Source organism: Ruegeria atlantica (assembly GCF_947495585.1).
GTDB classification, from domain to species: Bacteria; Pseudomonadota; Alphaproteobacteria; order Rhodobacterales; family Rhodobacteraceae; genus Ruegeria; species Ruegeria atlantica_G.
Map to the genome: position 1 here is coordinate 56,822 of NZ_CANLZK010000013.1, position 56,618 is coordinate 113,439.

The 56,618-nt window shown below is 56.1% G+C and carries 56 protein-coding genes (2 of these 56 running past the window's edge); 26 read left to right on the forward strand and 30 right to left on the reverse strand.

Going from position 1 to position 56,618, the window contains the following annotated elements:
* The 6 genes from QMP16_RS18710 to QMP16_RS18735 all read left to right on the forward strand — a co-directional run.
* On the forward strand, positions 1 to 124 hold the 3' end of the coding sequence (locus QMP16_RS18710; protein ID WP_282153613.1) for a 3-deoxy-manno-octulosonate cytidylyltransferase. 677 nt of this gene lie to the left of the window's left edge; only the last 124 of its 801 coding nucleotides appear in the window; the start codon falls outside the window, past its left edge; its stop codon occupies positions 122 to 124.
* Positions 125 to 193: 69 nt separating this feature from the next.
* Positions 194 to 1,177, forward strand: coding sequence for a UDP-glucose 4-epimerase GalE (galE, locus tag QMP16_RS18715; RefSeq protein ID WP_282153614.1), 984 nt, complete (start codon positions 194 to 196; stop codon positions 1,175 to 1,177).
* A gap of 55 nt (positions 1,178 to 1,232) precedes the next feature.
* A complete protein-coding gene (locus tag QMP16_RS18720; protein ID WP_282153677.1) occupies positions 1,233 to 2,225 on the forward strand; it encodes a glycosyltransferase family 2 protein in 993 nt (330 codons plus the stop codon).
* 165 nt (positions 2,226 to 2,390) lie between these two features.
* Positions 2,391 to 3,377: a glycosyltransferase family 2 protein gene (locus QMP16_RS18725; protein WP_282153615.1), complete on the forward strand. Its 987-nt coding sequence runs from the start codon at positions 2,391 to 2,393 to the stop codon at positions 3,375 to 3,377.
* Positions 3,374 to 5,074, forward strand: a complete 1,701-nt coding sequence (locus QMP16_RS18730) for a beta-1,6-N-acetylglucosaminyltransferase (RefSeq protein WP_282153616.1) — start codon at positions 3,374 to 3,376, stop codon at positions 5,072 to 5,074. The genes QMP16_RS18725 and QMP16_RS18730 overlap by 4 nt, the downstream gene beginning before the upstream one ends.
* 6 nt (positions 5,075 to 5,080) lie before the next feature.
* Positions 5,081 to 6,526, forward strand: coding sequence for a nodulation protein NodH (locus QMP16_RS18735; RefSeq protein WP_282153617.1), 1,446 nt, complete (start codon positions 5,081 to 5,083; stop codon positions 6,524 to 6,526).
* On the opposite strand, the gene QMP16_RS18740 is transcribed toward QMP16_RS18735, so the two are convergent.
* The 8 genes from QMP16_RS18740 to QMP16_RS18775 all read right to left on the reverse strand — a co-directional run bounded on the left by QMP16_RS18740 (position 6,510) and on the right by QMP16_RS18775 (position 15,730).
* Complete coding sequence (locus tag QMP16_RS18740; RefSeq protein ID WP_282153618.1) at positions 6,510 to 7,028, reverse strand: L,D-transpeptidase family protein; 519 nt, start codon at positions 7,026 to 7,028, stop codon at positions 6,510 to 6,512. The two genes, QMP16_RS18735 and QMP16_RS18740, sit on opposite strands and share 17 nt — an antisense overlap.
* 57 nt (positions 7,029 to 7,085) lie before the next feature.
* Entirely contained in the window at positions 7,086 to 7,871 is a 786-nt protein-coding gene (locus QMP16_RS18745) for an ion transporter (protein WP_282153619.1), read from the reverse strand.
* A gap of 21 nt (positions 7,872 to 7,892) precedes the next feature.
* The gene (locus QMP16_RS18750) at positions 7,893 to 9,116 is read right to left on the reverse strand and encodes a class I SAM-dependent RNA methyltransferase (RefSeq protein WP_282153620.1); all 1,224 of its coding nucleotides are present in this window, start codon (positions 9,114 to 9,116) and stop codon (positions 7,893 to 7,895) included.
* A gap of 38 nt (positions 9,117 to 9,154) precedes the next feature.
* Positions 9,155 to 10,987, reverse strand: a complete 1,833-nt coding sequence (locus QMP16_RS18755) for an ABC transporter ATP-binding protein (protein ID WP_282153621.1) — start codon at positions 10,985 to 10,987, stop codon at positions 9,155 to 9,157.
* On the reverse strand, positions 10,984 to 12,822 hold the full coding sequence (locus QMP16_RS18760) for an ABC transporter ATP-binding protein (protein ID WP_282153622.1): 1,839 nt from the start codon (positions 12,820 to 12,822) through the stop codon (positions 10,984 to 10,986). The genes QMP16_RS18755 and QMP16_RS18760 overlap by 4 nt, the downstream gene beginning before the upstream one ends.
* Positions 12,823 to 13,012: 190 nt before the next feature.
* Positions 13,013 to 14,167 (reverse strand): CCA tRNA nucleotidyltransferase, encoded by a 1,155-nt coding sequence (locus tag QMP16_RS18765; protein WP_282153623.1) that lies wholly within the window; start codon positions 14,165 to 14,167, stop codon positions 13,013 to 13,015.
* Positions 14,164 to 14,769, reverse strand: coding sequence for a CoA pyrophosphatase (locus QMP16_RS18770; protein WP_282153624.1), 606 nt, complete (start codon positions 14,767 to 14,769; stop codon positions 14,164 to 14,166). Before QMP16_RS18770 ends, QMP16_RS18765 begins: the two co-directional genes overlap by 4 nt.
* Complete coding sequence (locus tag QMP16_RS18775) at positions 14,753 to 15,730, reverse strand: Hsp33 family molecular chaperone HslO (RefSeq protein WP_282153625.1); 978 nt, start codon at positions 15,728 to 15,730, stop codon at positions 14,753 to 14,755. Before QMP16_RS18775 ends, QMP16_RS18770 begins: the two co-directional genes overlap by 17 nt.
* A gap of 76 nt (positions 15,731 to 15,806) precedes the next feature.
* Between QMP16_RS18775 and QMP16_RS18780 the strand changes: the two genes are divergently transcribed.
* Positions 15,807 to 16,250 carry an NUDIX hydrolase gene (locus QMP16_RS18780; protein ID WP_282153626.1) on the forward strand — a complete coding sequence of 148 codons (444 nt, stop codon included), beginning with the start codon at positions 15,807 to 15,809 and terminating at the stop codon, positions 16,248 to 16,250.
* Here QMP16_RS18780 and QMP16_RS18785 read toward each other — a convergent pair.
* Positions 16,247 to 17,518 carry a PP2C family protein-serine/threonine phosphatase gene (locus QMP16_RS18785; RefSeq protein ID WP_282153627.1) on the reverse strand — a complete coding sequence of 424 codons (1,272 nt, stop codon included), beginning with the start codon at positions 17,516 to 17,518 and terminating at the stop codon, positions 16,247 to 16,249. The two genes, QMP16_RS18780 and QMP16_RS18785, sit on opposite strands and share 4 nt — an antisense overlap.
* A 151-nt stretch (positions 17,519 to 17,669) precedes the next feature.
* On the opposite strand from QMP16_RS18785, the gene QMP16_RS18790 reads away from it, so the two are divergent.
* Complete coding sequence (locus QMP16_RS18790) at positions 17,670 to 17,993, forward strand: Hpt domain-containing protein (RefSeq protein WP_282153628.1); 324 nt, start codon at positions 17,670 to 17,672, stop codon at positions 17,991 to 17,993.
* Between the two features lie 320 nt (positions 17,994 to 18,313).
* On the opposite strand, the gene QMP16_RS18795 is transcribed toward QMP16_RS18790, so the two are convergent.
* The 4 genes from QMP16_RS18795 to QMP16_RS18810 form a co-directional block, all read right to left on the reverse strand.
* Positions 18,314 to 19,198, reverse strand: a complete 885-nt coding sequence (locus QMP16_RS18795) for a glycosyltransferase family protein (protein WP_282153629.1) — start codon at positions 19,196 to 19,198, stop codon at positions 18,314 to 18,316.
* A gap of 5 nt (positions 19,199 to 19,203) precedes the next feature.
* Complete coding sequence (locus tag QMP16_RS18800; protein ID WP_282153678.1) at positions 19,204 to 20,838, reverse strand: SAM-dependent methyltransferase; 1,635 nt, start codon at positions 20,836 to 20,838, stop codon at positions 19,204 to 19,206.
* A 175-nt stretch (positions 20,839 to 21,013) separates the two neighbouring features.
* Positions 21,014 to 22,240: a threonine ammonia-lyase IlvA gene (ilvA, locus tag QMP16_RS18805; RefSeq protein ID WP_282153630.1), complete on the reverse strand. Its 1,227-nt coding sequence runs from the start codon at positions 22,238 to 22,240 to the stop codon at positions 21,014 to 21,016.
* A 61-nt stretch (positions 22,241 to 22,301) separates the two neighbouring features.
* Positions 22,302 to 23,033: a hypothetical protein gene (locus QMP16_RS18810; protein ID WP_282153631.1), complete on the reverse strand. Its 732-nt coding sequence runs from the start codon at positions 23,031 to 23,033 to the stop codon at positions 22,302 to 22,304.
* Between the two features lie 177 nt (positions 23,034 to 23,210).
* Between QMP16_RS18810 and QMP16_RS18815 the strand changes: the two genes are divergently transcribed.
* The 3 genes from QMP16_RS18815 (at position 23,211) to msrA (ending at position 25,637) form a co-directional block, all read left to right on the forward strand.
* The gene (locus tag QMP16_RS18815) at positions 23,211 to 24,437 is read left to right on the forward strand and encodes an argininosuccinate synthase (protein ID WP_282153632.1); all 1,227 of its coding nucleotides are present in this window, start codon (positions 23,211 to 23,213) and stop codon (positions 24,435 to 24,437) included.
* Positions 24,438 to 24,585: 148 nt separating this feature from the next.
* Entirely contained in the window at positions 24,586 to 24,867 is a 282-nt protein-coding gene (locus tag QMP16_RS18820; protein WP_282153633.1) for an SCP2 sterol-binding domain-containing protein, read from the forward strand.
* 98 nt (positions 24,868 to 24,965) lie between these two features.
* Positions 24,966 to 25,637: a peptide-methionine (S)-S-oxide reductase MsrA gene (gene msrA / locus QMP16_RS18825; protein ID WP_282153634.1), complete on the forward strand. Its 672-nt coding sequence runs from the start codon at positions 24,966 to 24,968 to the stop codon at positions 25,635 to 25,637.
* Here msrA and QMP16_RS18830 read toward each other — a convergent pair.
* Positions 25,634 to 26,506: a ribokinase gene (locus QMP16_RS18830; protein ID WP_282153635.1), complete on the reverse strand. Its 873-nt coding sequence runs from the start codon at positions 26,504 to 26,506 to the stop codon at positions 25,634 to 25,636. The two genes, msrA and QMP16_RS18830, sit on opposite strands and share 4 nt — an antisense overlap.
* Positions 26,507 to 26,509: 3 nt before the next feature.
* Entirely contained in the window at positions 26,510 to 28,765 is a 2,256-nt protein-coding gene (locus QMP16_RS18835) for an NADP-dependent malic enzyme (RefSeq protein WP_282153636.1), read from the reverse strand.
* A gap of 161 nt (positions 28,766 to 28,926) precedes the next feature.
* On the opposite strand from QMP16_RS18835, the gene mutS reads away from it, so the two are divergent.
* The gene (gene mutS, locus QMP16_RS18840; RefSeq protein ID WP_282153679.1) at positions 28,927 to 31,542 is read left to right on the forward strand and encodes a DNA mismatch repair protein MutS; all 2,616 of its coding nucleotides are present in this window, start codon (positions 28,927 to 28,929) and stop codon (positions 31,540 to 31,542) included.
* Between the two features lie 58 nt (positions 31,543 to 31,600).
* Here mutS and QMP16_RS18845 read toward each other — a convergent pair whose 3' ends face one another.
* Positions 31,601 to 32,164, reverse strand: a complete 564-nt coding sequence (locus QMP16_RS18845) for a nucleotide exchange factor GrpE (RefSeq protein WP_058275130.1) — start codon at positions 32,162 to 32,164, stop codon at positions 31,601 to 31,603.
* A gap of 10 nt (positions 32,165 to 32,174) precedes the next feature.
* Positions 32,175 to 33,239 (reverse strand): heat-inducible transcriptional repressor HrcA, encoded by a 1,065-nt coding sequence (gene hrcA, locus QMP16_RS18850; protein WP_282153637.1) that lies wholly within the window; start codon positions 33,237 to 33,239, stop codon positions 32,175 to 32,177.
* 112 nt (positions 33,240 to 33,351) lie between these two features.
* Between hrcA and rph the strand changes: the two genes are divergently transcribed.
* Genes rph through QMP16_RS18870 form a run of 4 tightly spaced genes read left to right on the forward strand, consistent with a single transcriptional unit; the run spans position 33,352 to position 36,177 of the window.
* A complete protein-coding gene (gene rph / locus QMP16_RS18855; protein WP_058279370.1) occupies positions 33,352 to 34,065 on the forward strand; it encodes a ribonuclease PH in 714 nt (237 codons plus the stop codon).
* Positions 34,062 to 34,676 carry an RdgB/HAM1 family non-canonical purine NTP pyrophosphatase gene (gene rdgB / locus QMP16_RS18860; protein ID WP_282153638.1) on the forward strand — a complete coding sequence of 205 codons (615 nt, stop codon included), beginning with the start codon at positions 34,062 to 34,064 and terminating at the stop codon, positions 34,674 to 34,676. Before rph ends, rdgB begins: the two co-directional genes overlap by 4 nt.
* Positions 34,669 to 35,820 carry a radical SAM family heme chaperone HemW gene (gene hemW, locus QMP16_RS18865; RefSeq protein ID WP_282153639.1) on the forward strand — a complete coding sequence of 384 codons (1,152 nt, stop codon included), beginning with the start codon at positions 34,669 to 34,671 and terminating at the stop codon, positions 35,818 to 35,820. The genes rdgB and hemW overlap by 8 nt, the downstream gene beginning before the upstream one ends.
* 3 nt (positions 35,821 to 35,823) lie before the next feature.
* A complete protein-coding gene (locus tag QMP16_RS18870; RefSeq protein WP_282119793.1) occupies positions 35,824 to 36,177 on the forward strand; it encodes a YbaN family protein in 354 nt (117 codons plus the stop codon).
* Here the strand turns inward: QMP16_RS18870 and QMP16_RS18875 are convergent.
* The 7 genes from QMP16_RS18875 to QMP16_RS18905 form a co-directional block, all read right to left on the reverse strand.
* A complete protein-coding gene (locus tag QMP16_RS18875) occupies positions 36,167 to 37,063 on the reverse strand; it encodes a ParB/RepB/Spo0J family partition protein (protein ID WP_058275136.1) in 897 nt (298 codons plus the stop codon). The genes QMP16_RS18870 and QMP16_RS18875 overlap by 11 nt on opposite strands.
* Before the next feature lie 20 nt (positions 37,064 to 37,083).
* Positions 37,084 to 37,887: a ParA family protein gene (locus QMP16_RS18880; protein ID WP_282153640.1), complete on the reverse strand. Its 804-nt coding sequence runs from the start codon at positions 37,885 to 37,887 to the stop codon at positions 37,084 to 37,086.
* The gene (rsmG, locus tag QMP16_RS18885) at positions 37,880 to 38,494 is read right to left on the reverse strand and encodes a 16S rRNA (guanine(527)-N(7))-methyltransferase RsmG (protein ID WP_282153641.1); all 615 of its coding nucleotides are present in this window, start codon (positions 38,492 to 38,494) and stop codon (positions 37,880 to 37,882) included. Before rsmG ends, QMP16_RS18880 begins: the two co-directional genes overlap by 8 nt.
* The gene (gene mnmG / locus QMP16_RS18890) at positions 38,491 to 40,359 is read right to left on the reverse strand and encodes a tRNA uridine-5-carboxymethylaminomethyl(34) synthesis enzyme MnmG (protein ID WP_282153642.1); all 1,869 of its coding nucleotides are present in this window, start codon (positions 40,357 to 40,359) and stop codon (positions 38,491 to 38,493) included. Before mnmG ends, rsmG begins: the two co-directional genes overlap by 4 nt.
* Positions 40,360 to 40,371: 12 nt before the next feature.
* A complete protein-coding gene (mnmE, locus tag QMP16_RS18895) occupies positions 40,372 to 41,658 on the reverse strand; it encodes a tRNA uridine-5-carboxymethylaminomethyl(34) synthesis GTPase MnmE (RefSeq protein WP_282153643.1) in 1,287 nt (428 codons plus the stop codon).
* Positions 41,659 to 41,688: 30 nt separating this feature from the next.
* A complete protein-coding gene (rho, locus tag QMP16_RS18900; RefSeq protein ID WP_058275260.1) occupies positions 41,689 to 42,960 on the reverse strand; it encodes a transcription termination factor Rho in 1,272 nt (423 codons plus the stop codon).
* A 122-nt stretch (positions 42,961 to 43,082) separates the two neighbouring features.
* Positions 43,083 to 43,532, reverse strand: a complete 450-nt coding sequence (locus tag QMP16_RS18905; RefSeq protein WP_108860518.1) for a CopD family protein — start codon at positions 43,530 to 43,532, stop codon at positions 43,083 to 43,085.
* 403 nt (positions 43,533 to 43,935) lie between these two features.
* Between QMP16_RS18905 and QMP16_RS18910 the strand changes: the two genes are divergently transcribed.
* From QMP16_RS18910 to dnaQ, 4 genes are read left to right on the forward strand one after another with little or no spacing between them, the layout of a single operon-like run.
* Complete coding sequence (locus tag QMP16_RS18910) at positions 43,936 to 44,535, forward strand: Maf family protein (RefSeq protein ID WP_282153644.1); 600 nt, start codon at positions 43,936 to 43,938, stop codon at positions 44,533 to 44,535.
* A complete protein-coding gene (locus tag QMP16_RS18915; protein WP_282153645.1) occupies positions 44,532 to 45,365 on the forward strand; it encodes a shikimate dehydrogenase in 834 nt (277 codons plus the stop codon). Before QMP16_RS18910 ends, QMP16_RS18915 begins: the two co-directional genes overlap by 4 nt.
* The gene (gene coaE / locus QMP16_RS18920) at positions 45,362 to 45,955 is read left to right on the forward strand and encodes a dephospho-CoA kinase (protein ID WP_282153646.1); all 594 of its coding nucleotides are present in this window, start codon (positions 45,362 to 45,364) and stop codon (positions 45,953 to 45,955) included. Before QMP16_RS18915 ends, coaE begins: the two co-directional genes overlap by 4 nt.
* Positions 45,948 to 46,670 (forward strand): DNA polymerase III subunit epsilon, encoded by a 723-nt coding sequence (dnaQ, locus tag QMP16_RS18925; RefSeq protein ID WP_282153647.1) that lies wholly within the window; start codon positions 45,948 to 45,950, stop codon positions 46,668 to 46,670. The genes coaE and dnaQ overlap by 8 nt, the downstream gene beginning before the upstream one ends.
* A 27-nt stretch (positions 46,671 to 46,697) precedes the next feature.
* Here dnaQ and secB read toward each other — a convergent pair whose 3' ends face one another.
* Both secB and QMP16_RS18935 read right to left on the reverse strand, forming a co-directional pair.
* Complete coding sequence (secB, locus tag QMP16_RS18930) at positions 46,698 to 47,186, reverse strand: protein-export chaperone SecB (RefSeq protein ID WP_282153648.1); 489 nt, start codon at positions 47,184 to 47,186, stop codon at positions 46,698 to 46,700.
* A gap of 54 nt (positions 47,187 to 47,240) precedes the next feature.
* Positions 47,241 to 47,741, reverse strand: coding sequence for an FxsA family protein (locus QMP16_RS18935; protein ID WP_058279272.1), 501 nt, complete (start codon positions 47,739 to 47,741; stop codon positions 47,241 to 47,243).
* 107 nt (positions 47,742 to 47,848) lie between these two features.
* On the opposite strand from QMP16_RS18935, the gene QMP16_RS18940 reads away from it, so the two are divergent.
* The 3 genes from QMP16_RS18940 to QMP16_RS18950 are packed head-to-tail and all read left to right on the forward strand — an operon-like array spanning position 47,849 to position 50,126.
* Positions 47,849 to 48,508 (forward strand): Tim44/TimA family putative adaptor protein, encoded by a 660-nt coding sequence (locus QMP16_RS18940; RefSeq protein ID WP_282119801.1) that lies wholly within the window; start codon positions 47,849 to 47,851, stop codon positions 48,506 to 48,508.
* Positions 48,505 to 49,539, forward strand: coding sequence for a murein transglycosylase A (gene mltA, locus QMP16_RS18945; protein ID WP_282153649.1), 1,035 nt, complete (start codon positions 48,505 to 48,507; stop codon positions 49,537 to 49,539). Before QMP16_RS18940 ends, mltA begins: the two co-directional genes overlap by 4 nt.
* A complete protein-coding gene (locus QMP16_RS18950) occupies positions 49,539 to 50,126 on the forward strand; it encodes a Smr/MutS family protein (protein WP_282153650.1) in 588 nt (195 codons plus the stop codon). The genes mltA and QMP16_RS18950 overlap by 1 nt, the downstream gene beginning before the upstream one ends.
* Here the strand turns inward: QMP16_RS18950 and QMP16_RS18955 are convergent.
* From QMP16_RS18955 to hslU, 3 genes are all read right to left on the reverse strand, one after another.
* Positions 50,123 to 51,343, reverse strand: coding sequence for an MFS transporter (locus QMP16_RS18955; RefSeq protein ID WP_282153651.1), 1,221 nt, complete (start codon positions 51,341 to 51,343; stop codon positions 50,123 to 50,125). The genes QMP16_RS18950 and QMP16_RS18955 overlap by 4 nt on opposite strands.
* Entirely contained in the window at positions 51,340 to 52,440 is a 1,101-nt protein-coding gene (locus tag QMP16_RS18960) for an alpha/beta hydrolase (protein WP_282153652.1), read from the reverse strand. The genes QMP16_RS18955 and QMP16_RS18960 overlap by 4 nt, the downstream gene beginning before the upstream one ends.
* A gap of 98 nt (positions 52,441 to 52,538) precedes the next feature.
* A complete protein-coding gene (gene hslU, locus QMP16_RS18965; RefSeq protein ID WP_108860507.1) occupies positions 52,539 to 53,846 on the reverse strand; it encodes an ATP-dependent protease ATPase subunit HslU in 1,308 nt (435 codons plus the stop codon).
* A gap of 197 nt (positions 53,847 to 54,043) precedes the next feature.
* Between hslU and QMP16_RS18970 the strand changes: the two genes are divergently transcribed.
* Both QMP16_RS18970 and QMP16_RS18975 read left to right on the forward strand, forming a co-directional pair.
* Positions 54,044 to 54,445: a DM13 domain-containing protein gene (locus tag QMP16_RS18970; RefSeq protein ID WP_282153653.1), complete on the forward strand. Its 402-nt coding sequence runs from the start codon at positions 54,044 to 54,046 to the stop codon at positions 54,443 to 54,445.
* A 116-nt stretch (positions 54,446 to 54,561) separates the two neighbouring features.
* Positions 54,562 to 55,803 carry an MFS transporter gene (locus tag QMP16_RS18975; protein ID WP_282153654.1) on the forward strand — a complete coding sequence of 414 codons (1,242 nt, stop codon included), beginning with the start codon at positions 54,562 to 54,564 and terminating at the stop codon, positions 55,801 to 55,803.
* Here the strand turns inward: QMP16_RS18975 and hslV are convergent.
* A complete protein-coding gene (gene hslV, locus QMP16_RS18980; protein ID WP_282153655.1) occupies positions 55,800 to 56,351 on the reverse strand; it encodes an ATP-dependent protease subunit HslV in 552 nt (183 codons plus the stop codon). The two genes, QMP16_RS18975 and hslV, sit on opposite strands and share 4 nt — an antisense overlap.
* A 197-nt stretch (positions 56,352 to 56,548) precedes the next feature.
* Between hslV and QMP16_RS18985 the strand changes: the two genes are divergently transcribed.
* Positions 56,549 to 56,618: the 5' portion of a DUF1127 domain-containing protein gene (locus QMP16_RS18985; protein WP_109313874.1), read on the forward strand. 125 nt of this gene lie beyond the right edge of the window; the window shows 70 of its 195 coding nt (coding positions 1-70); its start codon is at positions 56,549 to 56,551; the stop codon falls past the right edge of the window.

A 56,618-nucleotide genomic window follows, 5' to 3' on the forward strand; every position in this document is an offset into this window, starting at 1 on the left:
GGAAAACGGTCGCAAGGTTCTGTGCGTTGAGGTTGAGGCCAAGGGCCGCCAATTCTGGGAATTGAACAACCCGCAAGATGTGCCGAAGCTCGAAGAGATGATGGCCGCTATGGGGTTGGATTGACCCATTTTCACCTGAACTCCTGTCAAGACGATGTCTAACCGTGCGTGGCACCGCAATTTGGAACGATCTATGAAAAATATTCTTGTCACTGGCGGTGCCGGGTACATTGGATCTCATGCCTGTAAGGCGCTTTCTCAAGCCGGTTATACGCCTGTGACCTTCGACAATCTGGTTACCGGCTGGCAGGACGCGGTGAAGTTTGGTCCGTTCGAACAGGGCGATCTGCTGGATCGTGCTCGACTGGATGAGGTGTTCGCCAAATACGAACCCGTGGCCGTAATGCACTTTGCTGCCCTCAGCCAAGTGGGTGAGGCCATGTCCGAGCCCGGCAAATACTGGTCCAACAACGTGACCGGTTCGCTGAATTTGATCGAAGCCACGGTGGCCGCCGGATGTGAGAACTTTGTATTCTCGTCCACCTGCGCCACCTATGGCGAGCATGACAATGTGGTGCTGGACGAAGAAACGCCGCAACTGCCGCTGAACGCCTATGGCGCCTCAAAACGTGCCATCGAAGATATCTTGCGGGATTTCGAGGCCGCGCACGGGCTGAACCACGTGATCTTTCGGTATTTCAACGTGGCCGGTGCCGATCCCGATGGCGAGGTGGGCGAGTTCCACCGCCCGGAAACCCACCTTGTGCCGCTGATGCTGGACGCCATCGACGGCAAGCGCGACGGGCTGACCGTTTTTGGGACGGACTACGAAACACCAGACGGCACCTGCATCCGCGATTATGTGCATGTTTGCGATCTGGTCGATGCCCACGTTTTGGGATTGAACTGGTTGGAACAAGGCAAAGACAGCCGCGTCTTCAACCTGGGCACCGGCTCTGGTTTCTCGGTGATGGAGGTGATCAGCCACTCCAACGCCGTCACCAACCGCGACGTACCTTATGCAATCGGACCGCGTCGGGCTGGGGATTGCACAAAGTTGGTCTCTGGTTCTGTGCGCGCTGGCGAGGAACTTGGCTGGTCGCCCAAAAGGTCCTCGTTAGAGACGATGATTGCCGATGCATGGCGCTGGCATCAGAACGGCCATTACGAAAAATGAGCTTATTGTGACTGGTACAGGGGAAGATACGCTTCCGCCCATCTCATGGGTGCAAATGTACAAGTTGCGGCTAAAACGACAGCGGTTGTTGTGGCGGTCCTTTCGCAGCCGCCATCTATTGTCCAGTCTGAGCGACCGCACGGCGAACATTAAACCCGGTGGTATCCTGGCCTTCACCACGCTGCGCAATGAAATCACCCGCCTGCCCTGGTTCCTGCGCCATTATCGCGCATTGGGGGTTGATCACTTTCTGATCGTCGACAACGACAGCGACGATGGCTCGGCGCCCTTTCTCAAGGAACAGCCGGACGTGTCACTGTGGCAGACCCGGGACAGCTATCGCACGTCGCGCTATGGGTTGGATTGGCTGACTTGGTTGCAAATGCGCTATGGGCACCACCACTGGACTCTGATGGTCGATGCGGATGAGTTGTTGATTTACCCCGATCATGACACCCGGCCCCTACCGGACCTGACGAAATGGTTAGATGATCAGGGACGTGTAGCGTTTGGCGCGCTGATGCTGGATCTTTATCCCAAAGGCCCGTTGGGGGAACAAGGCTACGATCCTGAAACCGACCCGACCGAGGTGGTGAGTTGGTTTGATGCCGCGCCCTACCGGACACAACGGCAAAGCCCGCTCGGCAACCTTTGGGTGCAGGGCGGCGCGCGCGAGCGTATGTTCTTTGCCGACGCCCCACGCCGATCCCCGACGCTTAACAAAATCCCGTTGGTCCGGTGGTCGCGGCGCTACGCTTATGTGAATTCGTGCCATTCCGCATTGCCACGAAATCTGAACGCCAGTTACGGAGGGCCCGGCGGCACAGCACCATCTGGTGTTTTGTTACACACCAAATTCCTGCCCGAAGTTGTGGAAAAATCAAAGATCGAGAAAGAGCGCCGGCAACACTTTCACGATCCCGAGCAGTTTGCAGATTACTATGACGGCGTAGTGGATCGCCCGGTCATGTGGACGACAGAGTCCAAGCTATACGACGGTTGGGATTCTTTGCAGCGACTGGGTCTGATGGGAACAATCGACTGGTAAAGTCACAACTCGAACTAACGGTTTTTAAAGTCGTTGCTTCGAAAGATGGAAAAATGGCATAAAACGGCAATTGTCCGGCACCACTCTGGCTTGTACAGCCTCCGGGCACGCTCGCGTAAATAACAAAGGTTGGGCAGTCGCGTGGGCCTATTGGATTCATACCGAATGAGATTGCGGCGCAAGCGCCGTATATTGCGTTGCCTTCGAAAGCGGCGCGACCTTGTTCCCGTTTCCGTAAATACAAATTTGATAACACGAAAAGACGTCCTGCTGGTCAGCGTCATACGGAATGAGAAAATTCGTCTGCCGTATTTTCTGACCTACTACCGGCAGCTGGGCATCAACCATTTTCTGTTCGTTGATAACGCCAGCAATGACGGATCACTGGAATATCTGGCGGGTCAACCCGATGTGTCGGTCTGGCGCGCTGATGCAAGCTATAGGCGTGCGTCGTTTGGGGTGGACTGGACAAACTATCTATTGCGCAAATATGCGCACCGACACTGGGTTCTAACAGTCGACCCGGACGAGTTCTTTATCTACCCGTTCTGCGACACACGGCCTATCCGTGCCCTTACCGACTGGCTGGACGGCTGCTCTGTGCGCAGCTTCAGCGCAATGCTGATCGACATGTATCCCGAAGGGCCGGTCGAAGACGCCATCTATTCCGAGGGGCAAAACCCGTTCGAAATCGCCAAATGGTTTGATGCAGGAAATTATACGATCACAAAGAACCCGACCTACGGAAATCTCTGGATTCAAGGCGGACCCCGCGCGCGTGTGTTCTTTAAGGACACGCCGAAAAAAGCGCCTGCGCTGAACAAGATTCCGTTGGTGAAATGGGACAAGCGCTATGTCTATGTCAGCTCGACCCATGCGCTGCTGCCACGCGGGTTGAACCAGGTGTTTGATGAATGGGGTGGCGAAAAAGCAAGCGGCGCGTTGTTGCACGCCAAACTCATCAGCACATTGGGCGAGAAGGCCCAGGAAGAGATGGAGCGCGGCCAGCATTACCGCAGCTCTGGGGAATATCGCGCCTATGCCGAACATTTGGCGGACATGCCCGAGTTCTGGTGCGACAAGTCCGAAGCTTATATCAACTGGCGACAACTTGAGATTTTAGGCCTCATGTCAAAAGGAAACTGGGCATGAGCAATCTGGGCATCATTATGCTGGTTCACACCGCGCTGAACCGTGCCGGGCAAGTGGCCCGCCACTGGACGTCTTCGGGGTGCCCGGTGGTGATCCATGTGGATCGCAAGGTGCCAAACAATGTCTATGCGGAATTCGTTGCCGCCTGTGCGAATGACCCGCTGATCCGGTTTTCTGACCGTCATGTCTGCAACTGGGGTGGGTGGGGCATCGTTGCCGCCTCTCAATCTGCCGCCGCACTGATGCTTGAGACATTTCCCGATGTCCGCCATGTTTTCCTGACTTCGGGGTCCTGTCTTCCTTTGCGGCCAGTGGATGAACTGGTCAACTACCTCGCGGACCGGCCGCGCGTGGATTTCATCGAAAGCGCCACAACCTCTGATGTAAGCTGGACTATGGGGGGCTTGGATCAGGAACGCTTTACCCTGAGATTTCCGTTCTCGTGGCGCAAGAACCGCAAACTGTTCGATGCCTATGTGAAACTGCAGCGCGCATTGCGCATTCGACGCCACATACCCGAAGGGTTGGTGCCGCATATGGGTAGTCAGTGGTGGTGCCTTACCCGCCAAACCCTGTCAGCCATATTGCAGGATCCAAAACGCGAGACCTATGACCGGTATTTCCGGCGCGTCTGGATTCCCGACGAAAGTTACTTCCAGACGCTGGCGCGCCTGTATTCGACCCATATCGAAAGTCGGTCTCTGACCCTGTCCAAATTCGACTATCAGGGTCGTCCGCATATTTTCTATGACGATCACCTGCAGCTGCTGCGCAGATCCGACTGTTTTGTTGCCCGTAAAGCCTGGCCAAACGCGGATCGCCTGTATCAGGCCTTTCTGACCGATCAGGCCGGAGCCATGAAACCCACAGAGCCCAACCCGAGCAAAATTGACCGGGTGTTTTCCAAAGCGGTCGAACGGCGCACACGCGGGCGTGACGGGTTGTACATGCAAAGCCGGTTTCCACGCCACGGCAACGAAAACGGGCTGACGTCCTCTCCGTATTCAGTTTTTCAGGGCTTTACCGAAGTGTTCGAAGATTTTGAACCCTGGTTGAGCAACATCACTGGCGCGCGTGTCCACGGGCATCTGTTTGACCCGAAGCGCGCTGAATTCGCCGGCGGAGAAACCATCGTCAACGGCGGCCTCAGCGATTGCGCAAAGCTGCGGGATTACAACCCAACGGCTTTCCTTTCGAACCTGATATGGAACACGCGTGGCGAAAAACAGTGTTTTCAGTTCGGCCCCGCTGACACGCAAGAGATCAACTGGCTCTTGGCTCGGGACAAGAATGCGCTGATTTCCGTCATAACCGGGGCCTGGGCAATCCCGCTGTTTAGATCAAACCTGAACTTTGCCGATATCCGCGCCGAGGCCGCCCGGCTGCAGCAGATCGAAACCAAGCAATTGGAAATCCTGTCTTCTGTCTGGACCAAGGCGCGGGTTCGCAGGTGGACACTGGCAGAATTCGTTGAATCTCCGGTCGAGCCTTTACAGACCGCGGTCGAGGATACCGGAACCACCCAAACCAGCCACCTGACCGAAGCGCCAAAAATGGTGGATCTGTCCGGGTTTGGCCAGTTCCTGCAAAACCTGAAGAACCAGGGCATGCACCCTTATCTGATGGGCGATTTCCCACCGGACGACAGTTTTGCAGACCGGGTCCGGCCATATCGAAAACCCTATCTGGTGCAGTAAAGATAAATGACGCCCCAATTTGACTATTTTATCATCCTTGCAGCAATGCGGACCGGCTCCAACCTGCTAGAGGCAAACCTGAACGCCATAGATGGGGTCACCAGCCATGGCGAGGCGTTCAATCCCCACTTTATCGGGCGCCTAAAATCCGACACTCTGCTGGGCATCTCGGTGGAAGAGCGGGATCGTGACCCTTCTACATTGCTTGAGGCAATCCGGCAGACACCAGGAGAACTGAACGGGTTTCGCCTTTTTCAGGGACATGATCCACGTGTGTTAGAGCCTGCTTTGGGCGATCCGCGTTGCGCCAAGATCATTCTGACCCGAAACCCTCTGGACAGTTTCATCTCGTTGAAGATTGCGCGCGAAACCAAGCAGTGGCAGCTGAAAAACATCAAGCGTCGTCGTGAAGCACAGGTTGAGTTCGATGCCGAAGCGTTCATGAAATACCTGAACCGGCAGCATGAATACCACCTGATGCTGGCGCAGCGTTTGCAGCAAAGCGGCCAGACCCCATTTTACATTGCCTATGAAGACCTGAACCAGGTGCACCTGCTGAATGGTCTTGCCGCCTGGCTGGGTGTGTCCGGCAGGCTGTCGGCGATCGACGAAACACTCAAACCACAAAACCCCGAGCCGGCGCTGGCCAAGGTGACGAACCCCGACGAAATGGAGCAGGCGTTATCACAGATCGACAGCTTCAACCTGCACAGCACTCCGAATTTCGAACCACGCCGGCGCCCCTTGGTTGCGAATTATGTTGCCGCACCAAAGACGCCACTGATGTACATGCCGATCCGCGGGGGAATGGAAAGCCCGGTAGCAAGGTGGATGGCCGCGCTGGACCATGTTGATGTTGAACAATTGCTGACCAATCAGAACAGGAAACAGACGCGTCAGTGGTTTCTTTCCAATCCCGGGCATCGAAAGTTCGCCGTGCTGCAACACCCATTGGCGCGCGCGCATCGAGCCTTTTGCAGACATATCCTCAACACAGGTTCCGGCGCCTATCCGAAAATCCGACACGTCTTGCGCAACCGGCTAAAGATTCCGATCCCCGGACAATTGCGCGATGGCAATTACCCGGTTGAGCAGCATTACGATGCGTTTTCCGCGTTCCTGACATTCCTGCGTCAGAACCTTGCCCAACAGACCGCCATACGCGTGGATGCGGCATGGTGCAGCCAGTCACAGGCCCTTGAGGGGATGGCGTCCTTCGCATTGCCCGACCTGATCCTGAGGGAGGATGAAGTCACAAACGCTCTGCCCGATCTGGCGCGCCGGATGGGGCACAGAACACCGCCCCTACCTGAACTCAGTGAACCGGATACTCCGTTTACTCTGGCTGAGATTTATGACGACAAACTGGAAACGCTAGCCGCCCAGGCGTACCAGCGTGACTATATGCAGTTCGGATTTGAGCCCTGGAAACCGATTAGGGGCGCAGAGTAATCAGCGTTCCCCGGTTTACCATTGAATAGATCTCTTCGATCTCGTCATTCTTGACGGCGATGCAGCCCGCAGTCCAATCCGACGTCTTTTTGGCGCGCTTACGCTCTTTGCGACGGTTCGGTTGTCCGTGGATAAAGATATCGCCGCCCGGATCGACACCCATAGCCTTCGCTTTCGCTACATCTTCAGAATTCGGGTACGAGATCCCCAGCGACAGATGATAGCGGCTATTGGGGTTGTGCCGATCAATCAGGTAGCTGCCTTCCGGCGTACGCCCATCACCGCGCTTGGCTTTGGTGCCGTTGGGCGCAAATCCAAGATCAACCTTGTATTCTTTCAGGATCTTATCATTGTGCAGAAGATATAGTTTCCGTGAGCCCTTATTGATGACCAGAGAGGTCACTTCGGGTCCGTTGTAAGTCAGAATTCTGGGGTTGGCCGAGGCACAAGCTGAGAGGCTCAGCGTTGCCATTGCACCCAATCCAAATGCTCGACGATCCATGTTCACTGCCTGCTGCTCTTTTTTTCTGTATTATGCCAGAAAATGTGAAAACTGAAATCACTTTTTGATGTTTTGCTGCTCCGTCAGGCGACGTTCGATGCTTTCAAGCCGCTCCAGCACTTCGTCACGATAGGCATCGGTTTTGACTTCGTCCTCGGCATGGTGCGCGTCTTGCATCGAATTCACGATCAGACCAACCAGCAGGTTTACCACCGCAAAAGTGGTCACCATGATGAATGGCACGAAGAACAGCCAGGCGTAAGGATAGATCTCCATTACCGGGCGCACGATCCCCATGGACCAGCTTTCCAGCGTCATGATCTGGAACAGCGTATAGGCTGAAAGGCCCAGATCGCCGAACCAGTCCGGGAAAGTCTGCGAGAACAGTTTGGTTGAAATCACCGCACCGATGTAAAACAGGATCGCCATAAGAAGGAACACGCTGGCCATGCCAGGCAAGGCCGAAATAAACCCTTCGACCACGCGGCGCAGGCGTGGCGCGACCGAGATGACACGCAGAACCCGCAAAATCCGCAATGCCCGTAGCACCGACAGGCCGGACCCACCCGGTACAAGAGCGATGCCGACAATCACGAAATCAAAGACATTCCAGCCGTTGGTGAAAAACCTGCGCCCAGTGGCCAGAAGTTTAATCGAAATTTCAACAACGAAAATGGTCAGGCAAAGGCTGTCCAATGTCACGATCAATGGACCCGCAGCGCCCATAAGGGTGGGTGATGTCTCCATTCCCAGCAGCACCGCATTGAAGATTATGACACCGGTAATGAACTTCCCGAAAGCTGGTGCTTCGATTAGGGTCAGCAGGCGTAGGGTGATCCCCATTCGGGTGGTCTCCTGTAAGTATTAAGGGTTCAGGGTGAACCGTGCCGCAAGTTCGGTGTGTGACGACCATCGAAATTGGTCAACGACCTGTACCCATTCAAGGGTGTAGCCCGCATTAACAAGAATTTTCGCATCGCGGGCGAAGGTCACCGGGTTGCAGGACACATAGGCAATCATCGGGCGCAGGGCTTGCGCCAGTTCGGTCACTTGCGCCTCGGCCCCGGCGCGTGGCGGGTCGATCACCACAGCGTCAAAAGACTTTAGCTCATCCGGCATCAGCGGTCGCCGAAATAGGTCCCGTGCCTCGGTCGTTATCCGTTTGAGGCCCTGCGCCCTGCGCCACCCCTGATCCAGCGCTTGCGTCATCGCTGCTTCGCCCTCGACGGCGTGAACCTCGGCCTCCTCTGCCAGGGGCAAAGAGAATGTGCCGCTGCCGGCAAACAGGTCCACAACGCGCTTGGAACCACCCACAGCTTCGGAAACGGCCTTTAACAGAGCCTGTTCTCCGTCTTTTGTCGCCTGCAGAAACGCGCCGGGCGGCGGAACAACATTTGCCTGACCAAAACGCTGAACGGGTGGCTGGCGCATGGCAATTACTTCACCATCCCAGCTGAGCCGGGCAAGACCGTGTTTCTCGGTCGCTTGTGCCAAAGACAACTCGAGCGGGCCGTCCAGCGGTTTGCCGCCTTTGACCGCCACATCAAGCCCGGATTCGGACAAGGTTAGCGTCACAGCCAACACACCCTTACGGCTGCCACCCAGAATCGCCAATGCTTCGGCAACCGGAATGGCCGCGATCAGGGTCTGGTCGAGCAAATGGCAATCCGAGATCTCGGTGATCGTATCTGATGCACGGCCATGGAAACCGGCCAGAGTGCCCTTTTTGGTCCGTCGTACCGCGATCGTCGCGCGACGGCGGGACCGTTCTGGCGACGTATGGATCGGGCGCATCGACGCCTCCAACCCCTGAGCGGCCAGCGCGGTGCGCACCACTTCGACCTTCCAATCTGCGACGAATCCATCTGCCGCGTGCTGCAACTGGCATCCACCACAGGATTTGTAGTGACGACACGGTGCCTTGACCCGCTGGTCCGAGGGCGTCTCGACACGGATATCTGTCAGGAATTGATCCAGCAGCGTGCCGCTGACGACCTCACCCGGCAAGGTGCGCGGAGCGTAAACGGGGCCATCAGCGATGCCGTCGCCTTGATGACCAAGGCGGGTAATAGTGTAAGTTTGCGTCATGGGGGCCTGATACCGGGGCTTGGCCGGCAACAAAACCCTTATTCCGCAGCTTCAGCCTGAATGAACCCGCCTGACTGACGATGCCAGAACCGGGCATATAGCCCACCCTGGTCCAACAACGCGTCATGTGTGCCGGTTTCCACGATACGCCCTTGGTCCAGGACAATAATCCGGTCCATCTCGCTGAGTGTGGACAGACGGTGCGCGATAGCCAGAACCGTCTTGCCTTGCATCACCCGATGCAAAGCCGTCTGGATCGAGGCCTCAACCTCGGAATCCAGTGCCGAGGTTGCCTCATCCAGCACCAATATAGGCGCATCCTTCAAAATGGCGCGCGCCAGCGCAATCCGCTGTCGCTGGCCACCGCTAAGCTTCACTCCGCGCTCGCCCAGATGTGCTTCATAGCCGGTGCGGCCGTGGGCATCCTGAAGGCTGAGGATGAATTCATGCGCCTCGGCCTTTTTGGCAGCATCGATCATTTCCTCTTCCGAGGCGTCTGGGCGACCGTAAAGAATATTCTCCCGCGCCGACCGATTGAACATCGCGGTTTCCTGCGTGACCATGCCGATCTGACGGCGCAAGCTGTCCTGCGTTACTCCGGATACGTCCTGACCATCTATCAAGATCGTGCCCTTTTCACCGTCGTACAAGCGCAACAGCAGCGAAACCAAGGTTGATTTCCCTGCCCCCGAAGCGCCGACAATGCCCAGTTTCTCACCGGGGTGCACGGTCATGTTCAGGCCTGATACACCGCCAACATCCCGACCGTAGGCAAAGCTGACATGGTCAAAGGTGATCTGGCCTTCGGGCACGGACAACTCCGCCGCGCCCGTTTGATCCTCGACCCGTTCGCGCTTGGCCAGCGTATTCATGCCGTTCTCGATCTCGCCAACATTGGCGTATAGACCCATGAGGGTGAAACTGACCCAGCCAGTCATCTGGGCAATGCGGATCGAAATGGCACCCGCGGCCACAATGTCACCGGCTGTCGCGGACCCCGCTTGCCACAGCCACAGCGTTGCACCTATCAGCAAAACCGGCAGAACCCCGGCCAACAGCATCAAGATAAAGCGGAAACTGGCCGAAAGGCTACCGAACGCCAACATCTTTTCACGCAGATCAACCATGGAATTCCGCGCGGCATGATCTTCGAATTCCGAATGGGCGAACAGTTTAACGGTTTTGATATTGGTGATCGTGTCGACGACTTGCCCAGACACCATCGCGCGAGCGCCTGCCCGCGCCGCTGAGCGTTTACGGATGCGCGGCAGATACCAACGGACAAGCAGGAAATACACAACCAGCCAAGCCGCAAATGGCAACATAACCAACGGATGAATAGACCCTAACAAAAGCAATGAGCCCGCCAGCGAAGCCAAGGCAAACACGATCGCACTGATAGTCTCGGATACCACCGACGCCATCGCGTTGGATGTTTGCATCTGCTTCTGCGCGATCCGCCCTGCAAAATCGTCGTCAAAATAGGTGACCGACTGGCCCAGCGTCCACCGGTTCAGCTTGGCCAGAACCAACGGCGTGATATTGGGCATGACGATATAGTTGTTGGTCAACGACGAAAGCCCGAACAGGGCTGGCCGCAGCAGCATGAAAAATGCAACGACCCCAAGGATCATCCAGACGTTACTGGCGGTCAAAAAGTTCTCAGGCCCGCTAGTGGTTGCTGCGTCAATGACCAGACCCAGCATCCACGCAGTGCCCGCCTCCATCGCACCCGCGGTGGCCGAGAAAAAGGCCGCGACGAATATCATTGGCCATGCACCCGACAGGCACCAGCGAATGAACGCCCCCAGCGTTTGCGGCGGGGGCGTTTCGATGTTCTTGAACGGGTTTATGAGGTCGGCAATCCTCATTCAGCGGCCTCCGGGTTCAGGAAGCCCCCAGATTGCCGTGCCCAGAACTGGGCGTAAAGCCCACCTTGCGCCAGCAGTTCTGAATGCCCGCCCTGTTCAACGATCCGACCACCATCCATGACCAGAATACGGTCCATCTGCGCGATGGTGCTCAGCCGGTGGGCAATGGCGATCACGGTTTTTCCTTGCATCATACCGTAGAGAGTTTCCTGAATTGACGCTTCGACCTCGGAATCTAGAGCGGATGTCGCCTCGTCCAACAGCAAAATGGGTGCGTCCTTCAGGATCACCCGCGCCAGCGTCACGCGCTGCCGCTGACCGCCGGACAGTTTCACACCCCGCTCGCCCACATGCGCATCATACCCCGTGCGCCCTTCTGGGTCTTGCAGATCAAGGATGAACTCATGCGCCTCAGCCTGTTTGGCGGCGGCAATCATCTGTTCTTCGGTGGCATCGGGGCGACCATAGAGGATGTTGTCACGCACCGACCGATGCAACAGGGCGCTGTCCTGCTGAACCATACCGATATGGCTGCGCAAACTGTCCTGCGTGACCCTGGAAATGTCCTGATCGTCAATCAGGATCGCGCCCTGTTCAACGTCGTAAAACCGCAAAAGCAATTTAACTAGGGTCGATTTTCCCGCACCGGACCGCCCGATCAGACCGATCTTTTCGCCCGGATTGAGGGTCAGATTGATGTGATCCAGCCCGCCGGTCTTGCGACCGTAATGGTGTGACAGATCACGGATGTCGATCTGACCCTTGCTCAGCTGCAATGGTTTGGCATTCGGCACATCCAACAGGTCAACGGGCTGGGCAATGGTCTGCATGCCTTCGGCCACGACACCAAGCTGACGGAAGAAGCTGGTCAGCGCCCACATGATCCATCCGGTCATCGCATTCAGTCGCAGGGTCAAAGCAGTCGCCGCCGCAACGACACCCACAGATGCACTCCCTTGCATCCACAGGGAAATGGCCCAACCAACCACGCCGACGATCAGCAAACCGTTCAGCGCGACCAGAACCGCATCCATTACGGTGAAAATCCGCATTTCGACCTGAAAGGTGCGACGCGTTTCCTCGATGGCTTCGCGGGCATAGTCCAACTCTTGTTCGTTGTGGGCGAACATCTTGACCGAGTGGATGTTGGTATAGCTGTCCACCACCCGACCCGTCACGGCCGAGCGCGCATCGGACGCAGCTTGAGACGCAGGACCCACCCTTTTCACCGTCCAGCGCACCAGAATAGCGTAAAGCGCAAACCAGATCAGAAGTGGCAACAGCAACCGTGGATCCGCCGCCATCAACAGGATCGCAGCGCCAATCAGATAGGCGATAGAAAATGAAATGGCGTCAAACACCTGAAACACGGCCTCGCCTGCGGCAGGCGGCGTCTGCATGATCCGATTGGCAATGCGTCCGGCAAAATCATTCTCGAACCAACCGACGGATTGGCGCAGCACATGCTTGTGGGCACGCCAGCGGATCAGGGTGCCAAAGTTCGGCAGGATCGTGTTGTTTAACAACAGCACATCCACGACATGCAGCATCGGGCGCAGCAGCAGCACAAACGCCGCGACCAGGATAAATTCGGTGCCGTGGTTCTGCCAGACCTCGGCCGGAGGGCCCGACAGCAGGTCAACCACTCGGCCCATGTAGTAAATCAGGCCAACTTCGACTGCCGCAACAACGACAGAGATTAAACCAGCCCAGAAGAACACCCGCATGAACGGCTGCGAGTAGTCCAGCATGAATGGCCACAACCGCGTCGGCGGCGTGTCGGTTTCCTTGTAGGCAACAAAAGGGTCAACGAGGTTTTCGAAATAGCGAAACATGGAGAGTGCTCCGGTTGAGCAAAAAGTAAGTCATGCGAAGAAAGATGGCGCCAGAACACCACCCCTACGGGTCAAAGTGTTCCAGCCTTAGCTGTCCCAGATCCCGTAATACATTCGCATCCCTCCATTCATGTGACAGGGGCAAATAATCATAAACTCTTTTACTTGTCATCCCCTTTTGAGACTTCCTTTATCCACCAAGCAGATCTTCGCGGCCCAGTGTGAACCCCGAGGCGATCCACTTCGCCTCAAGATCGGCCAGTTTCTTGCCCAGCGCAGGACCGGTGAACTCGGGGATCAGATCGGTTGCCTTAATCGGGAAGGTCGCGCCCGCACCAACGTGGAGATCGTGCGTTATTGAGTCTAACCAAGGCATTTCCAAAAAAGCACATCGCAACAGCGCTTCGTGCAGCCCGTCTGTTTCACCGTACCGAAATCCCAATTCGGCAAAGCTGGCCGGGCTGGACGCCTCATCCCGCATTCGGGTCAGGCGCTGCAATTGTGCGCGGCTCAGGCGCAGGGTTTTTGCGACTTCCGGCGGTGCAATCGCCGCCAGTCGCCGCACCGGTTCCGGATCAGCGCCTGCCTGCTGTTCCAATGCAATCAACGGGGCCAATGCACGATCATCAGCACCCGGCAATAGTTGCACCAGTACTCCGGCGCTGCGCATTGCGGCGACGGACGGCGCGGGGTCTGGTGCGCCCAGAAGCTTTAAAAGCTCAGCACCCACGCGTTCGCGGGACAAGCCGGCCAGACCGTCCAGGTTGGACGCAATGGCGGCCAGAGCGTCGGGATCGAACCCTGCCTCGACATCGCCATACCAGGCGTGAAACCGGAAATAGCGCAGCGAACGCAGATAATCCTCGCGAATGCGGTTCGCGGCAGTGCCGATGAACCGGACGCGGCGCGCTTGCAGGTCTGGCAAACCGTTTAGAGGGTCCAAAATTGTCCCGTCGGGCCGTGCATACATCGCGTTCATCGTGAAATCGCGACGTGCGGCATCCTCTTCGACCTTGTCCGAAAAGGCGACGACGGCGCGACGGCCATCCGTTTCAACATCACGGCGAAAGGTAGTGATCTCATGCGGGATACCCTGACTAACCACGGTGATTGTGCCGTGATCAATCCCTGTGGGTATGGCCTTAAGCCCTGCTTTCTGCGCCAGCTCTACCACTGTGTCGGGCCGCGCATTTGTGGCGATGTCGATATCCGATACCGGAGCGCCTAACAGCGCGTTGCGCACACATCCACCCACAAACAAGGCTTGGTATCCGGCATCGGTCAGGGCAGCACAAACCCGTTGCGTTGCAGGTTCCGTCACCCAGTCTTCTGAAATTTGCGTCATTCGTTGATCCGTGATGCCAATCCCCGCAGAATTCGGGCTGTTGCGCCCCAGATGTAATAAGGGCCGAATGGTACCGTGAAGTAAAACCGCCTTTGTCCCCGCCAGCGGCGCGATTCAACGATATAATTCGCGGGGTTGAGCACATGTGCAAGCGGAACCGAAAACACCTCTGCCACTTCGCCCGGTTCCGGTACCGGTTGGAAGGGTTCCCGCAGGATCGCCACCACAGGTGTGACCGTGAATGAGGTCACTGTTTCATGCGTCGGTAAGTGGCCGAGAATTTCCGGCATTTCCTGCGGCAGGCCAATTTCTTCGCGCGCCTCACGCAGTGCGGTGGCGGTTACGTCCGCATCGCCGTTATCCTGCTTGCCGCCTGGAAACGCTATCTGCCCCGGGTGATGCTTAAGCGCCGAGGATCGCTTGGTCAAAATCAAGCGCGGGGTGCCATCTGCTACTGAAATCGGAACCAAAACGCCGGCAGGGCGCAGTTTGCGACCCTCAGGCAGAGCAAAATCGGGATTCAGGTCAAAATCACTGGACCCGTTGCCGGGGCGGCGCAAGGCCGCCCGCAGCTGATCTGTTGGATCAGGCGTTGTCAGCATCAAATCCGACCGTGGCAGGATCCAGCACATAATGTGCACCGCAGAACTGACAATCAGCCGTCACGTCGCCTTCGGGCGTGGTCATCTTTTCGATGTCCTTGGCCGAATAGATCGACAGACTCTGGCGAACACGGTCTTCTGAGCAGGTACAGCCGAATTGCACTGACTGCGCATCGTATACCCGCGGCTGTTCCTCGTGAAACAGCCGAACCAACAGATCCGTAGGTGCAATCGACGGGCCGATCAGTTCCAAATCGTCGACCGTATCCAGCAGGATGTTGACGCGGCCCCAGTTTTCACCTTCTTCACCATCGACAAGGTCATCTGCTGTCAGGATGTTCCCGTCGCCCTCGCTTGATGCGACGAAAGGCGAAGCCTTGGGCATGTGCTGCAGCATGACACCACCAGCGCGCCAATGTTCACCAACGCCTGGTTCGGTCGATTTGCCAAAGCTCAGCGAAAACCGGGTCGGCAACTGTTCTGATTGGGCAAAATACGCCTCGGCACAGGCACTCAGCGAACCACCGGCCAAAGGGGTAATCCCCTGATACGGCTGGGTCCCCTCACCCTGGTCGATCATGATGGCAAAATACCCCTCGCCCACTTGATCAAAGGGCGCACCATCAGTCAGACGGTCGCGGTCAAAGCTGGCATAGGCGCGAATGCGGGCCGACTCCCCCTCTTGCTGAGGCGCATAATAGTCGGTCGCAATCATGCGCACCGGACCTTTAGACTGAACCTGCAGGGACAGCTTCCAGCGCAGCGCAACAGTCTGGCCGATCAATGCGGTCAGCAGGGCCATCTCGGCCACCAGCGCCTCGACCTTTTCGGGATAGTCATGCTGGCTCAGGATGCCATCAAGCACACCATCCAGACGGGCCACGCGGCCGCGCATATCCGATACATCAAGTTGAAAGGGCAGGACGGTGTCGTCCCACGCGATTTTTGTTCCAAGAGACATGGGGTTTCCTTAAACGCCACAGGTTGGCATACCGCCAGCATATAGGTCGAACTATTCGGGTTTTAAGGGGCCATACATGATCAGACGGTTTGGTGAAACCCCTCAGGCCGGGCGAACATATACACGCCGGGTGGGTGTTTATGCGTTGCTGCCCCGTGGCCGCAGCCTTTTGCTGACCTGTCAGACAGAACCCGGACCCGATCTGCAATTGCCCGGCGGCGGAATTGATCCGGGCGAATCACCCATCACTGCCCTGCACCGAGAAGTGTTCGAAGAAACCGGCTGGTTGATCGCGTTGCCCCGCCGCATCGGCGCTTTTCGTCGGTTCACTTATATGCCCGAATACGATTTGTGGGCCGAAAAGCTGTGCCATATCTATCGCGCGCGCCCGATCCGGCGCATGGGTCCACCGTCTGAGCCGTTCCATGAAGCCATATGGATGGACACCGCCGATGCGGTTCAATTGCTGGGCAATGACGGAGATCGCCACTTTGCCGCGCTGCATGAACAGCGGCTTTAGTGTCCGTTGTATTCAAAGAAAACAGCCGAAACATCATCATCCATACCTCGGCCAGGTGCCATCGCCTGCGTCAGCCGCCAGAACATATCGTCCAGAAATTCCGTTCCGTTCCGATCCGGCCCGCAATCCAGCGCCATCTGTCGCAAACCATCCTCGTCCAGCAGGCCACCGTCGACGAGACTGCATTCTGTGAACCCATCGGAATACAGCAGTAGCCGGTCGCCAGGTTGCATGTAGAACTCGGTCCGCTGAAAAGCGGCGTCCGGTAGCAATCCGATAGGTAACCCGCCCTCGCCCAGAAATTCTGTTCTGCCGTCCTGACATAACAACAGGGGATGAGGGTGCCCGGCCTGCACCATTTTCACATGCCCGTTGCGCAAGTCTACGATGGCATAGACCATCGTGAAGTACTCTTCGATCCCCGTATCCGCCATCAGTCGCGAGTTCAGGGTTTCGGCTACTTCTTCCGGCGGTAGCAGAGCATAAAAATTGTCGAACCGCCGCGCCATCGCCACGTTCTGGTCAAAATGATTGCTGGACAGATAGCCTCCCAAGCGTGCAGTCATCATCGCAGACGTGATGCCATGCCCGGACACATCGATACTATAGAACCCAAGCCTGTTCACACCCGGAGAGAACATCCCCACCAGATCGCCGCCGATATGACCGCAGGGTTTCAGCAACATGCTGACCCGGGACTTGCCGAAATCGCGCGTCAGCTCGGGCACCAGCGATTCCTGTATCTTGCGTGCTTGGATCAGGTCCTTGTCGATCGCGTCATGGGCGACGCGCAGTTCTTCAAGCGCGGTTTCGATCATTTGGTTTTTCTTGGACAATTCGCGCTGCATATCCAGAATACGCGCACCGGCTGATATACGCGCCCGCAGTTCATCCGCCTCAAGCGGTTTGATCAGAAAATCATCCGCACCGGCATCCAGACCGCGCGCCACTTCTTGCTTTTCGCTTTTGGAGGTCAGAAGGATGAAATAGCTGTATTGCTTGTTGTCCAAGGCGCGGAACGCCTTGCAGAAATCCAGCCCGCTCATCCCCGGCATAACCCAATCGCTGAGTACAAGATCCGGCGGGTCCGCCGCGCACATTTCAATCGCAACGTCGCCGCTATCGGCCTCAAGCACGTCGAAGCCCCATTTTTTGAGCGAGGCGACCAGAATACGGCGCTGCAGGCGGCTGTCATCGACCACAAGCACCTTTTGGATCACACCAAAATCCAGATCTGATCCACTGTCTGCCTGACTGACCTTTGTCACCTTAACCCTCTACCCAGCGGCGCTTATCGGAATGGGAAGACCCTATCGCGCCGCAGTTTAACAATGGGTGAAAGCTGAAATTCATTCCGCTTAACCTGCTCTTTACAGGTTCCGCGGTACCAAATCCCCGGGCAGATAAAGCGAGGATGGCATGATCAACTGGTCCAGGGTCCGGCAACTAAGGGACGAGGTTGGTGCCAGTGAGTTTGATGAAGTGGTGCAGATCTTCCTTGATGAGGTGAACGAAGCCCTTACCCGGCTGCGGAACGACACCGTCCGCACAGAGTTTGAACAAAACCTGCATTTCGTAAAAGGCAGCGCCTTGAGCCTTGGGTTCGAGGCTTTGGCCAAGCTGTGTCAGGATGGGGAACGACAATCGGCGCAAGGGGACAGCCAGGCGGTCGACTTTGCCAATATCCTCAGTGTATTCGAACGCTCTGCCATAGAATTCAAGGCAGGGTTGGGTGACCTTTAACGGCCAAGGTCATATATGCGCCCCTCAAGCTCCAGGTTTTCACGGCAAACGGGATTTCTTGAAGTTGAATTCCAATCCTCAATCCTGAGTTAAAGTTCGATCCCCCATCTTTTTTAGGGTCCGCAACGCCTCGTGTCAGTACAACTCCACGCAGTCTTGCATACTGCAGCTCTCTGTTCGTGCGTCCTAGGTGGCGCAAACCTTGGCGTTCATTCCTGCCCGCAACAGTGCATTTTCTACCGGTTGTCAAAGCTCTAGTGAACGTCGAACAAAGAAGGAAACGGATCTGAGGGTATTCTAATAATGCATGTCAGTTCCGGTTAGGCTTTCCGTGATAACCCCAAGCTGGCAGCGATAGTTTTTGCCGCTGCCAGAAAACTGTACTCCTGCACGACGTGTTGCGCGAAATCTGTGCGCTTGCGACGTTTTGCAGCCGATTCCGTTTTTGCCTGTGTGATTAGATCCGTCAAAGGCGTGTCTTCATCAAACATGTATATGAACTCCTCGAACCCTTCAGGCAGGCCTTTAATTCTGTCTGAAATCAGAGGGACTGCGCAGGCAAGAACATCAAATATCCGGTTGGATATCAGACCATTCTCAAGCATTGTGGGGCGGTGATCGTTCAGGACGACGCCCGCGGATCGATATAGTTCACCCAACTGGAGGTTCGAAATGCTTGCAGCACGAAGGCGATCAGCGTTTAATTTCCGATCCCACCTGTCTCCATAGACGTCGACTGGCAAATCCTCGGTCAACGCTTTCTGAATGACGGGTCGAACTTCCCATCTGCGGTAGTTGTTTCCGACAAACAGCGTAGGACCATCATAGTCGCGCTCGCCCGGGTAGAAAATACGATGATCCGTTGCCTGAAAAAGAACGGAATCCTGTGGGCGGACTTTGATTCCCTCGAAAAAGAGACGCGATGCGAAGAAGTTGGCTGTATGATTGTCGGCCTCTTTTGAAACCTCGCTCTGAATCATCTCGCTGATTAGCCAACTGGCAGAGCCCCGTTTTGCTTCATACGGATATTTCAACTTACCGCGAATCAAAACGGCCGCTTCGTCGGCGTTAGATTTTGATGACCACTCGTTGTGATCATCTACCCGCGCAGGAAGACCAATGTTGGAAAAAGCGTCAGCAAGGCTGTGTGCATATATTTTTTCCCCCCAACTGTGCTGCTTGCCTTCTTGATAGGGTGATTTCACAGCAATCAGGACCGGGTCAGTTCTGCGCGATGTTGAGGATCTTTTTTTTTTGCCGGGGCAGATTTGACGGCACGCATGAAAGAACGCTCAAGCTGTGTGAAACGATCATATTCGTCATTCGTCAGCGTCAAACCAATACCTTCCAATACCATTCTTGCGGTGCCAAAAATTCTTGCTTGATCGTATGAAATCTTGGGCGATCCATGCATCAGGACCTGCCTGACACCGCGCGCGATCACCCACCCCAACGGAATGTCTTGTTCTGCCCGCCATTCAACATCAATTTGCTTTAGCCCGGTGGGGGTTCTGATGAAATTGAATGGTGTTGCGTCCACATAAGAACCGTCGATGGTCCAGTCTTCACTTGAGTTGCTATCCGCTGTTTGCGTGCACTCGGCTTTCAGATGCTCTGCCCAAGGCACAAAACTCCGCCAAAGACGGACGGGACGCGGGGTTCGGTGCATCTGGCGGATAATCTGGCCACCCTCGCTGGCGCCTGAAACATATGGCGCGGAAGAAGTGTCGTGACAAATGGTGTAAGGACCGACGTCAATTTTCCTGTCCGGCCCTGAGATCGCTGTCGTTTTTTGAACGGATATCTGACCACTGAGGGGCACAAATGCGGTCTCGCAAGTAAATGCCAGGTGCCGTTTTCCGATGTTATGCGTGAACGCAAGTTTCGCGGCGTGTTTGAATTTCCGAGAGCTTGCAACGATCAGAAACGAGTTGGCGAACTCACCAAGAAGCCCGGCCTTGTTTAGAGTAGAGATGGCAAGACCGTCTGCGAATGCTGGCTCCCACTTTCGGCTGTAGTCGCGTGAACGGGTGCCCAGAAGCAGATCAGAGGAATTGAAGTCAGAAGCAGTAAGGCCTGCCTCGGTAAGCAAAGTTTCACAGACTTTGTAATCTGGAAAAGCGTATTGGAATTCTTGATGTTCAAAACCTCTGTCAGACAGTAGATTCGCTATTTCCCGCTTACTGAATGTTTCAGCTGAGCCCCCATCATACAAATCGTGGATTCCGTAGTAAGGGCTTCCCACGTGATCTTCTGACGCCCCGTTCCAGTACTTCAAACCAAGCTTGTTCTCGATCGCGATGACCATTTTACCGCCAGACTTTAGGTGCCGCTTGGCCACTTCCAAATAAGAACCGAACGGGTCATTCTGGTCACCAAACAACGGCGCATATTCCAGCACGCCAACAAAGAGGACCCAATCGAATTTTTTGTCGGACTGAAATTTGGTGAAATTGTCGACATAAAACTCGGCGTTCGGCAGGTCTTCGCAACGTTTTGATGCGGTTCGTGCACGCGAAACCGTTCCTTCGACGGACGTTAGATCCACGCCCTGCTCTGCCAGATACCTGGAAATGGCACCGCAACCGCAACCTAACTCCAGCACCGACTGGTTTTTCTTGAAGTCCAAGCCTTTGAGCACAAAGTGACGCTTGGACGAGAAATGGTATTCCGAAGCCCAATCCGTGATCAATGCGTCGATCTCAGATGAATTTACGGATCGATCCTTGCAGCTTGATACACCATTAAAGAGTCTGTCCTCCTTCGCGACACCATCCGAATAGAGGATGTCTGCGGAATCGTTGCGAACCCAAATGTTGTGTTCGGCATCTTGTACGTATGTCATTTTGATCAAGCTATCTGAGGATGTTGGTGGCTGTACACTATCCGGCAACCGGAGCTGTCTCTAGAGGGAATTTGGACAAAAGCGTTCCCATCCTGTTGACCTGCACCCACGCTGCCGAGCGAACGACGACGCCACAAGCAGGCCCGTGATCCAGCAGCCGTCGAGTTTGCACTCGTCAGATCACAAACTGCGCCAGCGTTTCGTCTTCGGTGATATCGGTATAGGTAAAGCCCGCATCATCAAGATGTGCGAACAGGCGCACAAAATTCTCAGGCTTTCGCGTTTCGATACCGATCAGGACAGATCCGAAATTGCGGGCCGATTTTTTCATGTACTCAAAGCGGGCAATATCGTCCTCAGGACCTAGAATGCCCAGAAATTCCTTCAACGCGCCTGGACGTTGTGGCAGGCGGAGGATGAAGTACTTTTTGACGCCCAAATACCGCTGCGCCCGCTCCTTGACCTCGGGCAAGCGTTCGAAATCGAAATTGCCGCCCGAGGTGACGCACACCACGGTCTTGCCGCGAATGAAGCTTTGCACGTCGCCCACGGCCTCAACCGCCAGGGCCCCCGCTGGTTCCAGAACGATGCCCTCGACGTTCAGCATTTCTATCATGGTGGTACAGATGCGGTCTTCTGACAGAACCAAAACGTCGGACAGGTGGCGGGATTTCAACAGCTCAAACGGTTTTTCACCGATCCGGCCCACCGCCGCACCGTCGACAAATGTATCCACGTGATCCAGAGCCACCGGATGACCCGCCGCCAATGCAGCACGCAGACAGGCGCCACCGGCCGGTTCCACGAACAAACAATGGGTGCGATCCCCGAACCATGTGGCCACGCCAGACGACATGCCACCACCACCCACTGGCAAGATGACATGATCGGGAACCTGTCCAAGCTGTTCCTCAATCTCAACCGCTAAGGAAGCCTGACCTTCGATCACATCCTCATCATCAAAGGGCGACAGAAAGTATCCACCTTGCTGGGCGCACCAGTCTTGCGCGGCGGCCAGCGTGTCGTCGAAATAGTCTCCGGTCAGGTGGACCTCGATATTGTCGCCACCGAAAATCCGGGTCTTCTGGATTTTCTGCTGCGGCGTGGTCACAGGCATGAAAATGACACCGCGCACGTTCAGATGTTTGCACATATAGGCAACACCCTGCGCATGATTGCCCGCACTGGCGCAGACGAACAGATCCTGCCCTTGCTGCTTGCGCATGGCATTGAACGCGCCGCGGATCTTGTAAGACCGCACCGGGCTGAGATCCTCACGCTTAAGCCAGATATCGGCGCCATAGCGGTCGGACAGATGGGCATTCCGTTGCAACGGTGTTGCCGGAAAAACAGAACGCATCACCTGTTCGGCAGCGCGGGCGCGGGTCACGAAATCGGTCATGAACGCTTCACTGGCTTATCCCGACAAAAAGGGCAAGGAATACATATGTGTACGGGCGCGATCAGGTGAGTTCCCGCTTTTCGATGAAGATTCCGTACATGGTTGTCAGGATGCTGACGTTGATCATCGGCAAAACCAAGGTTCCAAAGAACACCGTCAACAAGATCCCCAGCACCGGAATGATCGCCAGAGCTGTGAAAACAAGCTGCACAAGAAACTGGAACAGGAACGAAACAACAAGCAGTACCAATATCGATCCTGCGATATCTCTCGTGCTGTTCCAAGCTTCACCGAGTGTGATTGGATCCCCAATAGCGGCTGCAGGCAGGATGATCGACACACGGTAGAAGCACACGATCAGAAAGACCATGTAAACCAAGAACACGATGATCGACAAACCTGCGACGCTTTCCCCAAGCAATGCAAAGACCAGCCCCATCGGCATCGACGCGATCACCATCAGTATTCCCAACATCAAGACACGTCCCAGATAGGCGAGAATTCTATCGAACCGAAAGGTTGGGAAGATACCAGTGGGATATTCTTCGAGCAGGATATAGCGGTGCCAAGAGACCGCGATCCAGAAGATTGTGACAAAAAGCACGGCGATCAGGCCAAAAACGAATAGAAAAATACCGCCCACCGACGCTCCCGGTGGCAATTCTCCTGCGCCTTCGTCAAAAGCTTCCAACGGAATGCCTGACACCATGAACAGCGCTACGATCAGCGCTGTTGCGATCAAGGCGGGACCTACAGTGATCTGCAGCACCTGTTTGATATTTCCAAATACCATCCGCACGGAATGGACAAAAATCTGCCAACCCAACATCGTTGAACCGCCCTCTCAACCAATCCTTGTTCTCTATCCGACCGTTTCACCCCAATTCAGACCCTGCGTCAACGCAGATAACTTGCCCCCGCTCACAAAACCCGTTAGGGGCCAATCGTCTTATGAATAAGGGGAAGTCAGATGTCCGCGCCCAAGAAAGTTGTTCTGGCCTATTCCGGTGGCCTTGATACTTCGATCATCCTGAAATGGCTGCAGACCGAGTATGGTTGTGAGGTCGTAACCTTCACTGCCGATCTGGGTCAGGGTGAGGAACTTGAGCCAGCGCGCCAAAAGGCCGAGATGCTGGGAATCAAGCCCGAGAATATCTTTATTGAGGATGTCCGAGAAGAATTCGTCCGCGATTTTGTCTTCCCCATGTTCCGCGCCAATGCGCAGTATGAGGGCCTGTATCTGCTGGGCACCTCGATCGCGCGCCCGCTGATCTCGAAACGTCTGGTTGAGATTGCCGAAGCCACCGGTGCCGACGCGGTGGCCCACGGCGCGACCGGCAAGGGCAACGATCAGGTGCGGTTCGAACTGGCGGCTTACGCGCTGAACCCCGACATCAAGGTGATCGCACCCTGGCGCGAATGGGACCTGACCAGCCGCACCAAGCTGCTGGAATTTGCCGAAGCGAACCAGATCCCGATCGCCAAGGACAAACGCGGCGAGGCACCCTTCTCGGTTGATGCCAACCTGCTGCACACTTCGTCCGAGGGTAAGGTTCTGGAAGACCCTGCCGATATGGCGCCCGACTATGTCTATCAGCGCACGGTTCACCCCGAGGACGCGCCGAACGAGCCCGAATTCATCGAGATCGGCTTTGAAAAAGGCGACGCGGTCAGCATCAATGGCAAAGCGATGAGCCCCGCAGCCATTCTGACCAAGCTGAACGAATATGGCGGCAAACACGGCATCGGGCGTCTGGATCTGGTCGAGGGTCGCTTTGTTGGCATGAAATCGCGCGGCATCTATGAAACGCCTGGCGGCACCGTCCTGCTGGAAGCACACCGTGGCATCGAATCCATCACTATGGACCGTGGCGCGATGCACCTGAAAGACCAGTTGATGCCCCAATATGCGGAAGCAATCTATAACGGCTTCTGGTACTCACCCGAACGCGAAATGCTGCAAGCCGCGATCGACAAGTCGCAGGAACACGTCACCGGTACCGTCCGCGTCAAACTGTACAAAGGTCTGGCCTCGACCGTTGGCCGCTGGTCGGATCACTCGCTGTATTCTGAGGAACACGTGACCTTTGAAGACGATGCCGGGGCATATGATCAGAAAGACGCAGCCGGATTTATCCAGTTGAACGCCCTGCGCCTGAAATTGCTGGCCGCGCGCGAAAAGCGTCTGTCCAAGTAAGTCGCGCCATTGTTGGATGATGAACCCGGTGTCCAAGAAGGCGCCGGGTTTTTCTTTGTCTCCACTGGCCAGTCAGTTCCAGTGGCGTCACCCTTGCCTGTTTCGCCCGTTTTTCTTTACGCAAGGGTCAACAGGGAAAGGGTAGACTATGCTTCAGGACATCGCCGACGGGATTCAAAATGGTTTGAAAGACAAGACGTTTGAAGGCTCTCTCAAGTTCGATTGCGGTGATGACGGGGTGATCGTGCTGATCGACAATCAGGCGACGACGCAAGATCAGGATGCAGACTGCACAATTCGAATTTCACAGGAAAACCTGACCAAACTGCTGACCGGCAAGCTGAACCCAATGACCGGCGTGGCATTGGGCAAGCTCAAGATCTCGGGCAATATGGGTGTGGCAATGAAACTGGGACAGTTGCTGGGGTAAGCGCCGATAAACTCGCCTCACCAGCGCGTGACAAACCATGTCAGCGGATTGCAACGGCAGAAAAGTAGGGGCAGCCTGATCTCAGAAGGAGATCTGCCATGACCCGGACCACATACCTCTGTTTCGTTAAACCGTCGCTTCTGTTTGTCCTGATCACACTGGCCGCGATGCTGCGCGCCCTGCCCGCACCAGCTGCCGGCACCGAAACCCTGACCGTCGCCGGAGGGTGTTTCTGGTGCGTTGAATCCGATTTTGAATCGGTTCCCGGCGTGATTGGCGCCGTATCCGGCTTTACCGGCGGTAAGACAGCCAATCCGACTTATGACCAAGTGACGAAAGGTGGCACCGGCCATTACGAGGCTGTTCAGATCACCTTCGACTCTGCGCGGGTTTCCCGTGAAACGCTGCTGAGCATGTTCTTCCGTTCCGTTGATCCAACCGATGCAGGCGGCCAGTTCTGTGATCGCGGCAACAGCTATCGCACTGCTGTATTTGTCTCTAACACAGGCGAAAAGGCGTTAGCGCAGAAAGCCAAAGCCAATGCGCAGCAAGCGCTGGGTCAAACCGTAGTCACGCCCATCTTGAATGCGGGCACCTTTTACCCGGCCGAGGCTTACCATCAGGATTACTACAAGGGCGACAAGCTGGTGCTCACCCGCTTTGGTCCGAAACGCCAGAAAAACGCATACAAAGCCTACCGCAAAGCCTGCGGTCGGGATGCGCGCGTCAAACAGCTCTGGGGTAGCAATGCACCTTTCGCCGGGTCCTAACGGAACCGGGCTTCCAGCACCTCTTTGAGGTCGGGAATAACATCCGCCGTGCCGTGCCGCGTGACCATCAGGGCCGCGGCACGATTTGCTTGTGCAATCGCCTGCGGCATCGGCAACCCGCGGTCCATTCCGGCCAGAACGTAACCGGTGAAGGTATCCCCTGCGCCGGTCGTGTCCACGGCTTTCACCTTGTGTGCCGAGATCTCAAGCACGTCGCCATCTTTGGGTAGGTAGCGCGCGCCCTTAGACCCCAACGTGACCAGTACATGCTTAACAGGCAATTCAGCGACGGATTGGCCCGTACTTTCGCGCAGCTGTTCTGCTTCGACCTCATTCAGGATCAGGAAATCCAGATAAGGCAGCACCGCCTGCACGGCATCAGCCTGAAACGGCGCGGCGGCATAGCAGACGGTCAGTCCAAGATCACGGCCCATGCGGGCGGCCTCGACCTGCGCGTTGGTCTCGTTCTGCATGACCAGCAGATCACCGGGACCAGCCTGCGATAAGGCCTGTCCCAGCTGATCCTGCTCGATGGCGTGGTTCGCGCCGGGATACAGAATGATCTGGTTCTCACCCTGCTCGTCCACCGCAATGATCGCGTGACCTGTGGGCACGTCGACCTCGGCAATGAACCGGGTGTCGACGCCATATTCGGTCATGCGATCCAAGGCCCAGCGCCCGTCCGGCCCAATTCCACCGATATGCGCCACGCGCGATCCGGCACGCGCCGCTGCAACGGACATGTTGGCCCCTTTGCCACCCAGAAACCGCTCCAAGTTCGAAGCGGCCAGGGTTTCACCGGCAGTGGGCAGATGCGGCAGGGCATAGACCATGTCCGCATTGATCGAGCCTAGGTTCCAGATCGTCACGGTTTATCCAATATCGCAAGAGGCCAGAATGGCCATGTTCAGAATGTCATTTGCTGTCGAGCCAGTCGAACAGATCTGAATCGGCTTATCGACACCGGTCAGGATAGGGCCAATGACGTTCGCGCCACCCATCTCTTGCATCAGCTTGGTCGAGATCGAGGCCGAATGCCGTGCTGGAACAATCAGGATATTCGCCGGGCCCGTCAGACGCGAGAAGGGATAGGCCTCTTGCTGTTCCACGTTCAGCGCCACATCCACGGTCATCTCGCCATCATATTCGAAATCGACGCCGCGCTTATCCAGAATCTCAGGCGCTACGTGCATTTTCTCAGCCCGTTCAGATACCGGATAGCCGAAGGTGGAAAAGCTGACAAAGGCAACGCGTGGGTCCAGCCCCAAATGCCGCGCGACTGAGGCCGAGCGTTCGGCGATATTGGCCAGATCATGCTCATCCGGCCATTCATGGACCAGCGTGTCACCAATCAGAACGATCTTACCCTTGTGCAACAGCGCCGTTACACCAACGGCCCCATGTTCGGCATCAGCGTCAAACACATGATTGATGCGTTCCAGCACATGTGCCGATTTCCGCGTTGCACCGGTGACCATGCCATCGGCGTGGCCATGTGCCAGCATCAAGCAAGAGAACACATGGCGGTCTCGCGCGGCCAGACGATGGATATCCTTGCGATCAAAGCCACTGCGCTGCAGACGCTTGTAAAGAAAATCCTTATAGGCTTCGAGATGTGTGGTTGTGGAGGCGTTAATCACCTCCAGCTCGCGCACCGCGTCCTCCAGGCCGGCGGCTTCCAGCTTTTCCTTCACATCGTCAGGGCGACCAACAACAAGCGCCTTGCCAAAACCCGATCGCTGATACATCACCGCCGCGCGCAAGACGCGTGGATCGTCGCCTTCGGCAAAGATCATCCGGCTTTGCGCCTGACGTGCACGGGCGTTCAGGCCGCGCAGGATGCTGGCGGTCGGGTCCATGCGGGATTTCAGGCTCAGCTCATAGGCGTCCATGTCAATGATCGGGCGGCGGGCTGCTCCGGTGTCCATCCCGGCCCTTGCCACGGCGGGCGGAATACGGTGGATCAGGCGTGGGTCGAACGGCGTCGGGATAATGTAATCCCGGCCAAAGGTCAGAGATTTGCCATAGGCCATGGCAACCTCATCCGGCACATCCTCGCGCGCCAGATTGGCCAGTGCATGGGCGCAAGCGATCTTCATCTCGTCATTGATAGCGCGGGCGTGAATGTCCAGCGCGCCGCGGAACAGGTAAGGGAAGCCCAGAACGTTGTTCACCTGGTTCGGATAATCGCTGCGCCCGGTGGCGACGATGGCATCAACGCGAACCTCATGCGCCTCTTCCGGCGTGATCTCAGGATCTGGGTTCGCCATGGCAAAAATCACGGGATTGTCCGCCATGCTGGCAACCATATCCTGCGTCACCGCGCCTTTGACCGACACGCCAAGGAACACGTCCGCGCCCCTCATCGCCTCTTCCAATGTGCGCAACTCGGTGGTGATCGCGTGGGCGGATTTCCACTGGTTCATGCCCTCGGTTCGGCCTTGGTAGATCACGCCCTTGGTGTCGCAGACGATGCAGTTCTCGTGTTTTGCGCCCATCGACTTGAGCAGCTCGATACAGGCGATACCCGCCGCACCCGCGCCGTTCAGCACGATTTTCACGTCTTCGATCTTTTTGCCCGAGATACGCAGCGCGTTCAGCAGACCCGCCGCACAGATCACCGCCGTGCCGTGTTGGTCGTCGTGGAAGACTGGGATGTCCATCTCTTCCTTCAGGCGCTGCTCGATGATGAAACACTCGGGCGCCTTGATGTCTTCCAGGTTGATGCCGCCAAAGGTCGGTCCCATCAGACGCACAGCGCGGCAGAATTCGTCCGGGTCTTCGGTATCCAGTTCGATATCGATCGAGTTCACATCAGCGAACCGTTTGAACAGGACTGATTTCCCCTCCATCACCGGCTTCGAACCCAGCGCGCCAAGATTACCAAGGCCCAGAACGGCAGTACCGTTTGAGATCACCGCAACCAGATTGCCCTTGTTGGTATAGTCGTAAGCAGTCTCTGGGTTTTCGGCGATAGCTTCACATGGAACAGCGACACCGGGGCTATAAGCCAGCGACAGATCGCGTTGCGTCGTCATGGGAACGGTGGCCTGAACCTCCCACTTGCCGGGTGTCGGGTCGAGGTGAAAGGCCAGCGCCTCTTCTTTGGTGATCTTCGCTTTGGGCATGTGATGGGTCGTTTCTTTACATCTGCGGGACTTTTGCCTCATAGCGCAGGCAGGCGCGCGCCTCAACGAGAATACTTTTCACCTTTCGTCGAGATGCGTGGATTTGTAAGGTCGCGACCGGAATACGCCAAAAGGGGTCAGCCTTGTCCACAGTCACGCCTATGATGGCGCAGTATCTCGAAATCAAAGAGGCGCATGCCGATGCCTTGCTGTTTTACCGCATGGGCGACTTTTACGAGATGTTCTTTCAGGACGCCGTCAACGCCGCCGAAGCGCTGGACATCGCCTTGACCAAACGCGGAAAGCATAACGACACCGACATTCCGATGTGCGGCGTACCGGTCCATGCGGCTGAAGGGTATCTGCTGACGCTGATCCGAAAAGGGTTTCGCGTGGCCGTCTGCGAACAGATGGAAAGTCCGGCTGAAGCCAAGAAAAGAGGCTCTAAATCGGTCGTAAAACGCGATGTTGTGCGTCTGGTGACGCCTGGAACTTTGACCGAAGATGCCCTGCTTGAGGCGCGCCGCCACAACTTCCTAGCCGCATATGCCGAGGTTCGTGATGAGGCCGCGCTGGCCTGGGCCGATATCTCGACCGGGGCGTTTCACGTGATGCCTTTGACCTCAGTGCGCCTCAGTCCCGAACTGGCCCGGCTGGCACCATCCGAGTTGATCGTGGCCGATGGTGTGCAGGACAAACTGAACGAACCCGTTATGGATCTGGGTATCTCACTGACCCCAATCGGGCGGGCCAGCTTCGACAGCACTGCGGCGGAAAAGCGCATCTGCGGGCTGTTTCATGTGGGCGCACTGGACGCGTTTGGCAGTTTCGGCCGGGCTGAAATTTCGGCCATGGGTGCGTTGATCGACTATCTGGAAATCACGCAAAAAGGCAAACTGCCGCTTCTGCAAACCCCACTGAAAGAATCCGAGGACCGAGTCGTTCAGATCGACGCTGCCACACGGCGCAATCTGGAACTGACCCGATCCCTGTCCGGTGGCCGCGCTGGTTCGCTGCTGTCTGTGATGGATCGCACCGTCACACCGGGTGGTGCACGACTGTTGGACCAGCGGCTTTCCAGCCCATCCCGCAATCTGGACGTCATCCATGGGCGGCTGGATGCTGTAACTTTTGCGGCCGAAGACAGCTTGATCACATCAGACCTGCGTGAGGCTTTGCGCAAGACCCCGGATCTGGACCGGGCGCTGTCCCGACTGTCACTGGATCGGGGTGGCCCGCGGGATCTGACCGCCATTCGCAACGGCCTGACACAGGCCGCCGCAATCGCTGAACTCTGCGCGGGTCAAGACCTGCCGGTTCTTCTGGCCACTGCCCTTCAAAATCTGGTCGGATTTGACGACCTACTGAACCTGCTTGACGAAGCGCTTGTGGCCGAACCCCCATTGCTGGCCCGAGACGGCGGGTTCATCGCCCCGGGTTATGATGCCGAACTGGACGAAGCCCGCACCCTACGCGACGAAGGTCGTTCCGTCATTGCCGGGTTTCAGCAGAAATATGCGGAACACACCGGCATCACGTCACTGAAGATCAAGCATAACAATGTGCTGGGCTATTTCATCGAAACAACGGCTACCCATGCCGAGAAAATGCTGAATCCTCCATTTTCTGAGACCTATATCCACCGCCAAACAACCGCCAACCAAGTCCGGTTCACGACAGTGGAGCTGTCCGAGATCGAGACCCGCATTCTAAACGCCGGAAACTTGGCGCTTGAGATAGAAAAACGGCTCTATGCAAGGCTTTCTGGCGAAATTCTGGATAAGGCCGCACGTCTCAACCAAACAGCGCGCGGTTTGGCTGAACTGGATCTGACCACTGCTCTGGCCGATCTGGCGCGTGGTGAAAACTGGTGTCGCCCGCAAGTTGATGCCTCACGCGCGTTCGATGTTCAGGGCGGAAGACACCCGGTGGTCGAACAGGCATTGCGCCAGCAAAACGGCGACGCCTTCATCGCCAATGACTGCGATCTCAGTGCTGATAAAGGCGCGGCGATATGGCTGCTGACAGGTCCCAACATGGCCGGTAAATCGACCTTCCTACGCCAGAATGCCCTGATTGCCCTGCTTGCCCAGATGGGCAGTTACGTGCCTGCGGAACAGGCGCATGTCGGGCTAGTCAGCCAACTGTTCAGCCGCGTCGGAGCGTCGGATGATTTGGCCCGCGGACGCTCGACCTTTATGGTCGAAATGGTCGAAACCGCCGCCATCCTCAATCAGGCTGATGACCGCGCTCTCGTTATTCTTGATGAAATAGGTCGCGGCACGGCAACCTATGATGGCCTGTCCATCGCCTGGGCCACGCTGGAACATCTGCACGCCTCCAACAAATGCCGCGCCCTGTTCGCAACCCATTACCATGAACTCACCGCACTTGCCGGCAAACTGGAAGGCGTGGAAAACGCCATCGTTGCTGTCAAAGAATGGGAAGGCGAGGTGATCTTCCTGCACGAAGTCCACAAAGGCGCGGCTGACAGGTCCTATGGTGTCCAGGTCGCCCAATTGGCAGGACTGCCAGCTTCAGTCGTTGAACGTGCTCGTATCGTGCTGGACCAACTTGAAAAAACCGAACGTGAAGGGGGGAAGCAAAAGACCCTGATCGACGATCTGCCTTTGTTTTCAGCCGCCCCGCCACCGCCACCACCAGCGCCCAAAGCTTCTCCGGTAACCGGCATGCTGGACGATATTCTGCCGGATGAGCTTACCCCGCGAGAAGCACTCGACCTGATCTACAAACTGAAAGAGGCGGCCAAAACCTGACCGCCCCTTCATCTTTTCAAAAATACTCTCGCCCAAGGCTTGGCTTTAACGAAGCCAATTAACTTGCCGGAGTAGACGACACCCCAACCTGCGCCGGCCGCAGCAGGCGATCATGTAACATGAAGCCTTCTGCGGACACCTGTATTATGTCACCTGCACGGGTACCCGGCACCGGGGCCTCGAACATCGCTTCGTGCACGTTGGGATCAAACCGGTCGCCAACTTCGGGCGTGATCACTTCCATCCCATGCTTTTGGAACACGTCCTTCAGCGCACGCATGGTCAGTTCCACGCCTTCCAGAAGAGGTCCTGCCACTTCTTTCTGCTCATCGGTCGCGGCTTCAAGCGCACGTTTCATGTTGTCGTAAACCGGCAGCATGTCGCGGGCCAGCTTCGATCCGCCATATTGTTCCGCATCGCGGCGCGCCCGGTCACCCCGCTTGCGCGCGTTTTCCGCATCCGCCAGCGCGCGCATGAACTTGTCTTTGAAATCATCCCGCTCAGCACGCAGCGCATCAAGTTCCAGCGCTTCTTCACTGATCTCGGCAAATTCCTCGGCCAGCTCTTCCGCCTCGGCGGCTGCGATATCGTCCAGAAATTCTTCGTTTTTGGGCTCTGCCATCTCTTACCCTCTAGCTCCGGTCGGAAATCAGTTTGCCGACCAGTTGCGCCGTATAATCCACGATCGGCACGATCCGCCCATAATTCAGACGAGTGGGTCCGATGACCCCAACCGCACCAATTATCTTTCGATCAGCGTTCATATATGGAGACACCACCAAAGAGGAACCCGAAAGTGAGAAAAGTTTGTTCTCAGAGCCGATAAAAATGCGCACACCCTCGCCTTCTTCGGTCAATTCGAGGAATTCAGCAATGTCTTGCTTTCGCTCCAGGTCGTCAAACAACGTTCGGATTCGGTCCAATTCCTCGGCTTCGCCAGGCTCCCCCAGCAGATTCGCCCGCCCGCGCACGATCAAACGGGCCGAGTCTGTCCCGTCCCCATCCCAGGCCGCCATGCCGCTTTCGACCATCTCGCGCGCTAATACATCAATTTCCTGCCTGCGCGCGGCAATCTGGGTCTGCATCTGACGCCGCACTTCGCTGAGCGTTCGTCCTTCGATCAGGGAATTCAAAAAATTTGCCGCCTCGCGCATCGAACTGGGTGTCTGACCCGGCGGAGGCGTGAATAGCCGGTTTTCCACATGCCCGTCCGCAAAGACCAGAACCACCAAAGCGCGGTCATGGGCCAGCGAGACGAACTCAATATGCTTGATCTCGGACTCTTGCTTGGGAGTCAGAACCAGCGATGCGCCATGTGTCACGTGTGACAAGGCCGAACCAACTCGGTCCAGCATCCCGCCCACATCACCTGCGTTAGAGCCTAGTGTTTCATCCAGCTTCTGCCGATCGTCGACACCAAGATCGCCCACTTCAAGCAGCCCATCGACAAACATCCGCAGACCCATCTGCGTGGGCACTCGACCTGCACTGACATGCGGGCTGTCGAGCAGACCCAAAAATTCGAGATCCTGCATCACATTGCGTACGGTGGCGGCGCTAACCTTTTCCGACAATGTGCGGGTCAGCGAGCGGCTTCCGACCGGTTCGCCGCTGTCCAGATAGCTCTCGACAATCAACCGGAACACCTCGCGTGACCGGTCATTCATTTCGTCCAGAACTCTACTTGCTTTGCTCATCGGCAATCCTCTGCTGGATCGGCATTAAATCGCAGACATCTGAAAGGTCAATCGGGGTTGCATCCTAAGGCACGGGGACGTTATCCCCAACCCAGCAAACAAAGGATTTTCCATGCGACCCTCAGGACGAGATTTAAGCGAAATGCGCGCCGTTTCAATCGAAACGGGGTTTACCAAACATGCCGAAGGTTCCTGCCTGATCAAAATAGGCGATACCCATGTCCTGTGCACCGCCACGATTGAGGATCGCGTGCCACCGTTCATCAAGGGCTCGGGCCTGGGTTGGGTTACTGCCGAATACGGTATGTTGCCCCGGGCAACAAATACCCGCATGCGGCGTGAGGCGGCCAGCGGCAAGCAAGGCGGCCGTACCGTAGAAATTCAACGCCTGATCGGTCGCTCGCTGCGCGCAGGCGTGGATCGGGTTGCATTGGGTGAGCGTCAGATCACCGTGGACTGCGATGTTATCCAGGCTGATGGCGGCACCCGCTGCGCCTCGATCACCGGTGGTTGGGTTGCGCTGCGTCTGGCCGTGAACAAGCTGATGAAAACCGGTGACGTCATTTCCGACCCGCTGGTCGATCCCGTCGCCGCCGTATCCTGCGGCATCTACGCGGGCCAACCGGTCCTGGATCTGGACTATCCCGAAGACAGCGAAGCCGGCGTTGACGGTAACTTCATCATGACCGGATCAGGCAAATTGATCGAAGTGCAGATGAGCGCCGAGGGCTCTGTTTTCAGCCGTGATCAAATGAACCAGCTGATGGATCTGGCAGAAAAAGGCGTGGGTGAGCTGGTTGCGGCCCAAAAGGCAGCCACCGCATGACCCGCAAGTTCGACGGCGACAGGCTGCTGGTGGCTACGCACAACAAAGGCAAGCTTGATGAGATGACCCATCTCCTTGAGGCCTTCGGCGTGAAGGTTGTTGGCGCGGCAGAGATGAACCTGCCGGAACCGGAAGAAACCGAAGATACGTTCGTCGGTAACGCCCGGATCAAGGCCCATGCGGCGGCACAAGCTACCGGCCTGCCTGCCCTGTCGGACGATTCCGGGATCACCATTGACGCGCTGGACGGCGCGCCCGGTGTTTACACTGCCGATTGGGCAGAAACCGGCAATGGCCGTGATTTCCTGATGGCGATGACCCGCGCACATGATGAGCTCGAGGCCGTACAGGCACCTCATCCCCGCACTGCTCAATTTCGCTGCACGCTGGTTCTGGCCTGGCCCGATGGTCACGACGAAGTGTTTGAGGGCGTCATGCCCGGTCAGCTTGTCTGGCCCATCCGTGGGGAAAACGGCTTTGGCTATGACCCGATGTTCCAACCGGACGGGCACGATGTGACCTGTGCGGAAATGGTTCCGGCGGAAAAGCACAAAATCAGCCATCGCGGACGCGCCGTAAACGCCTTTGTTCAAGGCTGTTTCAGTGGATGACTGGCGGCATGGAGGCTTCGGCCTCTATGTGCACTGGCCTTTTTGCGAGGCTAAGTGCCCCTATTGCGATTTCAACAGCCATGTTTCGAAAAATATTGATCAAAAACAATGGCTTGAATCGTATTTGACTGAACTGCGCCGCTCGGCATCTGAAGCCCCTGACCGGGTTTTGAACACAATCTTCTTTGGCGGCGGCACACCGTCCCTTATGGCACCAGAAACGGTGGCAGCCATTATCGACGAGGCGCGCAAGCTCTGGCGCCCTGCAAATGACATGGAAGTCACGCTTGAGGCCAACCCCGGATCGGTCGAGGCAGGCCGGTTTGCCGCCTATCGCGATGCGGGCGTGAACCGCGTTTCCATGGGCGTTCAGGCCCTGAATGACGAAGACCTGCGCCGATTGGGTCGCATCCACACGGTCGCCGAGGCCCGCGCCGCCTTTGCCATTGCCCGCACCTGCTTTGACCGTGTCAGCTTTGACATGATTTACGCGCGTCAGCACCAAACCCCGAAGGCCTGGCAAGCGGAGCTGACCGAGGCGCTGTCGATGGCCATCGATCACCTCTCGCTCTATCAATTGACGATCGAGGAAGGCACTGCCTTTGGGGACCGGTATGCAGTTGGTAAGCTGCGTGGACTGCCCGAGGATGACCACGCCGCCGACATGTATCTGGCCACACAAGAGATCTGCGAAGCCCGCGGCTTGCCCGCCTATGAGGTTTCCAACCATGCCCGTCCGGGGGCAGAATCCCGGCACAACTTGATCTATTGGCGTTACGGAGATTACGTCGGTGTCGGCCCCGGCGCGCACGGGCGTATTACACTGGACGGCCAGAAGATAGCGACAGAGACCTATCTGTCACCCAATGCCTGGCTCAGTGCTGTTGAAAAAGGAAACGGTGAGAAAGAAAGATCATTGCTATCTACGCAAGATCAGGCAAGTGAATACCTTATGATGGGTATGAGAGTTACCGAAGGACTAGATGTTGATCGTTTCAATGCGCTTTCCGATCTCACACTGCCAGAAAACAAGCTGAGAGACCTGGAAGAGCTGGGTATGATACACCGATCAAACGGCCGATTGATCGCCACAAAAGATGGTCGCGCAGTCCTGAATGCGGTCATTCGAGAGTTATTGGGATAAACGATGCAGTACCTCTGGGCCGCAATGGGATTGATCTGCGTCGGGTTGGCTGTTGTCGGCATTGTGTTGCCGCTGCTGCCGACGGTCCCGTTTCTTTTGCTGGCTGCGTTCTTTTTTGCCCGATCTTCCTCCCGACTGCACACTTGGTTGGTCAGTCATGGAACCTTCGGGCCGATGATCTTGGATTGGCAACGCTCTGGCGCGATTCGTCCAGCCGCAAAAAAGGCGGCCACCCTGTCGGTTGCCGCCGTTTTTGGATTGTCTGTCATTCTTGCACTTCCAAGCCATGTCCTGATCATTCAGGCAGTCGTCCTCAGCTGCGTGATGATTTTTATCTGGACCCGCCCTAACGGCTGAGCTTGGCGCACAGGTCATCCAATTGATCGAGGTTTTCGTAAGTCAGCACGACCTGCCCCGTTTCCGATCCCGCTTTGTGGTTGATGGCTACTTTCATCGCCAGAATGGCCGAAAGATCCTTCTCCAGCGCGCGCGTATCCGCATCCTTACCAGCATTCAGGTTCCTGGACCGCGGCGCCGCCTGAGGAGCATCCCCCTGCTGTTGTTTTTTCACCAACGCTTCGGTCGCACGCACGCTTAGCCCGTCCTTGACGACGATCTTCGCCAACTCAGAAGGGTCTTCAGCTGTGATCAGCGCCCGAGCATGACCGGCAGACAGTTTTCCTTCAACAACAAGCTTCTGAACGTCCATAGGCAACGACAGCAAACGTAAAAGGTTCGCAATATGGCTGCGGCTTTTACCCAATGCTTCGGCCAGTTTTTCCTGTGTATGGCCAAAACGGTCCATCAACTGCTTGTAACCCGCGGCCTCTTCAACAGCGTTCAGGTCTGCGCGTTGAATATTCTCGATAATGGCGACTTCCAGAACTTCGGTGTCGTCAAAATCCCGCACGATAACCGGGATATCATGCAGCTGCGCCATCTGAGCCGCACGCCAGCGGCGTTCGCCTGCCACGATTTCATAGTCGCCGCCGCGAACCTCACGCACGATCAGCGGCTGAATGATGCCCTTTTCCTTGACCGAGGCCGCAAGTTCATCCAATCGCTCTTGCTGAAAGGTTCTGCGTGGCTGGTTCGGGTTCGCTCGCAGTTTTTCAATCGGGACTTTCATATCCGGACGGCGCGGGTCTGTGGGCATAAGCCCCCCGGTATCCTGCGTCACATCCGCCATCAAAGCGGAAAGTCCCCGGCCCAAACCTCTGGGTTTTGTTTTTTTGGCGGCCACGGTGCCCTCCTCACTGTCGCTTAGGCGGCGACTTTCTTGTTCTTGTGCATGACTTCCCGGGCCAGGTGCCGGTAAGCCATCGCCCCCAGTGATCCCGAGTCGTATTGCAATACGGGCAACGCGTAAGACGGAGCCTCGCTGACCCGCACATTTCTGGGTATCTTGGTTTTAAATACCATCTCGCCCAGATTGTCACGCGCGTCTTTTTCGACCTGACGGGACAAGTTGTTGCGGTTGTCATACATGGTCAACACAACACCTTCGATTCTAAGGTCCGGATTTGCAGTCTGGCGCACCTCTCGGATAGTCAGCATCAGTTGCGACAATCCTTCCAATGCAAAGAACTCACTCTGCAACGGCACCAGGACAGAATGTGCAGCGACCATAGCGTTGACGGTCAGAAGGTTTAACGAAGGCGGGCAGTCGATTAGCACAAAATCCAGGTCAAACTTGTCGATTGCGGTTTGACGCAGTGCGTCATGCAACAGATAGCTGCGTTTTTCATTGGATATCAGCTCAATATCCGCCGAGCTTAGATCAACCGTCGCCGGGACAACAAACAACCCCTCGATTTCGGTTTCCTGAACGACCGCCTCCAAAGGCGCGTCATCCAGTATCAGGTCATACGTCGTCCAATCCCGATCTTCGACCCCCAACCCGGTAGACGCGTTCCCCTGAGGATCAAGATCGACAACCAGCACTTTGCATCCAGCCTCGGCCAGGCCGGCCGCAAGGTTGATCGCTGTTGTGGTTTTCCCAACCCCGCCCTTCTGATTGACTACCGCAATAATCCGGGGCCCTGAGGGACGAGACAAATCAACCACGTGATACTCCTTTGATTTTAAGGATAACGGCCTGAGGCTCAGTTAAACTTGTAATCGGGTCAACGTCGAAATTCCATTCTTCCTGCGCCTCTTCCAGCTCTTTTTTCCACCTTTCGCCTTTCGGCAACAGCGCCAGCCCCTTTTTGCTCAAATGTCTGTCGCAAAAGGACAATAGTGTAGGAAGATCAGCAAGAGCCCGCGCAGAAAGGATATCAGCGGTCAACGGTTCAACCACTTCGATTCGCTTGGAAACAACAGTGCATTTCGCGCCGCACTCGCGTGCAACGTTGCGCAGAAAGGCGGACTTTCGTTGGTCACTTTCAACAAAGGTGAACTGGGCATCTGGTGCGTCTTCAATGGCCATTATGGCACAAACCATCCCGGGGAATCCGCCTCCGCTACCCAAATCCACCCAGTTTTCGAATGGGCCTGCGCTTCTATAAACTTGTACGGAATCCTTAATGTGTCGAACCCAGATGTCATCCAAGCTTTTCCGTGAAACAAGATTAATCTTCGGGTTCCACCGCTTCACAAGCTCTACATAGGTTGTGAGACGCTCGAATGTTTCACGTGAAACATCCAAATCATCAATAGTGGTCCCATTCATACCTTGCGGACCTTCTGATCGCGACGAAGCCTAGCCAATAACAACGTCAGTGCCGCAGGGGTAACTCCTTCGACACGCCCCGCCTGTGCAATGTTCTCCGGCTTTGCATTTGAAAGCTTTTGCTTCATTTCAGAAGATAGCCCTTCCATCGCAAAATAGTCGAAACCCCGTGGAATCTCATATGATTCATCGCGTTTCATTGCTTCAACATCTTTTTGTTGCCGGGCAATGTAGTTTGCGTACAAAGCGTCCCGCTCTACTTGCAGACGGATCTCCTCCTCAACACTCTCAATCTCGGGCATCAGAGGAACAAGATCACCAAAGTGAACATCCGGGAACGCCAGAATAGCCATCCCGTCCCTGCGGTTTCCATCTTGATTGACATTGATACCAGCTGCTCGAACTTCTTTTGGAGTAAAGGTTTTTTCTATCAGTTGGGACTTTGCGGCGGACAGCCTCTCGATTTTATTGGTAAACACTCTCTTTCGATCACCGCCAACACAGCCGATATCCAACCCAATTGGCGTAAGGCGCTGGTCTGCGTTATCCGCACGTAGTGATAAACGGAATTCTGCGCGTGACGTGAACATGCGATAAGGTTCCACAACACCGCGTGTTGTCAGGTCGTCGATCATCACACCAATATAGCTGTCAGCACGCGTAAAATGCAGTGGCTCCCGGCCAAGCACCTTTAGCGCAGCATTCAACCCCGCAACCAAGCCTTGCGCAGCTGCCTCCTCATATCCTGTGGTTCCGTTTATTTGCCCTGCTAGATATAGTCCTTCGACATCTGGTAGCGCGAGGGTCGATGTCAAAACACGCGGATCCACATAATCATACTCAATCGCATAACCAGGCTGCAGGATCTCTGCTGCCTCAAGACCTTTGATTGAACGCACATACTCAAGCTGCACGTCCTGAGGTAAAGAGGTCGAAATCCCGTTCGGATAGATCGTGTGATCATCGACACCTTCGGGCTCCAAGAAAATCTGATGTGATTCCTTATCAGCAAAACGTACGATCTTATCTTCGATGGATGGGCAATACCTAGGGCCCACTCCATCAATATGTCCGCCATACATCGCCGATCGAAACAAGTTTTTTTCAATGATTTCGTGCGTCCGCGCGTTTGTATGCGTGATTCCGCAGGAAATCTGTGGGGCAATCACCTTTGTTGACAAGAATGAAAACAAGGTTGGGTCATCATCCCCGTTTTGCTGTTCCAGATCACTCCAATCAATCGTCCGACCATCCAGCCTCGGCGGAGTCCCTGTTTTCAAACGCCCCAGGGGTAGCTCGAAACTGTCGAGCCGTTCTGCCAATTTGACTGACGGGCGATCACCCATACGACCGCCGGGCCGGGATACATCACCAATATGAATGACACCGCGCAAGAAGGTTCCGGACGTCAGGATAACCGTTTTACTCTTGATTTCAGAACCGTCGGCCAGTTTCACACCTGAAACTTGGTTCCCGTCCATCAGGAAATCGACAACTTCCCCGGTAACGACGAAAAGATTTATCTGTTTTTCCGACTCTTTCTGCATGGCCGCGCGGTACAGCGCACGATCTGCCTGTGTTCTGGGACCTTGAACGGCTGGTCCTTTGCGTCGATTAAGCAAGCGGAATTGAATGCCAGCCTGATCGGCAACACGTCCCATGACACCATCCAGGGCATCAATTTCACGGACCAAATGGCCTTTACCCAGCCCACCAATTGCCGGGTTACAAGACATGACGCCTATATCTGACGCGGACAATGTGACCAGTGCTGTCTTGACACCCATACGCGCTGCCGCATGAGCTGCCTCTGTGCCCGCATGGCCAGCGCCAATTACAATCACGTCGAAATCTGAATGTTTCACGTGAAACACTCCTTACTTACCCAGGCAGAAACTCGAGAAGATCTCATCCAAAAGGTCTTCAACACCGATTCTGCCAACCAAGGTTTCTAGGGCACGGATCGCCGTGCGTAATTCTTCTGCTGCGATATCATACAAGTCTGGAACCGATTCCAGAACCGCCATAGCAGAACTCAGGGATTCCCGCGATTTGATCAAGGCAACCCGGTGCCTTTCCCGCGTCGCAATACCACTACTTGTAGTTCGGGTACTAAGCACATCCGAAATCTGGGAAATGAGTTGATCAATACCCTGCCCGGTTTTTCCGGATATTCCACCTTCGGATGGATCTCGAAGATCAGATTTCGGCAAAACCTGTATATCGCCATTCATCATCTGAACACCCAGGTCCTTCGGGTCATCTGTCAGAAACACACGCAATTCAGCTGAATCGGCGCGCTTTCTTGCCAGTTCGATTCCCAAGCTTTCGACGTGATCCTCAGTTTCCCGCAATCCTGCGGTGTCCAGCAATGTGACCGGAAGTCCTGCAAGATCCATTCGAACCTCGATCACATCGCGAGTAGTTCCTGCATATTCCGAAGTAATCGCCGCCTCTCGCCCTGCCAGAGCATTTAGCAAGGTTGATTTTCCGGCATTCGGAAGACCAACAATCGCGACTTCAAACCCTGTTCGAATGCGCTCTGCAATCTTTACTCCATCTGCTTCACGTTGCAGATCAGCCATAACGCCCTTCACAAGGGATTTGACCTCGGGTGTAACGTCTGTTGGAACATCCTCATCCGCGAAATCAAGGACGGCTTCCAGCAAGGATGCAGCACGGATCAGATCGCGTCGCCACCGTTCCGCCAGTACACCCAAATCACCAGCCAGAATAGTCTGCGCTTGTTTGCGCTGCGCCTCAGTTTCCGCATCAATCAAATCAGCAAGACCTTCGACCTGTGTCAGGTCCATCTTGCCGTTTTCCAGCGCGCGTCTGGTGAACTCACCAGGCTCCGCCAGCCGCAGCCCGTCCATATCGGAAAGGCACCGCATCACTGCGTTCACTGAAGCAGTGCTACCATGGATCTGCAGTTCGGCCACGTCTTCACCGGTAAAACTGGCCGGGGCTTGAAAGGTCAGAACCAGCCCGTCATCCAACCGCGCGCCATCGGTGGCGTACAGAGAACGGACTCGCATGCCACGAAACGGCAGCGGGCCTCCGGATAAGCTGGCAGCTGCGGAATGCGCGTGTGATCCCGAGAGGCGGATGACCGCCACCCCGGCTTTGCCCTGCGCGCTGGCCAAGGCGAATATCGTATCCATTCGAAGGCCTCGCGTCGTTTAAGACCTATGTCAGGTGTTCATAGAATCGAAGAACTCACCGTTCGTCTTGGTCTGTTTCAACTTGGACAACAGGAACTCGACCGCGTCGGTTGTGCCCATCGGATTGAGGATACGACGCAAGACGAATGTCTTGGCCAGATCGCCCTTGTCGACCAGCAGATCCTCTTTCCGGGTACCGGACTTGAGGATGTCGATGGCCGGGAACACGCGCTTATCTGCGATCTTGCGATCCAGAACGATTTCCGAGTTACCAGTGCCTTTGAATTCTTCGAAGATTACTTCGTCCATCCGACTGCCGGTGTCGATCAGCGCGGTGGCGATGATGGTCAGCGAGCCACCCTCTTCGATATTCCGCGCGGCTCCAAAGAACCGCTTGGGCCGTTGCAGAGCATTCGCGTCCACACCACCGGTCAGAACTTTACCCGACGATGGCACCACAGTGTTGAAGGCCCTACCAAGTCTTGTGATTGAGTCGAGAAGAATAACAACATCTCGTTTATGTTCGACCAAACGCTTGGCTTTTTCGATCACCATCTCAGACACAGCCACGTGGCGCGTTGCGGGTTCGTCGAAGGTTGAAGACACAACTTCACCCTTCACCGAACGCTGCATGTCGGTCACCTCTTCGGGGCGTTCGTCGATTAGCAGAACGATCAGATAGCACTCTGGGTGGTTCTGTTCGATCGAATGCGCGATGTTCTGCAGGATCACTGTTTTACCGGTCCGCGGCGGCGCCACAATCAGCGATCGCTGGCCTTTACCGATCGGGGCCACCAGATCGATCACACGCGCCGACTTGTCCTTGATGGTGGGATCCTCGATCTCCATCTTCAGGCGTTCATCGGGATAGAGCGGCGTCAAGTTGTCAAACGCGATCTTGTGTCTGGCTTTTTCCGGTTCTTCAAAGTTGATCTTGGTGACCTTGATAAGCGCAAAGTAACGCTCATTGTCATCAGGCGCTTTGATATCCCCTTCGACCGTATCACCGGTGCGCAAGGAATGCTGGCGGATCATGTCGGGTGAGACATAGATATCATCCGGACCTGGCAAATAGTTCGCCTCGGGCGAGCGCAGAAAGCCAAAGCCATCTTGCAGCACTTCCAGCACGCCGTCGCCGCCGACGGTCCAACCTTCATCCGCGCGTTCGCGCAGAATCTGGAACATCATTTCGCCTTTCCGCATGGTCGAGGCGTTTTCGATCTCCAGCTCTTCGGCCATCGCCAGAAGGTCTTTAGGGCTTTTGGCCTTCAGGTCGGCCAGATTCAGGGATTCAGTGGACATGATGTATACCTTCGCCGCTGACATTGCGGCACGAAGTGGAATTTCAGTACGGAAGATACGCCGCCCGGACGGGCGTGTTGATCCCTACATAAGCGCGCGGGCCGTCGGAGTCAAACAGGCCCTCAGAACTTCACAACGACCGCCAGAACGATGATAACCATCAGAACGGTAGGAACCTCGTTCATCATGCGAAACTGCCGCCCAGTGAGCTTATTTTGGCCTTCCAGGAAATCCTTGCGCCGAGCCATCAGCCAATGATGGAACCAGGTCATGCCAATTACGGCAGCACCCTTGATCCAGGGCCAGGACCAATCCCACCCGACAATGCCGGGCGTGAACACCATGATCAAACCGCAGAGCCACGCTACATACATCGCAGGGCGCATGATGACACGCAGCAGCTTCTCTTCCATCTCAAAGAAGATGGTTTCTGCGCCTTCTACCTTTTGGGCTTTCTCAACGTGATAGACGTACAGTCTGGGCAAATAGAACAAACCTGCCATCCATGAGATCACAGCCATGATGTGCAATGACTTCACCCACGGGTAAATCGTGAAAAGAAGATCGGTCATTCTGGCTCCGGACGTTGGTTGGAACCCTCCCTAATAAAAAAATAGGAAAAGAAAAAGGATGATGGTTTTGTAGGGTGAGTAAATTCCGTGGATTACTTTTTTACGCAAGTGTTTTCCCCAGGTGGATAGAATTGTGCCGCGAATAGATGATTCTGTTGATTTCAATTTTTCTAATTTAAATTCAGCATCTTACACCAAAATAATTCAAATTTATCTGGGGATAAATCGTTGGGTAAGACAGGAAATCCCAGTTTTCCCGCGCAACAAAGTTATCCTTGTCCCAAAAGGATGGTCTTCGAACGACTCATAGAAGTTTCAGGCGAAATTCCCGGGGTTGCGTGTCAACCGGAAAACCATACAAACCATCCTAGAACGCTCAACGATTTGCTCAGGGGTTTTCCACATGTCTGTCCCCATCATCCTTGCCTCGGGGTCATCTATCCGCGCGCAGCTTTTGCGCAATGCGGGCGTGCCGTTCACGGTGGAAACCGCGCGGGTGGACGAGGATACTGCCAAACGCGCCTTGTTGGCCGAAGATGCGCCCCCTCGGGATATCGCAGACACTTTGGCCGAAATGAAGGCCCGCAAGGTTAGCGACAAGAACCCGGACGCGATGGTTCTGGGCTGTGATCAGGTGCTGGACTTCGATGGCCAGCTTTTGTCGAAACCAGAAACACCCCAAGACGCGCTGGCGCAGTTGGAGGTAATGCGGGGAAAGCGGCATATGCTGTTGTCGGCGGCCGTGATTTTTCAGAACGGTGAACCGATCTGGCGCCATGTCGGTCAAGTGCGTCTGCGCATGCGGATGAGTTCCGATGCCTATCTGCGTGACTACATAGACCGCAACTGGGACAGTATTCGCCATGCGGTCGGAGCTTATAAGCTTGAGGAAGAAGGTGTGCGCCTTTTCGCGACCATTGACGGCGACTATTTTAATGTTTTGGGTATGCCCCTGTTGGAGTTGCTGAATTTTCTTGCTGTTAAAGGGGTGATTGATCAATGACGGATAACCAAATTCCTTTGGCTGGCGTAATTGGGCATCCGATTGGACATTCAAAATCCCCTAAACTGCATGGACATTGGCTAAAGACTTATGGGCTGCCCGGGCACTATGTCCCTATGGACGTCGCACCCGAGGATTTGGAGAGTGTTCTGCGAACCTTGCCCAAAGCCGGGTATGTCGGCGCAAATGTAACTGTCCCCCATAAAGAAGCCGCCTTGCAGATTGCGGATCACGTGTCAGATCGGGCGGCAAAGATTGGTGCGGCGAATACACTTGTCTTTCAGCCTGATGGCTCGATTCATGCAGATAACACCGACGGCTACGGATTTATGGAAAATCTGCTTGCAGGGGCGCCCGACTGGAACCCACAGGACGGACCAGCCGTGGTTTTCGGCGCGGGCGGGGCTGCGCGCGCCGTTTTGCAGGCCCTGGTAGAGGCCGGTGTGCCCGAAATTATACTGACCAACCGCACGCGTGCCCGGGCCGACCAATTGAAAGAAGAATTTGGACCGCGCATAACCGTGGTTGATTGGGTCAAGGCCGGCAATGTGATCGAGAATGCGGAACTGGTGGTGAATACCACATCGCTGGGTATGCAGGGACAGCCCGAATTGCGTGTGCCGTTGGATGGGTTGCAGCCGGGCTCTGTGGTTACTGATCTTGTCTACGTCCCTCTGAAAACCAGGCTTCTGCAAGCGGCCGAAGAGGCCGGGTGCACAACCGTCGACGGTCTGGGCATGTTGCTACACCAAGCGGTTCCAGGCTTTGAGCGTTGGTTTGGCAAACGGCCCGAGGTAACGGATGAGTTGCGCGCCACGGTGCTGGGATGAGCTTTGCTCTTGGCCTGACAGGCTCGATCGGAATGGGCAAAAGCACCACGGCGCACATGTTCATGGATGAAGGCTGTGCGCTTTGGGATGCGGATGCGGCTGTGCATCGGCTGTATTCAGCGGGCGGCGCTGCGGTAGAACCGATGCGCGATGCGTTTCCTGAGGCAATTGTTGATGGCGCGGTCAGCCGGGATGCCTTGAAACAAGCCATATCCTTGGATCCGGCGGCATTGAAAGTGATCGAAAGCATCGTGCACCCTTTGGTGGCCGCCGACCGGGCGGGTTTTCGGGATAGCGCCACGGCGGACATTCTGGTTTTTGACATCCCCTTGTTGTTTGAAACAGGCGGTTACGCGGCGATGGATGCGGTTGCTTGTGTTCAGGTCCCGGCGGACGAGCAAAAGCGACGTGTGATGGAGCGCGGAACGATGACTGAGGCACAGTTCGAACAGATCCGCGCCAAGCAGATGCCCAATGACGAAAAATGCGCGCGGTCGGACTTTGTGATCGTAACGGACACACTGGACCACGCCCGCGCGCAGGTGCAGGATGTGGTCAAGCAGATACGGGCGGGGATGGCTAATGCGTGAGATTGTACTCGATACCGAAACCACAGGGTTTGATCCCGAAAGCGGCGACCGGATCGTGGAAATCGGCGCGGTCGAACTGTGGAACCATATGGCCACGGGTGAGACGTATCACGTCTACATCAACCCCGAGCGTTCGATGCCCGAAGAGGCATTTGGCGTGCACGGCATCGGCCCCGACCTGCTGGATACTCCGCGCCCCCCGGAAAAGGGCGAGGTCACGCTGAAAGACAAGCCGGTTTTTGCCAAGGTTGGTCAGGGCTTCCTTGATTTCATTCAGGATTCCAAACTGGTAATCCACAACGCATCATTCGATATGAAGTTCCTGAATGCGGAACTCAGATGGATGGGGTTGCCGCAGCTGCCGATGGATCAGGCGCTGGACACATTGGCGATTGCGCGCAAACGGTTTCCGGGCTCGCCCGCGTCATTGGATGCGTTGTGTCGACGTTTCAACATCGACAATACGAACCGCGTGCTGCACGGCGCGCTGCTCGACTCGGAAATTCTGGCCGAGGTTTACCTGGAACTGATTGGCGGGCGACAGCCAGACTTTGGCCTGTCCACCAGCGCGGCATCTGCCGGTAGTGGCGCGGACGATTGGCGGCCAACAGCGCGCCCGACGCCGCTGGCGTCGAAAATCACCGAAGAAGAACGCGCGGCACATGAGACATTTGTGGAAAAACTGGGCGAAAACGCTCTGTGGACCCGCGCCTGAGCCCCTGCCCGGCGCGGGCCGTACCGATTAGGCTTCGGTTTCGGCCTGACGGCGCATCAGCTCGTTGCGGTACAGCGCAACAAAGTCGATATTGTCCAGGTTGACCGGCGGGAAACCACCGTCACGGGTGATGTCGCTGACAATGCGGCGTAGGAACGGGAACAGCATGCGCGGGCATTCGATCATCAGGAACGGGTGCAACTGGTCTTCTGCCACGCCTTCGATGTGGAACAGGCCGCAATAATCCAGCTCGCACAGGAACAGAACGTCTTCCATGCCTTTGGCTTTGGAGGTCAGGTTCAGTTTGACGGCAACTTCGTACTGATGCTCGGTCGGGCGCTTTTTGGCGTCCAGGTTCACCTGAACGGCAATCTCGGGCTGAACGTCGCCAGACACGCCTTTTTGCGCCATCACGTTTTCAAAAGACATATCGCGAATGAACTGTCCCAGAACGCGCATCTGGATCTGAGGAGCGGTCTGTGCCGCGGTTTTTTCTGCAGGGCTTTCGTCAGCCATGGATCTACTCCGAAAATGAAATTTGCCACTGCTTAGCAAGTTGGGCGCGGCACCTCAATGCTGGGGTGGACCTTCGACCCATTTGGATGGCTTTGAGGGGTTCTGACGCGGGCGAACCTCAGTAAAATCTCCGTCGATCACGTCATCCTGATCAAACTGCGTGGGACCAGTGCGGAACTGCGCGCCGGTGCCCATCTGGAAATGCGTGATGGTCGCCTTGGATTTCAGGTATTTGAATACGGCCACTCGAATACCCGGAACAAGCAGCGCAAAGCCAACGGCATCGGTGAAAAACCCCGGCGTCAGCAGCAAAACACCAGACAGCAAGATCATCGCGCCATGGGCCAAAGGCTCGGTCGGGTCATCCAGTTCAGCAAAGGACCGCTGCAAATTGGCCAGTGCCATGCGACCTTGTGTCCTGACCAAAACTGTGCCGATTACGGCTGTCAGAACGACTATCGCCAGCGTCGGCCACAGTCCGATCAGGCCGCCGACCTGTATGAACAGGGCGATCTCGATGATGGGCACCAACAAAAATGCCAAGAACAGGTACATCTGCGTTATCCTTTCCCTTAGGCCGGGCTGTGGACTTGCCACGATCTGTCACCTACATAGTGGCATGAGGCCGCGTATACAAAGTCGCGGTCTGAAAAGAGGATGAAATGAACGAACCGATGATCCAGTTGCTGGTCCTGGCCGGAATTGCCGTTTTCCTGATCCTGCGCCTGAAAAGCGTGCTGGGTACACGTGAGGGTTTTGAGAAACCCCCTGTTCAACAGCAACCCGAGGCGGACAAGTCGCGTCGCGGCTTCGAGGTGATCGAAGGCGGGCCGGATCATGACATCACAGACCATGTCGCCGAAGACAGCGAACAGGCGAAAACGCTGGCCGCGATGAAGCGGGTCGAGCCCGAATTCTCTGTTGGCGAATTCGTGCAAGGTGCCCGCGGAGCCTATGAGATGATCGTCATGGGGTTCGAAAAGGGCAATCTGGATGAAATCCAGCCCTTCCTGTCCGAAGAGGTGTTTGACACATTTGTTTCAGTCGTGGCGGCCCGTGAAGATCAGGGTCTGACCATCGAGGCCGAGTTTGTCGGCGTGCGCGAAACCGCGCTGGCGGATGCGACCTTCGACAAAGACACAAACCAGGCGGAAATCACCATGCGGTTTGTGGGTGAGCTGACCTCGGTAGTACGCGATCGTGGCGGTGATATCATCGAAGGCAACCCAAACACTATAAAACGCCAAAAGGACAGCTGGACCTTTGCCCGTGTCATGGGCGCTGATGATCCAAACTGGCTGCTTGTTGCCACGGACGCATGATTGGCGCGCTCCGGTCGCTATTTCTGGTGGCAGTTATGACCACTGCCGCCAGCGCTGAACCGACGCGATCAATTCTTTCTTTTGACGAACTGGATGGATGGGCTGCCGACGATCACGGGGCGGCCCTTTCGGTATTTCTGAACACTTGCGGTGATTTGAACGATCCGGATTGGCAGGCATTGTGCCGCGTCGCCCAAACCTACGACGCAGATGCGGCGCGCTCGTTTTTTGAACTGTTCTTTCGTCCGGTTCTGGTCGAGGACGGAGAAGAGGCCCTGTTCACCGGCTATTTCGAACCTGAACTGGACGGGTCCAAAACCCGGACTGACCGGTTCAAATATCCGATTTACAAAATGCCGCCAGAGGCGCGGGCCGAAGGGCTTTGGCTCAGCCGCCGTGAAATCCTGACGGGGGACGCGATGCAGGGCCGCGGCCTTGAGATCGCCTGGGTGGATGACCCTGTTGAGTTGTTCTTTCTGCAAATTCAGGGCTCGGGGCGTGTGCGCCTTCCAGACGGCAGTGCCTTGCGCGTCGGCTATGGCGGCGCGAACGGTCACCCCTATCGTTCCATCGGGACTGAGCTGATTCGTCAGGGGGCGCTGGGTGCGCATGAGGTTAGTGCTCAGATGATCCGCGCATGGGTCCGTAAAAATCCCGAAGCTGGGGCCGAGTTGCTGTTTCACAACCCTTCTTACGTGTTCTTCCGCGAGGTTTCGCGCGTTGCGCCCGAGCTTGGGCCGTTGGGTGCCATGAACCGGTCGGTCACCACGATGCGCAGTATCGCAGCTGATCCGGCTCATACGCCGCTGGGTGCCCCTGTTTGGGTGGAAAAGGACGGCAAGACCCCGTTGCGAAGGCTGATGATTGCTCAGGACACCGGTGCAGCCATCAAAGGGGCGCAGCGCGCGGATATCTTCTTTGGCACAGGGGACGAGGCGGGAAAGGCCGCCGGGCGCCTCAGGGATCCGGGGCGGATGGTGTTGCTGCTGCCGATCCAGCGGGCCTATGCACTGTTACCGGATGAATTCTGATGTCCCGACGCAAATTGACGGCAGACGAGGTCGAGCTGTGGCGCAAGGTCGCCAAACAGGCTGAGCGGCTGCATCCCGAAATTCCACAATCGGTCCACCCGGTCACGCTGCCCAAACCCAAGCCGAACAAACCCCCAAAACCCCGGTTTGAAGCATTCGAGGTCGGACAAAACGCGCCCGGTAAACCCGTGCGAAATGCGTTAAAGCCCTCGATCAGTGAAAATTTGCGTACCAGCCCGGTGCAAATGGACACCAAGGCATTTGGCCGTATGAAACGCGGCAAGATCAAGCCTGAAGGGAAACTGGACCTGCATGGCATGCGCATGGACACCGCGTATCCGGCGCTGACCCGGTTTATTCTGACGGCCCAGGCGTCAGGTAAGCGCCTTGTTCTGATTGTTACCGGAAAGGGCAAGGACAGGGATGAACCCGGCCCAATCCCAACTCCACGCGGCGTATTGCGCAATCAGGTGCCCCAATGGTTGGCCTTGCCGCCGCTTGCACAGGCGGTTCTGCAGGTGACCCCGGCCCATATCAGCCACGGTGGCGACGGGGCCTATTACGTCTATCTGCGCCGGACGCGTTAAAGCGAGCGCATAGCGCGCGTAATTCCGATTTTAGCCGACAGGCATACAAGAATGAAAACACCGCCGATCCACAGGAACTGTGTGCTCAGCGGTAAACCGGCGTCGATCAATATCCCGGTAAGGCCGGGGCCGATTGCTGATCCTAAAACCATAACGGCTGTGGCCATCGCCTTGATCGCCCCGATGTGCCTGGTGCCGTAGAATTCAGCCCAAAAAGCGCTTGGTAGCGTGTTGTTTGCCCCAACCGTCAGGCCCAGAAAAATCATTGCGATCAAGGCCCCGCCGATCGAGCTTGTCATTCCTGCGATCGCAAAACCAATTGCGATCGGGATCTGGTAAAAAGGCATCAGCCTCGCGGTGCCCCATTTGTCCAGCGCCCAGCCGGCCGCAAACATCCCAATCAATGATACGCCGGTGAAAACCGGAAACAGGGCGACCAGTTCGATATGTTCCCAACCCTTGACCTGGGCAAGATGCACCTGATGGAAGAAAAACGCAGTAATAAAGGCCGATGGGGCCAGTATTGCTGGGGCCATGAACCAGAACAGCGGATGAAACAGCGCGTCTTTCCGGGTCCAATGGCGGCCCTGCATTCCTGTCGCCGAATACGCATCCGCCAGACTCTGCGGCGTGCGCTCCTGACGCAAAAGCCGTGTCAGAACGGGTATCCCCATCAGGACGATTGCTGCGGACAACACCCAAAGCCACCGCCAGTCCAGAAACGCCATCGCGGCCACAAATGCCAGCGGCAGCAGTGCTTCACCAATCGCGTAGCCGACCGATGCAATCGACAGGGCTTTGCCACGTGTAACGATGAACCATCGCGCCATGGCGACCTGTGCCAGATGGATGCTCATCCCCTGCCCGAACAGGCGCAACAAAAATACCACCAGCGGCAACAGAACAAGCCAGCTGTTCACAGCCATCGCAAGCGCTGCTATGGCCAGACCGACCAGAACGGCAGGCCCTAATACACGGACGCGGAAAACATCTGTCAGCCCGCCAGCCCAGATCATAACGATGGCCGAAACGGTGGTGCCCAAAGAGTAAAGACCGCCCCACGCGCCGTGCCCAAGACCAAATTCCGCGCGAATGTTTCCGGCGAAGATCGAGATGAAGAAGGTCTGCCCAAAGCTGGACAGAAAGGTCAGCAAAACCCCCGCGCCCAACCAGGTCGCGTTGTCCCGAAAATATTGACGCAGGCTGAACCGCGTCACGGGGTAGTGACCTGAGCCTGCCCTGTTTCTGTCAGAACGATTTCCGTGGCGCCGTCTGGATTACGCTCGCTGGGCGGCACCAGTATATCGATGCCGGGCCTGTCTTCGCGTCCGAACGTGTTATTGACGCGTCGCAATGAACTGAGAATTGACAAGAGTGCCGGAGAAGTGGCGGCAACGAAATGCGACGACTCGGCGTCTTTGTTGAACGCGGTTGTATCAATCACGTTTATCGGGAACTCTTCGAGTGTTTCCAGCGAACTGATCCTGCCCAATCTCTCACCCTCATCCGTTCCGCGAAGGCGAGCGGAGATATTCAAAATTTTGTCTTTTTGCGAAACCATAACCAGGAAAGGATCTGGTGGGTTCTTAATACGCTTCATCTGCGACCGAAACACGTCGACATCCAGATCAGGCGAAATCAAGATGACTCCTTCGATGTTCCTGTTGGCCCAACCCGGTTCTTGTAGTTCAGCTTGTCGCATCATCTCCATTGACAGGGCGCCACCCATTGAATGCGCGACCAGAATAATGCGTTTGACACCCATTGATTTCAGGTCACGGATTGTTTGCTCCAACCCGTCGCGGGCAAACAACATGCTGTCCAGGTCATAGGCATATCCATACCCGGTCGCGCGGCTAGGCCAGGAGTAAACCAGCGTGGAGCCGGGAAGACCAATGTCATGGGTCAGCTGGGCCGCGCGGAAAATCGTCTCGGTTTGGGTCGAATTGTAGCCGTGTACAAAAATCGTAACATCGTCTTCGCCGCGCAAATGTTCGCGTAAACCCTTTGGCCCGCCCAGTTCGGTCACATTTGTAAGAACAAATTCTTTTTTTGGGTTCGGATTCGCATATGAGAATTTCAATGTTCCCGGTGTGTGTGATGGCGGGATCGACACTGTTGTTTCCAAAAACTTCAGCGCTTCCCCACGCTTGAATCCATAAGTTCCGTCTGCTTCACGCGCTCGCGTCGTGGCTGCGAATATCTTTTCAGGCGTTCCGACAGTTACGGCCGATGGAACAATCGCGGTTACTGTCCGATCGACACAGGCACTTAGCGGCAGGGACGTAATCAGAATTATTAAATAGCGCAGCACTGGTCAGCCCTCTGGGTGAATTGCGACTACGCTATCTCATTCTGGCCCGGCGTCCAGCGGCACAATGCTGGCTAAGCGGCAAAAACCGGCTGGCGATGTTACAAAACGTAACGGCTGAGGTCAGTGGATTTGGTCAATTCGCCCAGATTGTCATCCACGAATTGGGCATCAACCGTGATCGAGATTCCGGCCTGATCGGGCGCGGTAAATGACAACTCTTCGAACACGCGCTCCATCACCGTGTACAAACGACGCGCACCGATATTTTCGACGCTTTGGTTCACATCGGCTGCGATACGCGCAAGGGCCGCGATCCCGTCATCGGTAAAGCTGACCGTGACCTCTTCGGTGCCCATCAAAGCGGTGTATTGACGGGTCAGGGCGTTGTCGGTTTCGGTCAGGATGCGCACGAAGTCTTCTTCGGTCAGCGCGCGCAATTCCACGCGGATCGGCAGACGGCCCTGCAGTTCCGGCAACAGGTCCGAAGGTTTGGCGATGTGGAAGGCACCCGACGCGATGAACAGGATATGGTCGGTTTTGACCGGGCCGTGCTTGGTGGATACCGTCGTGCCTTCGATCAAAGGCAGCAGGTCGCGCTGTACCCCTTCGCGACTGACATCGCCGCCCCGCGCGTCAGTGCGGGCACAAACCTTGTCGATCTCATCCAGGAACACGATGCCGTTCTGTTCAACGGATTCCAGCGCGATGCGGTTAACGATCTCATCATCCAGCAGCTTGTCGGCCTCTTCCCCGATCAGTGCTTCATAGCTTTCCGAGACGGTCATTTTGCGTTTCACGGTACGCCCGCCAAAGGCCTTGCCGAATATATCGCCCAGATTCATCATCCCCATCTGGCTACCGGGCTGGCCGGGAATGTCGAACATAGGCATCGGGTTCGACGAGTCGGACAGCTCCAGTTCGATCTCCGTATCATCCAGCTCGCCCGCTTTCAGCTTTTTGCGGAACATCTCGCGCGTGCCTTCGCGGGCGTCAGTACCGGCGATGGCCTCGATCACGCGGTCTTCGGCGGCTTGATGCGCCTTGGCTTTGACATCCTCGCGCATATATTCGCGGGTTTGCAGGATGGCGGCGTCCGCCAGATCGCGCACGATCTGTTCCACGTCACGACCGACATAACCCACTTCGGTAAACTTGGTGGCTTCGACCTTGATAAAGGGCGCGCGGGCCAGTTTCGCCAGGCGACGGCTGATCTCGGTCTTGCCGACACCGGTGGGGCCGATCATCAGGATGTTTTTCGGATAGACCTCGTCCCGGATGTCGTCGGCCAACTGCTTGCGCCGCCAGCGGTTGCGCAACGCAACGGCCACTGCGCGTTTGGCATCCTTCTGCCCGATGATGAAACGGTCCAGTTCCGAGACGATCTCGCGCGGGGTCAGGTCGGTCATGTGAGTTCTATCCAATTGTTTCGCACCGGAACCTAATCATAAGCCACAAAAACACAAGCTGATCACGAAAAACTCACGCCAACACACGGTCTGCACACGGAAAATCGTGGTGATGTGAATCGCCAGACAGAAAATAGCTGCGCATAGTCTGCGTCGACGGGCAAGTTCGCCTGCACTTTGAAATGGAGACCCACATCATGATGACTCGTCGTTCGCTCTTTTTGAATGCCGCTGCAACGGGCGCCGCTCTGACACTGGCCAGCGCCAATGTCGCTGCCGCCGGCGGTGCCAAGAAAAAGGGCACATTCGAGGGCCGCTCGAAACATACCACCACCGGTTCGGTCAAAGTGGTCAAAGACGGTGAGCGCTATATTGTTGAGCTGGGTGATGACTTTTCGCTGGATAACGGTCCGGACCCGCGCGTGGCCTTCGGCAAGGATGGCACCTATGACCCGAACTCGAAACTGGGCGCGCTGCTGAACCTGAAAGGCAAGCAGTCTTATGCGGTACCGCCGACCATGGATATCTCGGACTATAACGAAGTTTACATCTGGTGTGACGTTGCCGGCGTTCCGCTGGGCGTTGCAGCGCTTTCGTAACCCAACGACGAATTGCGCCCGGAGGCCGGTAAATTACCGGCCTCTGACAAGGCGTTAGGTGCCATTGCGCCTGTCTGTTACACTCACCTCAAGGAACCAGTTCCAAGGTGTGTATCATGACGAAGATTGCCAAGATTACGTTGTTGTTCGTGGTATTTGTAGATCTGATCGGACAAGGGCTGGTCTTTCCCATCATCAACTCTTTGATCATGGAAACAAAATCCGGGTTCCTGCCGGAAAGCACATCTATGGGCCAGCGCCATTTCTACTATGGGCTGGTGATCGGGTGTTTCTTTCTGTCGTGGTTTTTGGGTGTGGTCTATGTCTCGAAAGTGTCGGACTCCATCGGGCGTAAGAATGCTTTGTTGGTGTGTTTAGGTGGGGCGCTGGCCGGTTATGCCATCACCATCACGGCACTTTACCTTAACAGTTTGCTTCTGCTGATCGTTGGTCGGTCGATCACCGGCTTTACGGCGGGTAATCAGCCCATTGCACAAGCGGCGATGATTGACGGCAGCACCGATGCCGCCGACCGCGACCGAAACATGGGGTATATCATCACCGGCGTCAGCTTTGGTCTGGTCGGCGGCCCGATTATCGGAGCTGTTCTGTCCGATGCAGCGATACTGGGCAGCTATGCCACGCTCAAGATGCCGTTCTACGGCGCGTTTGTTCTGGTGATGATCGCCATCTTCCTGGTGAGCTTTTTCTTCAAGGACACCCGCACCGAGCGCGCGGCATTTGTCTTTCGCCCGCGCGATATCACCGACAGTCTGATCGCGGTACGTGAACACCCGTTGGTTCTGAAAATCCTGCCTGTCTATGCGCTGTTCATGATTGCCAATGTCACGTTCTACGTATTCGTCGATAATTTCCTGACCAGTGCATGGGGCTACGGCGTCATCGGTGGCAGCATGGCTATGGTGGTCATCGGTTTTGCCTTGGCGTTTTCCAGCACATTCCTCGTGAAACCAGCGCAAGAGAGGTTCAGCAAGCATTCCATCATCCATACCTCATTGGTGGTGATGGTGATCTGCGGCTTTGGCTTCGCCTTCAGCCCCAGCGGCGTACTGAGCTATGTTCCGGTCTTCTTCTTCTATTTCTTCTTTGGCGTCGCCTACCCGACCCTGCTGGGTCTGTTTTCGTCCAGCGTTGGCGAAGCGGATCAAGGTTGGGCCATGGGCGTTACGACGGCGGTCTTCTGTCTTGCCGGCGGTGTCATGTCCCTGGTCGGCGGCGGATTGATGAGCATCGACATCCGCCTGCCCTATTACATCGTCATAGCAACCGCCCTGCTTGGGCTGGTCGGCATGTACCGGCGCTGGAAGGGGAAAGAAATCTCGGCGCTGTTGGCCTAGATCGTCTCAACCGTCAGATTGCCATTGGTATAGACGCAGATGTCTGCGGCAATCGCCATGGCTTCGCGCGCGACCTCTTCGGCGGGTTTATCGCCGCCCATCATTGCCCGCGCAGCGGCCAGGGCAAAGTTTCCACCTGATCCAATGGCGGCCACGTTGTGTTCGGGTTCCAGCACATCCCCCGCCCCGGTGATAACCAACAGGTCTTTGCCGTCGGTGACGATCAGCATTGCCTCAAGTTTTTGCAGGTACTTGTCGGTGCGCCAGTCCTTGGCCAGTTCAACGGACGCACGAGCGAGTTGGCCGGGTGTCGCTTCCAGTTTCGCCTCAAGCCGTTCAAGCAGCGTAAATGCATCAGCGGTCGAACCGGCAAACCCGGCGACAACTTCGAACCCACCCGGCGACAAGCGGCGCACTTTGCGCGCAGTGCCTTTGATCACGGTCTGGCCCAGGCTGACCTGTCCGTCCCCGGCAATAACGACTTGCCCGCCTTTTTTGACACCAATGATCGTGGTCCCGTGCCATCCGGGAAAATCGCTGTCCGCCATGAAAGCCTCCGTGTTCTCAGTCGCTATATATGGGCCGGGCGCGGGATCGGCGCAACCCGTTGCACAACTGCCCAAAAGATATGCACAAAACGCAAACCGGGGTTACCAGACCAGCAATTGTGAGTCCCCGCGCTTGGGACTACATGAGGCTCACAACCGACAACAGGTCGGCTGTTTCAGATAAAAGGACTGGGAACATGGCAACAACTGCAAACATCCATGCCCCACTCGGAGCAGCTACCATCCTGCACGTAGTGGATGCATTCA

Excerpts from the sequence above, each read along its gene's own strand:
- mltA (WP_282153649.1), top strand. The coding sequence starts at position 48,505 with ATGATTGGCGCGCTCCGGTCGCTATTTCTGGTGGCAGTTATGACCACT.
- QMP16_RS18950 (WP_282153650.1), top strand. The coding sequence starts at position 49,539 with ATGTCCCGACGCAAATTGACGGCAGACGAGGTCGAGCTGTGGCGCAAG.
- QMP16_RS18775 (WP_282153625.1), bottom strand. The coding sequence starts at position 15,730 with ATGTCTCTTGGAACAAAAATCGCGTGGGACGACACCGTCCTGCCCTTT.
- rsmG (WP_282153641.1), bottom strand. The coding sequence starts at position 38,494 with ATGAATGGGACCACTATTGATGATTTGGATGTTTCACGTGAAACATTC.
- QMP16_RS18975 (WP_282153654.1), top strand. The coding sequence starts at position 54,562 with ATGACGAAGATTGCCAAGATTACGTTGTTGTTCGTGGTATTTGTAGAT.
- msrA (WP_282153634.1), top strand. The coding sequence starts at position 24,966 with ATGACCCGGACCACATACCTCTGTTTCGTTAAACCGTCGCTTCTGTTT.
- QMP16_RS18730 (WP_282153616.1), top strand. The coding sequence starts at position 3,374 with ATGAGCAATCTGGGCATCATTATGCTGGTTCACACCGCGCTGAACCGT.
- QMP16_RS18800 (WP_282153678.1), bottom strand. The coding sequence starts at position 20,838 with ATGACATACGTACAAGATGCCGAACACAACATTTGGGTTCGCAACGAT.
- QMP16_RS18820 (WP_282153633.1), top strand. The coding sequence starts at position 24,586 with ATGCTTCAGGACATCGCCGACGGGATTCAAAATGGTTTGAAAGACAAG.
- QMP16_RS18750 (WP_282153620.1), bottom strand. The coding sequence starts at position 9,116 with ATGACGCAAACTTACACTATTACCCGCCTTGGTCATCAAGGCGACGGC.
- QMP16_RS18720 (WP_282153677.1), top strand. The coding sequence starts at position 1,233 with ATGTACAAGTTGCGGCTAAAACGACAGCGGTTGTTGTGGCGGTCCTTT.
- hslV (WP_282153655.1), bottom strand. The coding sequence starts at position 56,351 with ATGGCGGACAGCGATTTTCCCGGATGGCACGGGACCACGATCATTGGT.
- QMP16_RS18745 (WP_282153619.1), bottom strand. The coding sequence starts at position 7,871 with ATGGGGATCACCCTACGCCTGCTGACCCTAATCGAAGCACCAGCTTTC.
- hslU (WP_108860507.1), bottom strand. The coding sequence starts at position 53,846 with ATGACCGACCTGACCCCGCGCGAGATCGTCTCGGAACTGGACCGTTTC.
- galE (WP_282153614.1), top strand. The coding sequence starts at position 194 with ATGAAAAATATTCTTGTCACTGGCGGTGCCGGGTACATTGGATCTCAT.
- QMP16_RS18845 (WP_058275130.1), bottom strand. The coding sequence starts at position 32,164 with ATGGCAGAGCCCAAAAACGAAGAATTTCTGGACGATATCGCAGCCGCC.
- QMP16_RS18935 (WP_058279272.1), bottom strand. The coding sequence starts at position 47,741 with ATGTACCTGTTCTTGGCATTTTTGTTGGTGCCCATCATCGAGATCGCC.
- rph (WP_058279370.1), top strand. The coding sequence starts at position 33,352 with ATGCGACCCTCAGGACGAGATTTAAGCGAAATGCGCGCCGTTTCAATC.
- QMP16_RS18810 (WP_282153631.1), bottom strand. The coding sequence starts at position 23,033 with ATGGTATTTGGAAATATCAAACAGGTGCTGCAGATCACTGTAGGTCCC.
- rdgB (WP_282153638.1), top strand. The coding sequence starts at position 34,062 with ATGACCCGCAAGTTCGACGGCGACAGGCTGCTGGTGGCTACGCACAAC.
- QMP16_RS18740 (WP_282153618.1), bottom strand. The coding sequence starts at position 7,028 with ATGGATCGTCGAGCATTTGGATTGGGTGCAATGGCAACGCTGAGCCTC.
- QMP16_RS18815 (WP_282153632.1), top strand. The coding sequence starts at position 23,211 with ATGTCCGCGCCCAAGAAAGTTGTTCTGGCCTATTCCGGTGGCCTTGAT.
- QMP16_RS18910 (WP_282153644.1), top strand. The coding sequence starts at position 43,936 with ATGTCTGTCCCCATCATCCTTGCCTCGGGGTCATCTATCCGCGCGCAG.
- rho (WP_058275260.1), bottom strand. The coding sequence starts at position 42,960 with ATGTCCACTGAATCCCTGAATCTGGCCGACCTGAAGGCCAAAAGCCCT.
- QMP16_RS18835 (WP_282153636.1), bottom strand. The coding sequence starts at position 28,765 with ATGCCCAAAGCGAAGATCACCAAAGAAGAGGCGCTGGCCTTTCACCTC.
- QMP16_RS18780 (WP_282153626.1), top strand. The coding sequence starts at position 15,807 with ATGATCAGACGGTTTGGTGAAACCCCTCAGGCCGGGCGAACATATACA.
- QMP16_RS18760 (WP_282153622.1), bottom strand. The coding sequence starts at position 12,822 with ATGTTTCGCTATTTCGAAAACCTCGTTGACCCTTTTGTTGCCTACAAG.
- mutS (WP_282153679.1), top strand. The coding sequence starts at position 28,927 with ATGATGGCGCAGTATCTCGAAATCAAAGAGGCGCATGCCGATGCCTTG.
- QMP16_RS18940 (WP_282119801.1), top strand. The coding sequence starts at position 47,849 with ATGAACGAACCGATGATCCAGTTGCTGGTCCTGGCCGGAATTGCCGTT.
- QMP16_RS18790 (WP_282153628.1), top strand. The coding sequence starts at position 17,670 with ATGATCAACTGGTCCAGGGTCCGGCAACTAAGGGACGAGGTTGGTGCC.
- QMP16_RS18765 (WP_282153623.1), bottom strand. The coding sequence starts at position 14,167 with ATGACGCAAATTTCAGAAGACTGGGTGACGGAACCTGCAACGCAACGG.
- QMP16_RS18870 (WP_282119793.1), top strand. The coding sequence starts at position 35,824 with ATGCAGTACCTCTGGGCCGCAATGGGATTGATCTGCGTCGGGTTGGCT.
- QMP16_RS18970 (WP_282153653.1), top strand. The coding sequence starts at position 54,044 with ATGATGACTCGTCGTTCGCTCTTTTTGAATGCCGCTGCAACGGGCGCC.
- secB (WP_282153648.1), bottom strand. The coding sequence starts at position 47,186 with ATGGCTGACGAAAGCCCTGCAGAAAAAACCGCGGCACAGACCGCTCCT.
- dnaQ (WP_282153647.1), top strand. The coding sequence starts at position 45,948 with ATGCGTGAGATTGTACTCGATACCGAAACCACAGGGTTTGATCCCGAA.
- QMP16_RS18735 (WP_282153617.1), top strand. The coding sequence starts at position 5,081 with ATGACGCCCCAATTTGACTATTTTATCATCCTTGCAGCAATGCGGACC.
- ilvA (WP_282153630.1), bottom strand. The coding sequence starts at position 22,240 with ATGACCGATTTCGTGACCCGCGCCCGCGCTGCCGAACAGGTGATGCGT.
- QMP16_RS18725 (WP_282153615.1), top strand. The coding sequence starts at position 2,391 with ATGAGATTGCGGCGCAAGCGCCGTATATTGCGTTGCCTTCGAAAGCGG.
- mnmE (WP_282153643.1), bottom strand. The coding sequence starts at position 41,658 with ATGGATACGATATTCGCCTTGGCCAGCGCGCAGGGCAAAGCCGGGGTG.
- QMP16_RS18915 (WP_282153645.1), top strand. The coding sequence starts at position 44,532 with ATGACGGATAACCAAATTCCTTTGGCTGGCGTAATTGGGCATCCGATT.
- coaE (WP_282153646.1), top strand. The coding sequence starts at position 45,362 with ATGAGCTTTGCTCTTGGCCTGACAGGCTCGATCGGAATGGGCAAAAGC.
- QMP16_RS18905 (WP_108860518.1), bottom strand. The coding sequence starts at position 43,532 with ATGACCGATCTTCTTTTCACGATTTACCCGTGGGTGAAGTCATTGCAC.
- QMP16_RS18755 (WP_282153621.1), bottom strand. The coding sequence starts at position 10,987 with ATGAGGATTGCCGACCTCATAAACCCGTTCAAGAACATCGAAACGCCC.
- hrcA (WP_282153637.1), bottom strand. The coding sequence starts at position 33,239 with ATGAGCAAAGCAAGTAGAGTTCTGGACGAAATGAATGACCGGTCACGC.
- QMP16_RS18770 (WP_282153624.1), bottom strand. The coding sequence starts at position 14,769 with ATGCTGACAACGCCTGATCCAACAGATCAGCTGCGGGCGGCCTTGCGC.